General features: G+C 71.4%; 49 protein-coding genes, 3 tRNA genes and 1 riboswitch (1 of these 53 only partly in view). Of the genes, 32 read left to right on the forward strand and 20 right to left on the reverse strand.

Going from position 1 to position 57,671, the window contains the following annotated elements; translation table 11 throughout:
• Window positions 1-260 precede the first annotated feature (260 nt).
• From ACIBM5_RS04245 to ACIBM5_RS04260, 4 genes are all read left to right on the forward strand, one after another.
• Window positions 261-461: a hypothetical protein gene (locus tag ACIBM5_RS04245; RefSeq protein WP_396005281.1), complete on the forward strand. Its 201-nt coding sequence runs from the start codon at window positions 261-263 to the stop codon at window positions 459-461.
• Window position 462: 1 nt separating this feature from the next.
• A complete protein-coding gene (locus ACIBM5_RS04250; RefSeq protein WP_396005283.1) occupies window positions 463-996 on the forward strand; it encodes a DUF6879 family protein in 534 nt (177 codons plus the stop codon).
• On the forward strand, window positions 993-1,835 hold the full coding sequence (locus ACIBM5_RS04255; protein ID WP_396005284.1) for a helix-turn-helix domain-containing protein: 843 nt from the start codon (window positions 993-995) through the stop codon (window positions 1,833-1,835). The genes ACIBM5_RS04250 and ACIBM5_RS04255 overlap by 4 nt, the downstream gene beginning before the upstream one ends.
• A 418-nt stretch (window positions 1,836-2,253) precedes the next feature.
• Entirely contained in the window at window positions 2,254-2,817 is a 564-nt protein-coding gene (locus ACIBM5_RS04260) for a hypothetical protein (protein ID WP_396005286.1), read from the forward strand.
• Between the two features lie 428 nt (window positions 2,818-3,245).
• Here the strand turns inward: ACIBM5_RS04260 and ACIBM5_RS04265 are convergent.
• Window positions 3,246-3,318, reverse strand: a tRNA-Arg gene (locus tag ACIBM5_RS04265).
• A gap of 161 nt (window positions 3,319-3,479) precedes the next feature.
• Between ACIBM5_RS04265 and ACIBM5_RS04270 the strand changes: the two genes are divergently transcribed.
• The 8 genes from ACIBM5_RS04270 (at window position 3,480) to ACIBM5_RS04305 (ending at window position 13,641) form a co-directional block, all read left to right on the forward strand.
• Window positions 3,480-4,532, forward strand: coding sequence for a Gfo/Idh/MocA family oxidoreductase (locus ACIBM5_RS04270; RefSeq protein ID WP_396005287.1), 1,053 nt, complete (start codon window positions 3,480-3,482; stop codon window positions 4,530-4,532).
• Between the two features lie 56 nt (window positions 4,533-4,588).
• Window positions 4,589-5,968, forward strand: coding sequence for a GTPase (locus tag ACIBM5_RS04275; RefSeq protein WP_396005289.1), 1,380 nt, complete (start codon window positions 4,589-4,591; stop codon window positions 5,966-5,968).
• A 220-nt stretch (window positions 5,969-6,188) separates the two neighbouring features.
• A complete protein-coding gene (locus tag ACIBM5_RS04280) occupies window positions 6,189-7,784 on the forward strand; it encodes a GTPase (RefSeq protein ID WP_396005291.1) in 1,596 nt (531 codons plus the stop codon).
• A gap of 234 nt (window positions 7,785-8,018) precedes the next feature.
• Window positions 8,019-8,489: a single-stranded DNA-binding protein gene (locus ACIBM5_RS04285; RefSeq protein ID WP_396005293.1), complete on the forward strand. Its 471-nt coding sequence runs from the start codon at window positions 8,019-8,021 to the stop codon at window positions 8,487-8,489.
• Between the two features lie 542 nt (window positions 8,490-9,031).
• Window positions 9,032-10,453, forward strand: a complete 1,422-nt coding sequence (locus tag ACIBM5_RS04290; RefSeq protein WP_396005295.1) for a thioester domain-containing protein — start codon at window positions 9,032-9,034, stop codon at window positions 10,451-10,453.
• Window positions 10,454-10,759: 306 nt separating this feature from the next.
• Window positions 10,760-12,424, forward strand: a complete 1,665-nt coding sequence (gene ettA / locus ACIBM5_RS04295) for an energy-dependent translational throttle protein EttA (protein WP_391582941.1) — start codon at window positions 10,760-10,762, stop codon at window positions 12,422-12,424.
• A 132-nt stretch (window positions 12,425-12,556) separates the two neighbouring features.
• On the forward strand, window positions 12,557-12,997 hold the full coding sequence (locus tag ACIBM5_RS04300) for an acyl-CoA thioesterase (RefSeq protein WP_391582940.1): 441 nt from the start codon (window positions 12,557-12,559) through the stop codon (window positions 12,995-12,997).
• The gene (locus ACIBM5_RS04305; RefSeq protein ID WP_396005298.1) at window positions 12,994-13,641 is read left to right on the forward strand and encodes a hypothetical protein; all 648 of its coding nucleotides are present in this window, start codon (window positions 12,994-12,996) and stop codon (window positions 13,639-13,641) included. Before ACIBM5_RS04300 ends, ACIBM5_RS04305 begins: the two co-directional genes overlap by 4 nt.
• A gap of 52 nt (window positions 13,642-13,693) precedes the next feature.
• Here the strand turns inward: ACIBM5_RS04305 and ACIBM5_RS04310 are convergent, their stop codons facing one another.
• From ACIBM5_RS04310 to ACIBM5_RS04325, 4 genes are all read right to left on the reverse strand, one after another.
• The gene (locus ACIBM5_RS04310) at window positions 13,694-14,080 is read right to left on the reverse strand and encodes a globin (RefSeq protein ID WP_391583084.1); all 387 of its coding nucleotides are present in this window, start codon (window positions 14,078-14,080) and stop codon (window positions 13,694-13,696) included.
• A 91-nt stretch (window positions 14,081-14,171) separates the two neighbouring features.
• Entirely contained in the window at window positions 14,172-15,650 is a 1,479-nt protein-coding gene (locus ACIBM5_RS04315; protein WP_396005300.1) for an SDR family oxidoreductase, read from the reverse strand.
• 73 nt (window positions 15,651-15,723) lie between these two features.
• Complete coding sequence (locus tag ACIBM5_RS04320; RefSeq protein WP_396005302.1) at window positions 15,724-16,758, reverse strand: mechanosensitive ion channel family protein; 1,035 nt, start codon at window positions 16,756-16,758, stop codon at window positions 15,724-15,726.
• 135 nt (window positions 16,759-16,893) lie between these two features.
• Window positions 16,894-19,089, reverse strand: coding sequence for a prolyl oligopeptidase family protein (locus ACIBM5_RS04325; protein ID WP_396005304.1), 2,196 nt, complete (start codon window positions 19,087-19,089; stop codon window positions 16,894-16,896).
• A 190-nt stretch (window positions 19,090-19,279) separates the two neighbouring features.
• On the opposite strand from ACIBM5_RS04325, the gene ACIBM5_RS04330 reads away from it, so the two are divergent.
• Together ACIBM5_RS04330 and malQ are read left to right on the forward strand one after the other, a co-directional pair.
• Complete coding sequence (locus ACIBM5_RS04330; protein WP_391582935.1) at window positions 19,280-19,822, forward strand: HNH endonuclease; 543 nt, start codon at window positions 19,280-19,282, stop codon at window positions 19,820-19,822.
• Between the two features lie 144 nt (window positions 19,823-19,966).
• Window positions 19,967-22,141: a 4-alpha-glucanotransferase gene (gene malQ / locus ACIBM5_RS04335; protein ID WP_396005306.1), complete on the forward strand. Its 2,175-nt coding sequence runs from the start codon at window positions 19,967-19,969 to the stop codon at window positions 22,139-22,141.
• 69 nt (window positions 22,142-22,210) lie between these two features.
• Here the strand turns inward: malQ and ACIBM5_RS04340 are convergent, their stop codons facing one another.
• From ACIBM5_RS04340 to pepN (ACIBM5_RS04350), 3 genes are all read right to left on the reverse strand, one after another.
• Window positions 22,211-22,483, reverse strand: coding sequence for a hypothetical protein (locus ACIBM5_RS04340; RefSeq protein ID WP_396005308.1), 273 nt, complete (start codon window positions 22,481-22,483; stop codon window positions 22,211-22,213).
• A gap of 154 nt (window positions 22,484-22,637) precedes the next feature.
• Window positions 22,638-25,184, reverse strand: coding sequence for an aminopeptidase N (gene pepN / locus ACIBM5_RS04345; RefSeq protein WP_396005310.1), 2,547 nt, complete (start codon window positions 25,182-25,184; stop codon window positions 22,638-22,640).
• A 91-nt stretch (window positions 25,185-25,275) separates the two neighbouring features.
• Window positions 25,276-27,819, reverse strand: a complete 2,544-nt coding sequence (gene pepN / locus ACIBM5_RS04350) for an aminopeptidase N (RefSeq protein WP_396005312.1) — start codon at window positions 27,817-27,819, stop codon at window positions 25,276-25,278.
• A gap of 312 nt (window positions 27,820-28,131) precedes the next feature.
• On the opposite strand from pepN (ACIBM5_RS04350), the gene ACIBM5_RS04355 reads away from it, so the two are divergent.
• From ACIBM5_RS04355 to ACIBM5_RS04390, 8 genes are all read left to right on the forward strand, one after another.
• On the forward strand, window positions 28,132-28,761 hold the full coding sequence (locus tag ACIBM5_RS04355; RefSeq protein WP_396005314.1) for a disulfide bond formation protein DsbA: 630 nt from the start codon (window positions 28,132-28,134) through the stop codon (window positions 28,759-28,761).
• 84 nt (window positions 28,762-28,845) lie between these two features.
• Window positions 28,846-29,541, forward strand: coding sequence for a hypothetical protein (locus tag ACIBM5_RS04360; protein WP_396005316.1), 696 nt, complete (start codon window positions 28,846-28,848; stop codon window positions 29,539-29,541).
• Between the two features lie 186 nt (window positions 29,542-29,727).
• Window positions 29,728-31,125: an aldehyde dehydrogenase family protein gene (locus ACIBM5_RS04365; protein WP_396005317.1), complete on the forward strand. Its 1,398-nt coding sequence runs from the start codon at window positions 29,728-29,730 to the stop codon at window positions 31,123-31,125.
• Between the two features lie 158 nt (window positions 31,126-31,283).
• Window positions 31,284-31,880 (forward strand): biotin transporter BioY, encoded by a 597-nt coding sequence (locus tag ACIBM5_RS04370; RefSeq protein WP_391582928.1) that lies wholly within the window; start codon window positions 31,284-31,286, stop codon window positions 31,878-31,880.
• Window positions 31,881-31,977: 97 nt separating this feature from the next.
• A complete protein-coding gene (locus tag ACIBM5_RS04375; protein WP_396005319.1) occupies window positions 31,978-32,730 on the forward strand; it encodes a hypothetical protein in 753 nt (250 codons plus the stop codon).
• Between the two features lie 37 nt (window positions 32,731-32,767).
• On the forward strand, window positions 32,768-33,235 hold the full coding sequence (locus tag ACIBM5_RS04380) for a ribose-5-phosphate isomerase (protein ID WP_391582926.1): 468 nt from the start codon (window positions 32,768-32,770) through the stop codon (window positions 33,233-33,235).
• Window positions 33,236-33,368: 133 nt separating this feature from the next.
• On the forward strand, window positions 33,369-34,196 hold the full coding sequence (locus ACIBM5_RS04385) for an Fpg/Nei family DNA glycosylase (protein ID WP_396005320.1): 828 nt from the start codon (window positions 33,369-33,371) through the stop codon (window positions 34,194-34,196).
• Window positions 34,197-34,260: 64 nt separating this feature from the next.
• Window positions 34,261-35,361 carry a PP2C family protein-serine/threonine phosphatase gene (locus ACIBM5_RS04390; protein ID WP_396005322.1) on the forward strand — a complete coding sequence of 367 codons (1,101 nt, stop codon included), beginning with the start codon at window positions 34,261-34,263 and terminating at the stop codon, window positions 35,359-35,361.
• 200 nt (window positions 35,362-35,561) lie between these two features.
• Here the strand turns inward: ACIBM5_RS04390 and ACIBM5_RS04395 are convergent, their stop codons facing one another.
• From ACIBM5_RS04395 to ACIBM5_RS04420, 6 genes are all read right to left on the reverse strand, one after another.
• Window positions 35,562-36,410: an energy-coupling factor ABC transporter ATP-binding protein gene (locus ACIBM5_RS04395; protein WP_396005324.1), complete on the reverse strand. Its 849-nt coding sequence runs from the start codon at window positions 36,408-36,410 to the stop codon at window positions 35,562-35,564.
• Window positions 36,407-37,150 carry a cobalt ECF transporter T component CbiQ gene (cbiQ, locus tag ACIBM5_RS04400; protein WP_396005326.1) on the reverse strand — a complete coding sequence of 248 codons (744 nt, stop codon included), beginning with the start codon at window positions 37,148-37,150 and terminating at the stop codon, window positions 36,407-36,409. The genes ACIBM5_RS04395 and cbiQ overlap by 4 nt, the downstream gene beginning before the upstream one ends.
• A gap of 4 nt (window positions 37,151-37,154) precedes the next feature.
• On the reverse strand, window positions 37,155-37,523 hold the full coding sequence (locus tag ACIBM5_RS04405; protein WP_396005328.1) for an energy-coupling factor ABC transporter substrate-binding protein: 369 nt from the start codon (window positions 37,521-37,523) through the stop codon (window positions 37,155-37,157).
• Complete coding sequence (locus tag ACIBM5_RS04410; protein ID WP_391582920.1) at window positions 37,520-38,233, reverse strand: energy-coupling factor ABC transporter permease; 714 nt, start codon at window positions 38,231-38,233, stop codon at window positions 37,520-37,522. Before ACIBM5_RS04410 ends, ACIBM5_RS04405 begins: the two co-directional genes overlap by 4 nt.
• Before the next feature lie 27 nt (window positions 38,234-38,260).
• Window positions 38,261-38,471, reverse strand: a riboswitch (cobalamin riboswitch).
• Between the two features lie 208 nt (window positions 38,472-38,679).
• The gene (locus ACIBM5_RS04415; protein WP_396005330.1) at window positions 38,680-39,225 is read right to left on the reverse strand and encodes an RDD family protein; all 546 of its coding nucleotides are present in this window, start codon (window positions 39,223-39,225) and stop codon (window positions 38,680-38,682) included.
• 242 nt (window positions 39,226-39,467) lie between these two features.
• Complete coding sequence (locus ACIBM5_RS04420) at window positions 39,468-40,322, reverse strand: class II aldolase/adducin family protein (RefSeq protein ID WP_396005332.1); 855 nt, start codon at window positions 40,320-40,322, stop codon at window positions 39,468-39,470.
• An 864-nt stretch (window positions 40,323-41,186) separates the two neighbouring features.
• On the opposite strand from ACIBM5_RS04420, the gene ACIBM5_RS04425 reads away from it, so the two are divergent.
• The 3 genes from ACIBM5_RS04425 (at window position 41,187) to ACIBM5_RS04435 (ending at window position 43,351) form a co-directional block, all read left to right on the forward strand.
• Window positions 41,187-41,558, forward strand: a complete 372-nt coding sequence (locus tag ACIBM5_RS04425) for a hypothetical protein (RefSeq protein WP_391583082.1) — start codon at window positions 41,187-41,189, stop codon at window positions 41,556-41,558.
• A gap of 257 nt (window positions 41,559-41,815) precedes the next feature.
• Window positions 41,816-42,730 (forward strand): NAD-dependent epimerase/dehydratase family protein, encoded by a 915-nt coding sequence (locus ACIBM5_RS04430; protein ID WP_391582917.1) that lies wholly within the window; start codon window positions 41,816-41,818, stop codon window positions 42,728-42,730.
• Window positions 42,731-42,859: 129 nt separating this feature from the next.
• The gene (locus ACIBM5_RS04435) at window positions 42,860-43,351 is read left to right on the forward strand and encodes a glutathione peroxidase (protein WP_391582916.1); all 492 of its coding nucleotides are present in this window, start codon (window positions 42,860-42,862) and stop codon (window positions 43,349-43,351) included.
• 194 nt (window positions 43,352-43,545) lie between these two features.
• Here ACIBM5_RS04435 and ACIBM5_RS04440 read toward each other — a convergent pair whose 3' ends face one another.
• Window positions 43,546-44,358 carry an integrase gene (locus ACIBM5_RS04440; RefSeq protein ID WP_391582915.1) on the reverse strand — a complete coding sequence of 271 codons (813 nt, stop codon included), beginning with the start codon at window positions 44,356-44,358 and terminating at the stop codon, window positions 43,546-43,548.
• A gap of 241 nt (window positions 44,359-44,599) precedes the next feature.
• Here ACIBM5_RS04440 and ACIBM5_RS04445 point away from each other — a divergent pair, with 241 nt between their 5' ends.
• A complete protein-coding gene (locus ACIBM5_RS04445; protein ID WP_396005335.1) occupies window positions 44,600-46,384 on the forward strand; it encodes a bifunctional metallophosphatase/5'-nucleotidase in 1,785 nt (594 codons plus the stop codon).
• 304 nt (window positions 46,385-46,688) lie between these two features.
• Window positions 46,689-47,687 carry a LacI family DNA-binding transcriptional regulator gene (locus tag ACIBM5_RS04450; RefSeq protein ID WP_396005337.1) on the forward strand — a complete coding sequence of 333 codons (999 nt, stop codon included), beginning with the start codon at window positions 46,689-46,691 and terminating at the stop codon, window positions 47,685-47,687.
• A 153-nt stretch (window positions 47,688-47,840) separates the two neighbouring features.
• Here the strand turns inward: ACIBM5_RS04450 and ACIBM5_RS04455 are convergent, their stop codons facing one another.
• The 3 genes from ACIBM5_RS04455 to ACIBM5_RS04465 form a co-directional block, all read right to left on the reverse strand.
• Window positions 47,841-48,746, reverse strand: a complete 906-nt coding sequence (locus tag ACIBM5_RS04455; RefSeq protein WP_396005339.1) for a hypothetical protein — start codon at window positions 48,744-48,746, stop codon at window positions 47,841-47,843.
• A 422-nt stretch (window positions 48,747-49,168) separates the two neighbouring features.
• Window positions 49,169-49,951, reverse strand: coding sequence for a hypothetical protein (locus ACIBM5_RS04460; RefSeq protein WP_396005341.1), 783 nt, complete (start codon window positions 49,949-49,951; stop codon window positions 49,169-49,171).
• Window positions 49,952-50,202: 251 nt separating this feature from the next.
• Entirely contained in the window at window positions 50,203-51,126 is a 924-nt protein-coding gene (locus ACIBM5_RS04465) for an ADP-ribosylglycohydrolase family protein (RefSeq protein ID WP_396005343.1), read from the reverse strand.
• A gap of 350 nt (window positions 51,127-51,476) precedes the next feature.
• Here ACIBM5_RS04465 and ACIBM5_RS04470 point away from each other — a divergent pair, with 350 nt between their 5' ends.
• Together ACIBM5_RS04470 and ACIBM5_RS04475 are read left to right on the forward strand one after the other, a co-directional pair.
• On the forward strand, window positions 51,477-52,313 hold the full coding sequence (locus ACIBM5_RS04470) for an EamA family transporter (protein ID WP_396005345.1): 837 nt from the start codon (window positions 51,477-51,479) through the stop codon (window positions 52,311-52,313).
• A 325-nt stretch (window positions 52,314-52,638) separates the two neighbouring features.
• Window positions 52,639-53,544, forward strand: coding sequence for a TIGR03619 family F420-dependent LLM class oxidoreductase (locus tag ACIBM5_RS04475; protein WP_396005347.1), 906 nt, complete (start codon window positions 52,639-52,641; stop codon window positions 53,542-53,544).
• 401 nt (window positions 53,545-53,945) lie between these two features.
• On the opposite strand, the gene ACIBM5_RS04480 is transcribed toward ACIBM5_RS04475, so the two are convergent.
• Window positions 53,946-54,272, reverse strand: a complete 327-nt coding sequence (locus ACIBM5_RS04480) for a hypothetical protein (protein ID WP_396005349.1) — start codon at window positions 54,270-54,272, stop codon at window positions 53,946-53,948.
• Between the two features lie 332 nt (window positions 54,273-54,604).
• A tRNA-Gly gene (locus ACIBM5_RS04485) sits at window positions 54,605-54,678 on the reverse strand.
• Between the two features lie 96 nt (window positions 54,679-54,774).
• On the opposite strand from ACIBM5_RS04485, the gene ACIBM5_RS04490 reads away from it, so the two are divergent.
• The 3 genes from ACIBM5_RS04490 to ACIBM5_RS04500 form a co-directional block, all read left to right on the forward strand.
• A tRNA-Pro gene (locus tag ACIBM5_RS04490) sits at window positions 54,775-54,850 on the forward strand.
• A gap of 116 nt (window positions 54,851-54,966) precedes the next feature.
• Complete coding sequence (gene tig / locus ACIBM5_RS04495) at window positions 54,967-56,391, forward strand: trigger factor (protein ID WP_391582907.1); 1,425 nt, start codon at window positions 54,967-54,969, stop codon at window positions 56,389-56,391.
• A 1,046-nt stretch (window positions 56,392-57,437) separates the two neighbouring features.
• Window positions 57,438-57,671 carry the beginning of an ATP-dependent Clp protease proteolytic subunit gene (locus tag ACIBM5_RS04500; protein WP_020550724.1) on the forward strand. Its footprint extends 339 nt past the window's final position, so 234 of the gene's 573 nt are visible here — the first part of the coding sequence; it begins with the start codon at window positions 57,438-57,440; the stop codon falls past the right edge of the window.

A 57,671-nucleotide genomic window follows, 5' to 3' on the forward strand; every position in this document is an offset into this window, starting at 1 on the left:
CCCATGGGTTTTTATGCCGGGGGGGGCGGGGGGGGCGCCCCCCCCGCAAGGCCCCCCCCCCCGGGCCCCCACCCCCGGGGGCCCCCGGCCCCCCCCCCCGGGGGCGCCCGGCCCCCCCCCGCGCCCCCCCGGCCGCCCGATCCGCCATCGGGGACCTGAAGCCGACGGCGATGCCGGAGGTCCCCCGCGAAGACGGCTTGCGTTATGGGTCGCCGACGCGCTGTCATCGAAGCAGCCATCGCCCAATGACAGGACACGCCATGAAGCTGCGATTCGTCGGCACCACATCCAAGGATGGCGACTGCCCCACTCTGTACGAGACGGAGAACGGTGACTTCGTCGTACAGGGCGACCGCCTCACCGATCCCGAGGCCCTTGCCCAACTCAAGGACGTCAAGGACGGCGAGACCTTCGTGGTCGTCCCGCGCGCGCTCCTGGCCCGCTTCGCGCCCAAGGAGTGACGTGCCCGACCTGATCACCGGACGAGCGATCACCGAATTCTTTCGGCATGGTTTCGAGCACACCGCGTGGCGGCTGGAGACCAGACGGGCCTACGGCGTCGCGACCGAGACCGACGCTGTCGCCGCGTTCCTGCGCGGCGAGGATGTCTCGGATCCCGAGCGCCCTTGGCTGGCCATGGTCCGCGACCAGACGCGCCAGGGAAAACGCATCGAACGCGTGCGCGTGGTCGACGAGCCGCCGACCGACTACCAGCGGTTCCTCCTCGCCGATGTCGAGGACAGCATCATCGCCGGGGAAGACATCCGCTTCCTGTGGCGTGGCGACGCCGACAAGGCGGATCTGCCCGCACGGGACTTCTGGCTGTTCGATTCACGCATCCTCGGACGCTTCCACTTCGACGGGGACCGCTCGCTCGGTATGGAACTGACCGACGACCCGACCGCGGTCCTGACAGGATGCCGGGTGCGTGACGCCGCCTGGCACTTCGCCGTTCCGTACGACACATTCCGTACGCAGGTACCGTCACGCGCGTGACCTCCGATTTCCAACAGGCTCGCGTGTCCCTCGGCGCACGGCTGCGCGAACTGCGCACCGAGGCGGGCCTGACCGGACGCGATTTCGCCCGCAACGCGGGCTGGCCTCCCTCGAAGGTGTCGAAGCTGGAAACGGGGCGACAGACCCCCAGCGGCGCAGACCTCGACGTGTGGGCCCGGACCGTCGGCCGACCCCACGTCGCACCGGAACTCAAGGCCAGACTCACCGGATTCGAGACCACGTATCGCACGTGGAAGCGACAACTTGCCGCCGGCCACCGGCCACGCCAGGAAGCCGGCATCGTCGAGCTGAAACGAACCAGGGCGCTCCGCGGCTTCGAAGCCGGCGTGATCCCGGGGATCTTCCAGACCGCCGACTACGCCCGCCACGTCCTGACCCGGTACGCCCAACTGCGCCGCACACCACGCGACATCGAGGCGGCAGTGGCGGCACGCCTGCGGCGACAGGACTTCCTGTACGAGCCGGGGCGGCAGGTACACGCCCTCGTATGGGAGGGAGCGTTGCGTGTGCGGGTCTGTCCTCGCGACGTCCTGGCGGGTCAACTCGACCGTCTGAGCGGTCTACTGGGTCTGCGGTCGGTATCCCTCGGTGTCGTGCCGTTCGATGCGGACCTGAGTATCGCGCCCGGTGACGGCTTCTGGATCTACGACGATCGACTCGTGATCACGGAGACGTGGACGACCGAGATGTGGCTCGAAGACGCCGAGAACCTGGCCCTGTTCGCGACCGTCTGGAATTCCCTGAACGAAGCTGCGGTCCACGGCCCACCCGCGCAGCGGCTGATCGCCCGCGCGCAAGCCGCGTTGTGCCAGGGCTGAGAAGCGCCGAGACACGTTTGCAGCCCTCGGAGAAATCCGGAGAAACACCGCCGATTCGGAGAATCACCCCGCCCTACGGTGAGGATGTGATCCCGTCCTGCTCCCGATGCCATCCCGGGCGGCAGTCGGCCTCCGGCGGCCGAGTGTTGCCCTCCTGAGCGGGCGGGTCCGGCAGGGATCGGCCACCCTCCGTCCCCACGCCGTATCGAGCGGCACCGGTCCCGCCCTCACCACCCCGAGCCGGCGGCCGTCCAGCGCGGTGCCGGACCGGGATCGCGGGACGGGGGCGGCAGGGCCCGCTGGAGGTCGGCCCCCGTGCCGTCCCGACGGCGGCACCGCCCCCGTCCCGCAGCACCCACCCCGTACACGCACCCACCCCATACACGCACCCACCGCATACACGCACCATGGAGTCCTCGTGACCGAATCCGAGGCGGTCGTCGCGACCGTGACCTTGCCCGCCTGGACCATCCACCTCGTGCCCGTCGACCAGCCGCGACCGTGGCGTCTCCTCGTCGTCTCCGCCGGGCTCCATCCCCCGGCCGTGCAACTCGACCGCGCAGCCGCCCACCTGACCGACGCCGAGGCGGCCACACTCGCCGAGACGCTGCTCCGGCCCCGGCGCAGCGAAGACCCGAAGCCGGGTCGGGCCCGCCTCGTGCGCGACGGCCACGGCCTGCTCCTGCGCATCCTCGTCGACCCCGTCGCCGACGAACCGGGCCTGGTCGCACACGTCGAGGAGCACCACCGCGGCGTCCTGCTCGACGACCTCATCCGCCATCGCCCCGACTTGGTCCCCACCGCCGCCCCACCCGAGCCGAAGTTGTGCCTGGACCCGACACCGGTCACCGGCCTCACCATCGACCAGGTCGCCGAGCTGCACACCCGCCTCGGCCGATGGCTCGACAGCGAAGGCATCCGCGCCGCACTCGACGACCGCAGGATCGCGTGCCTCGTCCGGGATCCGAAGACCGGCCGCTGACCGCCGACAGCCACGAACCGGGCACCACCGAGGAGACCACCGCACCGAGGAGACCACCGCCGAACCCCACGACCGTCCCGCCCCGGCCCCGCCCCGATGTCGTCCGGGCCGCGCAACCGGCCGAGCGGCGTCGCTGCGAGCCCGGTCCTCCATGCTTCCGAGCCCGGCTTTCCGTACCGCGGGACCCGTGTGTTTCCGGCCGGCACATCGCATTGCGCAAACGACACGAAGGGGGCACATCGCGACTTCGGGCGGCGGCGAGGAGGTGCGCCGTCACCGCCTGCGCAAGCTCGGTGACGGTCGGGTGCCGACCGTCTCGCGAGCACCCGACGGCCTACCGGTACGCCCGCCGGGCCTGCGCGTGCGCACCTGCGCTGACCTGCGCGGACGCCGCCCGGGGGTGCGGGCGGCGGACGGCGGCGTGGCGGTGCCCCCGGCAGGACTCGAACCTGCGACCAAGTGCTTAGAAGGCACCTGCTCTGTCCACTGAGCTACGAGGGCGTGGGCGAATCAGGATCTTGCACCGGATCCGGTCGCGGCACAACAGAATAGGGCCGTGTGCATGCCTCACCGGCGTTCCGGTGGTCACCGTTACCTGATCAGACGCAGTTGGCGGCCAGAATGTGATCAGAGAAGGGCCGAAACGGGCTGAGGGAGGCGCAGTGGGTCCCACAAGGACTGTACTTGTCGGCTATGGCGTGGGGGGCTCGGCCTTCCACGCGCCGGTCGTCGAGGCCGTGGACGGGCTGGAACTGGTTGCCGTGGTGACCGGGAATCCGGAGCGCGGGGCGCAGGTGCGCAAGCGGCATCCGCAGGCCGAGGTGATCGGGACGACCGACGAGATGTTCGCTCGCGCGGGTGACTTCGACCTCGTGGTGATCACCGTGCCGAACCGCTTCCATGTCCCGCTGGCGACCCGTGCGTTGGAAGCCGGGCTGCATGTGGTGGTGGACAAGCCGTTCGCCGGGACCGTCGCCGAGGGTCGGGAGCTGGTTCTGACCGCGACCCGCCGGCATCGGAGGCTGGGGGTCTACCAGAACCGTCGGTTCGACGGTGACTTCCGGACCGTGCGGCGTCTGGTCGAGGAGGGGCGACTCGGCGAGGTGCACCGGTTCGAGTCGCGGTTCGAGCGGTGGCGTCCACAGGTGCGGACCTCCGGGTGGAAGGAGCAGGCCGATCCGGCGGCGCTGGGCGGGATCCTGTACGACCTGGGGACTCACCTGATCGATCAGGCGGTGGCGCTGTTCGGGCGACCCACGCACGTGTACGCCGAGTTGGGCACCCGGCGGCCGGGGGCGCTCGTGGACGACGACAGCTTCGTGGCGCTCACCCACGCGGGTGGCGTGCGGTCGCACCTGTGGATGAGTGCGACGGCGGCCGACCTCGGACCGCGTTTTCGAGTGCTCGGGTCGAAGGCGTCGTACGTGAAGTTCGGGATGGACCCGCAGGAGGAACTGCTGCGCGCCGGGGCCGAGGTCGGTACGCCCGGGTGGGGGACCGAGCCGCCGGCGGCGTGGGGAGTGCTCGGTACGCCCGGCGACACGGTGCCGGTGGAGACCGAGCCGGGCGCCTATCAGGACTACTACGCCGCGTTCGCGCGTGCGGTGCGCGACGAGGGTGAGCCGCCGGTGTCGTTCGATGAGGCGCTGGCCGTACTGGAGACGATCGAGGCGGCGCAGCGATCCTCCGCCGACGGAGTGACCGTCACGCTGTAACGGCGGCGGCGCGTTGGGAATGCGGACAATTCGGGCAGTGGTCGCCCGTGGTGATCATGGGAAGCGACACCTTGTCCGCAGCCCTCGCCGACCTACGGGACAGGGTCGCGGCGACGTGCTTCCCGCTCGACCTGCCCGGCGCCGTGCAGGCGCGGCTGGCCCGCCGCGAGTTGATCGAACAACTCGACGACTACCTGCTGCCCCGCCTCGCGGCGCCGCGCGCACCGCTGCTGGCGGTGGTCGGCGGGTCCACCGGTGCGGGCCGGTCCACCCTGGTGAACGCGTTGGTCGGGCGCGAGGTCACGCCGGCCGGGCCGCTGCGGCCGACCACGCGGGTACCGGTCCTGGTGTGCCGCTCGGGGGATCGGCACTGGTTCGCCGGACAAGCCGGGATCGGGCTGCGGTTGGACGAGCGGGTGCCGCCCGGGATGGCGCTGCTCGACGTACCGGACATCGACTCGGTCTCCGCCGACAACCGGCGGGTGGCGGTACGTCTGCTCGGCGCCGCCGACCTGTGGATCTTCGTCACCACCGCGTCGCGCTACGCGGATGCCGCGCCGTGGCATCTGCTCCGGCTCGCACGCGAGCGCAACACGCGTCTGGCGATCGTGTTGAACCGGGTGCCGACGGAGGTGCTCGACGGGGTTCGGTCCGACCTCGTGCGGCTGTTGCGGCAGGCGGGGCTGGGCGACGTGCCGCTGTATCCGATCGTGGAGACCGAGCCCGGTGCCGGGCTGCCCGAGCGCAACGTGGTGCCGATTCGCACCTGGCTCGCGGAGCGCGGCGCGGATCCCGACGCGCGGGCCGCGGTGGTCCGGCGCACCGTCGGCGGGCTGCTGCACAGCCTCGATCGGCGGGTGCCGCCGCTCGCGCAGGCGGCGGGACGACAGTACGAGGCGGTCGATCGGGCGCGGGCCTGTGTGGACACGACCTACGCGGCGACCTCGCAGTGGGCGCTCCGGGCGCTCGACGACGGGTCGTTGTTGTGCGGCGCGGCGGCGGGGCGTTGGTCCGACGGTGACGTCCCGGGAGCCGCGCGGGCGGTCCGGGAGAGCCTGGACGCGTTGGTGGCGGACGCGTTCGCGCGAGGCGCGGAGCGCTCGGCGGGATGCCTGCCGCCGGGCGCGGTGCGCCGGTCGGCGCCGGAACCGCTCGCCTGGCCGGGTGATGGCGAGCCGCTTGCGCTGATCGCGGCGGTCGGCGGCCCCGTGTCGGGGCCCGGCATCGGTCGGGAGGCGGCCGGCCGGCTCGGCACCCGGATCGGATCCGAGCCCGCCGCGCGGCTGATCCTGGACGTCCACCGGGGACTGCGCGGCGTCGTCGCGGCGGCACTCGACGGCGAGCGGGCACGCCGGGTGGCGGCGATGACCCCGCTGCCCGCGCAGGACGGGACGGGGCTGATCGAGGCGCTCGACACGGTGCGGAGGAGCGCGTGAGCGCGCGGGCGACGGGCGCGAGCCGCGTGGGGCGCGCGTCGCGCGGCGGGCGGGGGAGGGGGCGCGGCGCGGGCGGCGGTGGACGGGTGCGCGTGGGGCCTGGGCGTCGGGGTGACACGGAGGTGTCCTGCCGGGCCCGGCGTGAGGTGGGGTGCGGTGGGTGCGCCGGCGGGGGTGCCCGTGTGTGTGGCGTGTGGTGCGACGTGTCGGGGACGCGCGGATGACCGCCGGTGGGCAGTATGTCGATCGGTTCGCCGTGCGACGGGCCCGGCATGCGAGTGGGACCGAGGAGTCCGGGCGGCTGATGGCTCGGTTGGCCGCGCTCGATCGGATCGCGACGCCGGCCCGCGATCGGCTGCCCGACGCCGATCTCGCGTTGATCCACGATCTGCTCGGCCACGCCGAGACCCGGCTGGGTACCGCCGGCCGGCACACCGTGGTCGCGCTCGCGGGTGCCACCGGCGGCGGCAAGTCGTCGTTGTTCAACGTGCTCACCGGGCTGCGGCTGGCGGATACCGGCGCGCGGCGGCCGACCACCCGAACCACCCTGGCGTGCGCGTGGGACCCCGAGGGCGCGGCGCCGTTGCTGGACCTGCTCGGCATCGAACCGGTGCGCCGGGTGGCCCGGCACGGATCGCTGGACGCGCGCCGAGGCGGCGGGATGCCCTCCGGTCTGGTCCTGCTCGATCTGCCCGACCACGACTCGCTCGACCTCGCGCACCGGGCGGAGGTGGACGCGGTGGTGGCGGTCGCCGACCACATCGTGTGGGTGCTCGATCCGCAGAAGTACGCGGACGCGATCGTGCACGACCGCTATCTGCGGCCGTTGCGACACCACGGCCACAGCATGACGGTCGTGCTCAACCACGCGGACCGGTTGCCGGCCGGGGACCTCGCGGCGTGCCTGACCGATGTGCGGGCGCTGCTGGCGGCGGAAGGACTCGCGGGCGTACGGGTGTTGGCGACGTCGCCGGAGACCGGGCTGGGGATCGCCGAACTGCGCCGGGTGGTGGTGGCCGCCTCCGGGTCCGGCGAGGCGGCGGTGACCAGGCTGGCGGCGGACCTGGATGCGCTGACCGAACGCCTGGATCCCCATTTCGCCGGGGTGGTGCCGGGCGGGGACGCGTTCACCGCCGAGGACCGTCGTGCGCTGGTGGACGGTCTGTGCGACGCGGCGGGGGTGGGGGTCGTCGCGGCGGCCGCGGGCGCGGGGTTGCGGACTCCGCGGGGGCCGCTGTCGGGGCGTCGGGTACGGCGGCCTGCGGTGCGGCCCGAGCCGGTGCAGGCGCATCGCGCCGAGCAGGCGATCCGGCAGGCGGGGACGAGGCTGACGCAGGGGTTGCCGGCGCACTGGGCCGGCGGGGTGCATCGGGTGCTGGCCGAGGGACTGCGGGGATTGCCGGACGAGTTGGACGCGATGCCCGCGGGGGCGGTGCCGGAGGCCGCGGCGCCGACGGTCGCGGCGCGGGCGGCGGTGGGCGCGCAGTGGGTCGGGGTGGTTGCGGTGCCGGCCGGGTTGGTGGGTGCCGGGTCGGCCTGGACGGGGGTGCCGGTGGTGCGTTTCTTCGGGGTGCCGGGGCCGTGGTGGGTGGTGCTGGCGGGGCTGGTCGTGGGGATGGTGGGGGTGTGGCTCGGGCGGCGGGTGACGGGCTCGGCCGTGGAGCGGCGCACGGCGGAGGTGGCGGCGGCGCTGCGGGCGCGGGTGGCGGATGCGGCGGATCGGTTGGTGGTGGGGCCGGCGGAGACGGAGTTGGCGCGGTATCGGGAGGCGCACGCGTATTTCGTGGCGGCTCGGGAGCCGATGCGGCGGGGGTGAGGGGGAGCGCGGGGGGCGGCCGGGGTCGCCTACGTGGGTGAGAGGGCGGCGGGAGTGTCACCCACGTGAGTGACGGACGGCCGGGGCGTCCCTCACGTGGGTGACCTCGCGTGATGCACAGGGGCCGAGTTGTGCACAGCCCGCCGGGGTCTTCGCCGGGCGACCGCCGGATGCCGGATCGTCGAGGACGGACGGCGATGTTGCGGGGCACGCCGGTGACACACGGAGGCAAGCGTGGACACGTACGTGACGGTGATCGGCAACGCCGCCAGCGATGTCCGGGTCCAGATGACCCAGGCCGGCGTGCCCTTGGCGCGCTTTCGGATGGCCGTGTCGCCCAGGCGCTTCGACCGGGAGACGGGCACGTGGGTCTCGGGCGACGCGTCCTTCTACACGATCGTGTGTTTCCGCGGACTCGCGGAGAACGTGACGAGTTCGATCGACAAGGGCGACCCGCTGGTGGTGACCGGACGGCTGCGGGTGCGCGAGTGGGAGCGGGAGGGGAGGTGGTGGACCGTCACCGAGATCGACGCGTCCTCGGTGGGACACGACCTGGCCCGGGGAATCGCGGAGTTCCGCCGGGTGGGTCGGCCGGCGCGCCTGTCCGTCGTGGCGGACGACGGGGTGGCCGGGCCGATGGCCGAACAGCGCGCCCTCGCGATCGGGGCGGACATCGCATCCGTCGGCGAAGAGGAGGCCGCATGAATTGCGCGGACGACTGATCACGTGTTCACGAAAGCCATTCATTGGCGATACCGGCGATAATTCAAGTCGATTTCTGGGACGAATTTGAAACAGAATTGTGACGACGTCGACGGCGGTACGATGGGCCCCAATCGGACCAATAGCCGCATCTCGCTCAACCATTGGGATGGAGGGTCGTAAAGAGTCGGATCGTGGAGGCGAATAGCGGCCGAGTCAAGGCATTGATCACAATAGGACCGATTCGCGCAGGTTTGCACCTTGACAAATCAATAGTGAGCGAGATCGCCCTGATCGGCGCTTATGCGGCTTGCCAAGCCCCATAGGCGGCTATATCCGTCGAAGACTTGTCGACTTCGCGATATCCGGAAAGACATCCTCGACGTGGATCTTCTCCCGAGGTAAAGAACGTGAAACAAATGACTACCCCGGGTCGCGAGAGGTGGCCCGGCTGCTCATACCATTCAACGGTTCTTTACTCGCGCCCCGCTCGGGGGAACCATGCGCCGCGCGAGTCGGCTTACATTTTTCGAGGGGACCACCACATGTTCCGTACACCGGGACGGACGGCCACCCGCTTGTCGGCCATGGTCATTGCCGGCGGCTTGGCGGCGGCCGGCGTGATCGGTTTCGCGGGTGCGGCCAGTGCGGAAGGCGCCAAGGGCGTCTACAAGGGCGGCGATGTCGGTGCCAACATCTACCTGAAGGGCAAGGCGGATTCGCAGCGCGCCTCGATCCTGAAGCTCGAGGTCGACGGCAAGATCCTGCGCACCTACTGCATCGACTTCCACACCCTGGTGCACGACGAGGCGAAGTACGACGAGTCGGGCTGGAAGGAGACCTCCTTCGGCACGAAGGCCGACAAGGCCAAGGTCAAGTGGGTTCTGCTGAACTCCTTCCCGACCGTGGACCTGGCGGGCGTGCGCAAGGCGGTCGGCGCTCCGGAGCTGACCGAGGGCGAGGCCGCCGCGGCCACGCAGGCCGCCATCTGGCACTTCACCGACGGCCAGAACCTGGACGACGGCAACAACAAGAACGACGGCGATGTCGTCAAGCTGTACAAGTACCTGGTCGGCGACGCCAACAAGGGCGACGTCACCGAGCCCCCCGTCTCGCTCTCGGTGACCCCGGGCGAGAAGGCCGGCAAGATCAACGACAAGCCCGGCATCGGCCCGTTCGAGGTCAAGACCAACGCCGAGGGCAAGTCGATCAACGCCAAGCTGCTCGCCGGCGACACCGACGCCAAGGCCACCCTGGTGGACGCCGACGGCAAGCCGGTCGCCAAGGTCGGCAACGGCGACAAGCTCTACGTGGACGCCTCCAAGGCCACCAAGGCGGGCAGCCAGTCCCTCGAGGTCTCCGGCGAGTCGACCGTGCAGGCGGGTCGGGTCTTCCAGGGCGTCAACAGGGACGGGTCGACCAGCCAGCTGCTGATCGTCGCGGACAAGCAGAAGGTGCAGACCTCCGACAAGGCGATCGCCAAGTGGGGCAACCCCGGCAAGGGCCCGCTCCCGGAGATCAACGCCACCAAGGACTGCGTCGACGGCGGCGTGAAGGTCACCGTCAAGAACAGCGGCGACGAGTCGTACAAGTTCAAGCTCGACGGCAAGGAAACCACCGTCCAGCCCGGCAAGTCGGTCGACCAGGTCGTCAAGGTCGCCGAGGACCAGGCGTACAAGATCACCATCCTGGGCCCCGACGGCAAGACCGCCAAGGAGTTCACCGGCACGCTCGACTGCAAGACCGCCGGTGCCACCGAAGGTGTGACGGGTGGTACCTCGGGTGGCAGCACCGGTGGGACGCCGGCTCCGGTGAACCCGAAGGGTCCGGACCTGGCCGCGACCGGTAGCGACGGCAGCAACACCCCCGCGATCCTGGGCGGCGCCGGTGCGCTCCTCCTCGCGGGTGGCGGCCTGGTGTTCTACATGCGCCGCCGCAACAACGGCTCGAACGGCGCCGCTGCCTGATAGAGGCACCACCGCTCGAACCACGCCGACAGCCGGGCCCCGGCGCACACCCCGTGCGCCGGGGCCCGACGTCACCCCACCCCGGGCCCACACCGCGCCACCGTGGGTCCGAATCGCACCGCACCTCCCCGGCCCAAATCTCGGCCATCTCCAGCCCGTCCGGCGGTTGAGGACAAGCGGGCCGCAGGCCACCGAGCCGACCACGGGTCATCACGTACCGGCCGGGCACCCACGCAAGCAGGCCGATCCCGCGCCCTCCGGGCACCCATGCACGGGCACTGCTCGGCAGACCATAGGCTTGGACGCATGGCTGAGTACATCTACACCATGCGCAAGGCGCGTAAAGCGCACGGCGACAAGGTGATCCTCGACGACGTGACGCTCAGCTTCCTGCCGGGAGCCAAGATCGGCGTCGTCGGCCCGAACGGCGCGGGTAAGTCGACCGTTCTGAAGATCATGGCCGGGCTGGAGCAGCCGTCCAACGGCGACGCGTTTCTGTCCCCCGGCTACACCGTCGGCATCCTGCTCCAGGAACCTCCGCTGGACGAGTCCAAGACCGTCCTGGAGAACGTCGAGGACGGCGTCAAGGAGATCAAGGGCAAGCTGGACCGGTTCAACGCCATCGCCGAGGAGATGGCGACCAACTACACCGACGAGCTGATGGCCGAGATGGGCGAGCTGCAGGACCAGCTCGACCACGCCAACGCCTGGGAGCTCGACTCGCAGCTCGAACAGGCCATGGACGCGCTGGGCTGCCCGCCCGGCGACTGGCCCATCGTGAACCTCTCCGGTGGCGAGAAGCGTCGTGTGGCGCTGTGCAAGCTGCTCCTGGAGGCGCCCGACCTGCTCCTCCTGGACGAGCCGACCAACCACCTCGACGCGGAGAGCGTGCAGTGGCTGGAGCAGCACCTGGAGAAGTACGCCGGCACCGTCGTCGCGGTCACCCACGACCGGTACTTCCTGAACAACGTCGCCCAGTGGATCTGTGAGGTCGACCGCGGTCGGCTGCACCCCTACGAGGGCAACTACTCCACCTACCTGGACACCAAGGCCACCCGCCTGAAGGTCGAAGGGCAGAAGGACGCCAAGCGGCAGAAGCGCCTCAAGGACGAGCTCGAATGGGTCCGCTCCAACGCGAAGGGCCGCCAGGTCAAGAGCAAGGCGCGACTGGCCCGCTACGAGGAGATGGCCGCCGAGGCGGACAAGATGCGGAAGCTGGACTTCGAGGAGATCCAGATCCCGCCGGGTCCGCGCCTGGGCAACGTCGTGGTCGAGGTGGACCACCTCACCAAGGGCTTCGACGAGAAGCTGCTGATCGACGACCTGTCCTTCACGCTGCCGCGCAACGGCATCGTCGGCATCATCGGTCCCAACGGCGCGGGCAAGACCACGCTGTTCAAGATGCTGATCGACGCCGAGACGCCGGACGCGGGCAACATCAAGGTCGGCGAGACGGTCAAGGTCTCCTACGTCGACCAGTCGCGTGGCGGCCTGGACCCGAAGAAGAACCTGTGGGAGGTCGTCTCCGACGGCCTGGACTACATCAAGGTCGGCAACGTCGAGGTGCCGTCGCGGGCCTACGTGAGCGCGTTCGGGTTCAAGGGCCCGGACCAGCAGAAGCCGACCGGCGTGTTGTCCGGCGGTGAGCGCAACCGGCTCAACCTGGCCCTGACGCTCAAGCAGGGCGGCAACCTGCTGCTGCTCGACGAACCGACCAACGACCTCGACGTCGAGACCCTGTCCAGCCTGGAGAACGCGCTCCTGGAGTTCCCGGGCTGCGCCGTGGTCGTCTCGCACGACCGCTGGTTCCTGGACCGGGTGACCACGCACATCCTCGCCTACGAGGGCGAGTCGAAGTGGTTCTGGTTCGAGGGCAACTTCGAGTCGTACGAGAAGAACAAGGTCGAGCGCCTGGGCGCGGACGCGGCCCGGCCGCACCGGGCGACGTACAAGAAGCTCAAGCGCAACTGACCGACCCGGTCGGCACGGCGTGACCGGTGGCCTGTCGTATGCCCGCATACGGCAGGCCACCGGCATCACCCGGTGGCACGCGGTCGCATCGACGGGGAAGACCGACGGGGAACAGAGAAGAGGACTGGGCACGTGGCCAGGCACATCTACCAGGCGACGCTTCGGTGGTCCGACATGGACGCCTACCGGCACATCAACAATGTGCAGTACCTCCGTTACCTGGAGGAGGCGCGCGTGGACATGATGTTCACCCTCGGGCAGCGCGAGGGGGCCAAGACGCTCTCCGAGGGCGTGGTGATCGCCCGGCACGAGATCGACTACAAGCGACCGCTGGTCTGGCGCGCCGAGCCGGTACGGGTGGAGACCTGGGTGACCCGGATCGGGGCCGCCCGATTCACGCTGGCCTACGAGATCAAGGACGACGAGCAGGTGTACGCGACGGCGTTGTCCGTGCTGGTGCCGTATTCGCTCGACGAGCAGCGTCCCCGGCGGCTGAACGAGGACGAGCGGGCCTACCTGGAGCGCTTCGTCGAGCCGCAGGACGAGCCGGCGGGGCGGCCGGTCCGGCCATGACCGTGCTGCGACTCGCCGATGCGGCCGCCGCCGCGGACCTGGGCGGCTACCTGACCCGACTGCTGCGCTACGACCGCCGCGCGGTGGTGCGGATGCGCGCCGAGGGGTCGGTGCTCGGTACGTTCGGCCACCCGCCGTTCGGGGAGGCGGCGTCGGGGGTGATCACGCTGCGGGCCAGTGGGTTGGCCGTACCCGCGACCGCGGACGTGACCGTGTCCGCGGGGCAGCTCCTGGACGCGATCGCGGACGACGCGAGCGTGACCCTGCCGGCGTCGGTGACCGGCCCGGGCTGGGCCGGCATGTTGCCGCCGCGCACCGGCTGGGAACGGGTCGCCGAGCTGGGCGTGCTCGACCTGGGCCGGGAAGTGGCCACCGGAGTCGCCGAGTTCCGCTCCCGGACCGAACCCGGCATGCCGCGCGCGGAGTTCGACCGGATCGCCGCCGAGATCTGGACCCGACCGCTGCCGGGCCGACTCCCGCTGCGGGCCGCACACGCCGCCCAATCCTTCGGCTTCCTCGGCCCGCCGGACCCCGAGGGCCGAGCCGAGGTGCTGACCGCCGGAGCCTGGCTGCGCCTCGAAGCCCGCTACGGCTCGGTCTCGGTCCGCCGCCCCGATGCCCCCGGCCTGCTCTTCACCCGCTGAACCACCCGCTGAGGCGATCCCCACTCGACCACCACACGGTCGTATCCGCCGGTCAGTCGAGCCGGTTCACCATCGACTGCGCCGCGTAGACCAGGTAGTCCCACAGGGTGTTCTCCTGCTCGGCGGGCAACGCGATGTCGTCGACCGCCGCGCGCATGTGCCGCAGCCACGCGTCCCGGGCCTCCTCGGTCACCGCGAACGGCGCGTGCCGCATCCGCAGCCGAGGGTGCCCGCGCTGATCGCTGTAGGTGCGCGGCCCGCCCCAGTACTGCACCAGGAACATCCGCAGGCGGTCCTCGGCCCCGGCGAGATCCTCCTCCGGATACATCGGGCGCAGCAGAGGATCCTCGCGCACGCCCTGGTAGAAGCGGTGCACGAGCTTGACGAACGTCTCCTCGCCGCCCACGGCTTCGTAGAGACTCGGTTCCGGCTCTCGCATCTGGGTCACCGTCCCATCCTCCCAGATGGCCCGCCGGCCCGGGGATGCTCGGCCCGATCGTTCGAGTCGGGCCGCCGGCCGAGGGAGCGGCTCAGCCCGATTGCTCCGCGGCCCGGGTGATGCCCCGGCGCATGCCGCCGAAGACGATGCCGTGGAAGGGGAACACGGCCCACCAGTACGCGTGCCCGAGCAGTCCTCGCGGATGGAACAGCGCCCGTTGGCGGTAGTAAGTCCTGCCGTGCGCGGACGAGACGGTGAACTCCAGCCAGGCCAGGCCCGGCAGCCGCATCTCCGCGCGCAGCCGGAGCAGCTCGCCGGGCACCACCTCCTCGACCCGCCAGAAGTCGAGCGAATCGCCGACCCGCAGGCGTTGCGGGTCCCGGCGCCCGCGACGCAGCCCGACGCCGCCCATGATCCGGTCCAGCGCGCCGCGCACCGACCAGGCCAGCGGCCACGAGTGCCAGCCGTTGTCGCCGCCGATGCCCTCGATCACCCGCCACACCTGCGCCGGGGTCGCGGCCGGCTGCGCCTCGCGGACGTCCTCGTAGAGCGAGCCGCCGGACCAGTCCGGGTCGGTGGGCAGCGGGTCGCTGGGGGCGCCGGGCAGGGATGCCGAGGACCAGCGGGTGGCCACATCCGTCTCCCGGATGCGCTTGAGGGCCAATTCGAGCGCGCGGTCGAAGCCGGTCAGGCCCTCCGGCGGGTCCGGGATCCAGCGGGCGATGTCGTGCTCGTGGCAGACCACCTCGCTGCGCAGCGACTCCACCAGCGGTCGGGCCAGGCCGCCTGGCACCGGGGTGACCAGGCCCACCCAGTGGCTGGACAACGACGGCGTGAGCATCGGTACCGGCAGCACTCGGCGTCGGCGCAGGCCGGCCACCGCCGCGTAGCGCTGCATCATCCGCTCGTAGGTGAGCACGTCGGGTCCGCCGATGTCGAAGGCGCGGTCGACCTCCGGGGGCAGCGCGACGCAGCCCACCAGGTAGTGCAGCACGTCCCGGACCGCGATCGGCTGGATCCGCGAGGTGACCCAGCGGGGCGTGACCATCACCGGCAGCCGCTCGGTCAGGTAGCGCAACATCTCGAAGGAGGCCGACCCCGAGCCGATGATCACCGCGGCGCGCAGCACGGCGGTGGGCACCGCACCGGCGAGCAGGATCTCGCCGACCTCGGCGCGCGAGCGCAGGTGCGGGGAGGAGTCGCGGGCGGCGGAGCCGGCGGCCGGGCCCAGACCGCCCAGGTAGACCAGCCGGCCGACGCCCGCGTCCTCGGCCGCGGCGGCGAAGGTGCGCGCGGTCTCGCGGTCGGTGACGGCGAAGCGCGGGCCGCTGCCGAGCGCGTGGATCAGGTAGTAGGCGACGTCCACGCCGTCGAGGGCGCGGCGGACCTCGTCCGGGTCGAGCGCGTCGGCGCGGACGATCTCGACGCGGTCCGCCCACGGGTGGTCGCGCAGCTTGTTCGGAGTCCGGGCCATGCAGCGCACGCGATAGCCGGCCGCGAGCAGTTCGGGTACGAGCCGGCCGCCGAGGTAGCCGGTGGCGCCGGTGACCAGACACAGGGGAGAGTCCACCCGACCCAGTGTCGGTGACACCCGGGACGGATCCGGTGCGGGCGCGCCCGGCGATGACCCGTTCGGTCCCGATTCAGGCGCCCGGCGCCCCGGGTGCCTGCGGTGTCGGCGGGGTCGGCGGCGGGTTCACCGGGACCGGTGCGGGCTCGGCCGGAGCCGGCGCGGGGCCCTCGTCGCCCGCCGGCCCGGTCGCGCTCGCGATCGGCTCGCTGATCCGGATGCCCGCGTCGTCGAACGCCCGCTTGAGTCGGCCGCGCAACTCGCGCGCCACCGGCAACTCCTGACCCGGCATGGTCTTGATCTGCACCTGGAGAACCACCGCGTCCGGGGTCACCGATTCCATCCCGACCACGGTGGCCGAACCCCACATGCGCTCGTTCCACGGCTCGATCTCGGCCAGCGCCTCGGCGGTCGAGGCGATCACCGCGCGCACCTTGTCCAGGTCCTCGTGGTAGCCGACCTGGACGTCCACCTTGGCGGTGCCCCAGCCCTGGCTCTTGTTGCCGATCCGCTTGATTTCGCCGTTGCGGATGTACCAGACGGTGCCGTCCACGTCGCGCAGCTTGGTGATCCGCAGGCCCACCTCGACCACCGTGCCGGTCGCGGCGCCCGCGTCGACCAGGTCGCCCACGCCGTACTGGTCCTCCAGGATCATGAACATCCCGGACAGGAAGTCGGTGACCAGGTTGCGCGCGCCGAAGCCCAGCGCGATGCCGGCGATACCCGCGCTGGCCAGCAGCGGGGCGAGGTTGACCTTGAACTCGCCGAGCACCATCAGTCCGGCGATGCCCAGGATTACGAACGAGGCGGTGCTGCGCAGCACCGAACCGACCGTCTCGGCGCGCTGACGACGCCGTTCGGCGTTCAGCAGGAAGCCGGTCACCGGCCGCCCGCTGCTGTCCGTGCCGCTGTTGGCCATCCGGCCGACCAATTGGGTGATCAGCTTCCGGGTCACCGCCCGCAGGATGAGCGCGACCAGGATGATCACGAGGATCCGGATCGGCGTCACCACGAGGGCCTCGCCGTGTCGGTCGAACCAGGACGACACCTTGCCGTCGCCCTTGGCGACGTCGAACGACAGCAGGATTCCGGGGACGGGCGCGGACACGTACGAGACCTTTCGGACGACGAGCGGAGGAGCCTCCCCCTGCGGCGGGGGATCGGTTCCCCACAGTAGTCACGAGTGCGGTGGGCCTCGTGCGATACCTCTGCTTCGTACCTTCTGTCGCTGATCACCGCTATGTCACCGATCCCCACCTTCGTCGTGGTCGCCGTCCTTGCCGTGCTCGCCGCCGAGCGCGTCGAGGTGCGGCGTGGCCAGGTCCAGTCCGGTGCGGTCGGCCAGGAAGGACAGGGTGTCCACGGTGAGTTCGACGGTGCGCGAGACCGAGCGGGCCGCGTGACCGACCTCGGCCTCGGCACGCAGCAGCACCGGCCGCCCGCTCGAAGTCGCGTCCTGTAGGGCCGCGCACATCTTGCGCGCGTGCAGCGGGTCCACCCGGCTGTCCCCCTCGAACACGGTGAACAGCACCGCCGGGTAGGCCACCCCCGCGCGCACGTGGTGATACGGCGAGTAGCCCAGCAGCCAGTCCAGTTCCTCGGCCACCTCGGCGCTGCCGTACTCGTCGGACCACAACCGGCCCAGCCCGAACCGCTCGTAGCGGACCATGTCCAGGAGCGGCATCGAGCAGGCCACCGCCGCGTACAGATCCGGCCGCTGGGTCAGCGCGGCGCCCACGAGCAGCCCGCCGTTGGAGCCGCCGGACGCGGCCAGCCGCTCGGGCGTGCTCCAGCCCCGGGCGGTCAGGTGCTCCGCGGCGGCGTGGAAATCCTCGAACACGCGTTGCTTGTGCCCGCGCATGCCCGCTCGATGCCACTCCTCGCCCTCTTCCGAGCCGCCGCGCAGGTTCGCGATCGCGTACACGCCGCCGGCCTCCACCCACGCGAGCACGCCCGCCGAGTAGGCGGGGCCGAGCGCGACGCCGAAGCCGCCGTAGCCGTACAACACGGCGGGCCTGGGCCGGTCCGGTTCGGCGGTCGGCGCGATCACGAACATCCGGACCGTGGTGCCGTCCGCCGAGCGGTAGGACTCCTGGCGCACGTGTACGCGCGGCAGCCGTGCGGTGCCGGGTGCTTCGGCCCAGGTCTCGATCGCGCCGGTGCGCGCGTCGTAGCGCAGCACCGCCGACGGCGCGGTGTAGTCCGACCAGCCGAACCACGCCTCGTGCCCGCCCTCGGGGTGCTCGGCCAGACCGCCGATCGAACCGGGCGAGCCGCCGGGCGTGGCCGGCCGGGCCAACACCTCCCCGGTGGCCAGGTCGCACGCGGTCAACTCGCCCACCGCGTGCCGGGTCCGGGTGAGCAGCAGCGTCGGCCGCGGCGCGTGCGGGCCGTCCAGGATCGCGTAGCCGGTGAGTACCGCGTCCGGTTCCTCGGGCACCAGGTCGCGCCAGCCCTCGGGCCCCGGGGCCGACGGGTCGGCCACGCACAGCCGTCCGCGTGGCGCATCCAGGTCGGTGAACACGTACAGCCGCCCGTCCCGGCCCACCCGCACGCCGGTGAGCGCATCCAGGCCCACCGCCACCGGGCGCAACCGCGGCCGGTCCGGCGCGCTCGCGCGCAGGTCGGCCAGCCACAGGTCGTTGCGCGGCGCGGTGCCCGCGGACGCGGACACGGTGAGCCAGCGGCCGTCGCGGCTGACTCCGACGCCGAAGTAGGTGGCCGGTTCGCTGCCCGCGCCGAACACCTCGACGTCCGTCGCCGGGTCGGTGCCGACCCGATGCAGGTACACCCGGCGGTGGTGTTGTTCCTCGCCGGCGGGCACCGCCTCCGGTGGCAGCCGGCGCACCAGGTAGAACGCGTCGCCGCCGGGCAACCAGGCGATCGAGGTGTCGCGCACCCGTTCGATCGGGCCCTCGACGCGCTCGCCGGTGCGCACGTCCAGCACGTACAGGCACGACTCCTCGTCGCCACCGGTGGAGAGCAGGTAGGCGAGCCGATCGCCCTCGTCCGAGGGGATCCACTGGTCCAGCGTGGTGGTGCCGCCCGGGTCGATCGCGACCGGATCCACCAGCGCGCGCTCGGTCCCGTCCGGTTCGACCACGAACAACACCGCGTGCTCACGACCGGGGTCGCGGCGGATCAGGAAGTGCCGGTCACCGCGCCAGCAGGGCAGCCCGGTCAGGCCGGTGGCGAACAGATCGGCCAGTCGCGCGCGCAGCCGATCGCGTCCGGCCAGATGGTCCACATGGGCGTGGAACCACTCGTCCTGCGCGGCGGACCAGGCACGGGTGGCCGGCGCGTCCGGGTCCTCCAGCGCCCGATAGGGGTCCGGCACGGGCCGGCCGAAGAGCACGTCGACCGTGTCGCCACGGGCGGCGGCGGGGGCGCGCGGGGTCTCGTGGGGGGCGTGTTCCGCAGGCTGCACAGAGCGCGTCATGGGCGCACCCTAGACGCCCGAGCCCATCGGTGCGCACCGTCACCGGTCGACCACGCGGGGCCACTCGTGCAGGTGAACGCTCTGTGACCTTGTCGATTCCTGGTAGCGCAGGGGGTATCCCGGCATGGACACTGGAGGCCGATCGTCCCCGGCGCGAGCCACGCGCTGTCGGCGTCACAGGGAGGCATACGTGCCGCATTCGCTGGTCCTCAACGCGTCGTACGAGCCCCTGTGCGTGGTGCCCGTTCGCCGCGCACTGATCCTCGTGCTGAACGACAAGGCAATGTGCCTGGAAGAAACAGGCACCATCCTGCACAGCGCCACCACCGAGATTCCCGTACCCAGTGTGATCAGACTGACCCGTTTCGTCCGTATCCCCTTTCGGGGCCAAGTACCGCTCACCCGTCGTGCGCTGTTCGCTCGCGACGGCGGGCGTTGTGTCTACTGCGGAAGCGCCGCCACCAGCGTCGACCACGTCGTCCCGCGCAGCCGGGGTGGGCAGCACACGTGGGACAACGTGGTCTCGGCGTGCCGTCGCTGCAATCACGTCAAGAGCGACCGGTACATCGCCGAGCTGGGCTGGCGAATGCCGCGCACCCCATCCCAACCCACCGGCCTGGCGTGGCGGATCCTGGGCACCGGGTTCCGCGATCCACGCTGGGAGCCATACCTGGCGCCGTACGGTGCGCAGGAGGCGGGCTTCGACCATTTCGACCAGGTCGCGAGCGCCTAGAAGGCGGCGGATTCCTCCGGGGAGCCCGTCGCCGTTTTTGTTTCGGCGGGTTCTTCGGAGCAGCGGTCCGGAACCCGACACACCTGCTCGCGTGTCGGTCGGACACGCCGACACCGGGACCGTTCGGGTGCGATGCTCGCGGGCATGGAGGAACCACGCGTATCGCAGTTGTCTCCCGAATTGGTCCGGCTCGCCTCCGCGTTCGGAGTGGCCACGGAGTACCGGGGGTGGCGCGGCGAACCCGTGCACGCCGCCCCGGCGACGGTGACAGCGGTGCTCGGGGCACTCGGCGTGGACGCGTCGACACCCGAGGCCGCCCGGGCCGCGCTCGCCGCGCACGAGGAACTGCGCCGGACCCGGCTGTTGCCGCCGGTGCTGGTGCTGCGCTCGGGCCGGGCGTCCGGCTTCACCGTCAACGTGCCGGCCGGCCATCGGGTCGAGTTGTGGATCGAGCTGGAGGACGGCGGGATCCGCCGCGACCTCGGCCCGGGACCCGACCTCGGGCCGCTCGGCGACCCGGTCGGCGCACACCGCATTCCCCCCGATCTACCGCTGGGCTGGCACACCCTGCACGCCCGCTGCTCGCCCGAACCCGAGGAATCCTTGGGCTCGGGCGGGGTGCCGAGCGCGACCGGCGAGGGCACCCGCGCGTCGTGCCCGGTCGCGATCACCCCGGCGATGCTGCCCACGCCGGCGGAGCGCACGTGGGGATACATGGTCCAGTTGTATTCGCTGCCCTCACGCCGTTCGTGGGGGATCGGCGACCTGGCCGACCTGGCCGACCTGGCGGTGTGGTCGGCGCGTACCCAGGGCGCCGGCTTCGTGCTGGTCAACCCGCTGCACGCGGCCTCGCCGGTGCCGCCGGTGGAGGCGTCGCCGTATCTGCCGGTCAGCCGGCGCTTTCCGGACCCGATGTACGTCCGGGTCGAGGCCATTCCGGAGTTCGCCTACCTGACCCCGGTCGAGCGGGCGGTCGCCGAGGAGCTACGGGCCGCGGCGGGGGACGGGCACGACGGCGCCGAGCACCTGGATCGGGACAAGGTGCGGGTGGCCAAGCGGCAGGCGCTCGCGCTGGTCCACAAGGTGCCGCGCAGCCTGGGCCGGGACGCGGACTACCGCGCCTTCGTCGCGCGCGAGGGCCGGTGGCTGACCGACTTCGCCACGTGGTGCGCGCTGGTCGAGGAGTACGGCCCGTCCTGGCGGAACTGGCCCGCGCAACTGCACGACCCGGACTCGGCCGAGGTCGCCGCCGAGCGCGAACGGCTCGCCGGAGCGCTCGACTTCCACCGGTGGACCCAGTGGGTGCTGGCCGACCAGTTGCAGGCCGCGCAGGACGCGGCGACGCACGCGGGCATGCCGGTGGGCATCGTGCACGACCTCGCGGTCGGCGTGCACCCCGACGGCGCGGACGCGTGGGTGCTCGGCTCGGAGCGCGGCGGCCGGGTGCTCGCGCTCGGCGCCACCGGCGGCGCGCCGCCGGACGCGATGAACCAGATCGGACAGGACTGGAACCAGCCGCCGTGGCATCCGCTGCGGCTGGCCGAGACGGGCTACGCGCCGTACCGGGAGCTGCTGCGCGCGATCTTTCGGCACGCCGGCGCGGTGCGGGTGGACCACGTGCTCGGGCTGTTCCGGTTCTGGTGGGTGCCCCAGGGCAACAGCCCCGCCGAAGGCGCGTACGTGCGCTACGACCACGAGGCGATGGTCGGCATCCTGGCCCTGGAGGCGCACCGGGCGGGCGCGGTGGTGATCGGCGAGGACCTGGGCACGGTGGAGCCGTGGGTGCGCGTCTACCTGGCCGAGCGCGGCATCCTGGGCACCTCGGTGTTGTGGTTCGAACGCGACGACAAGGGTCGGCCGCTGCCGCCCGAGCAGTGGCGGGCCGGTTCGCTGGCCACGGTGACCACGCACGACCTGCCTCCCACCGCGGCCCGACTCGCCGGTGAGCACATCGACCTGTGGGAGCGGCTGAACCTGCTGGTGCGCGACGTGGACACCGAACGGGCCGAGGACCTCGCCGATCGCGAGCAGTGGCTCGAACTGCTGCGCCGGCGCGGCTACCTGCGGCCCGGTGCGGGCGAGCGGGAGACGGTCGAGGCGCTGCACCGGCTGCTCGCCGCGACGCCGTGCCGGATGCTCGGCGTATGGCTGCCGGACGGGGTGGGCGATCGTCGCCCGCAGAACCTGCCCGGCACCTGGAACCAGTATCCGAACTGGCTGCTGCCGGTGGCCGACGCCGAGGGGCGGCACGTCTACCTGGAGGACCTGCCGGTCAACCCGCGTGCGGTGTCGCTGGCCAGGGCCTTCCGCGGTCGGTAGCCGAGCCGACGGCGGGACGCGCCGAAGCCGCCGAGCGGGTGTGGACCCGGTCGGCGGCTTCGGGGAAGGTCAGTGCTGCTGCTTTTTCTTGATGATGTCCGGAAGCATCACGAGCCCCGCGATGATCACGAAGGCCAGGACCGGGAGGCCGACGAAGATCCCGAGGGTCTCGCCGATACCCATGCTCGGAGCCGGGTCGTCGCCGTCGTCGCGGATGTTCGCGAAGGCCGGCGCCGAGATCAGCGACATGAGCGTGACAACGGCCGACACGGCCCCGGCGCGAAGTGCATTCCTGTTCACCACGAAACCCACGCTACCGGGCCGGTGGACGAACCCACGCACCGGGTTGACCCTTCCGTGCGAACCGACTCCCGGCCGGGGCCTCGGCACAACCGGCGGCCTCGAACACGGGCCGCCGGCTCGAAACACCGGCCGGGCCGATCGCCGGCCCGGTCGGCGTTCGAGACCGACCGGGCCCCTTGGCCGCCCCCGCGCGCTACCGCGCGTCTCGCGCCTGTGCCCGAAGCGCCCGGGCCACCCCGTCCCGGCTCTCGACCACCAGGCGCCGCAGGCCCGCCGGGTGCTCGGCGCTCGCGAGCCACGCGTCGGTGCGGTCCAGGGTGTCCGGGGTGACCTGGAGGGTCGGGTACAGGCCGATCACGATCTGCTGGGCGATCTCGTTGGTGCGGGTCGCCCAGACGTCCGCGATCGCGGCGAAGTAGCGCTCGGTGTAGGCCGCGAGCAGGTCGCGCTGGGCCGGCTGGACGAAGCCGCCGATCACCGCCGCCTGGATCGCGTTGGGCAGTGCGTCGGACTCGACGACCGACGCCCACGCCTCGTCCTTGGCCGCGGCCGTCGGCCGCGCCGCACGAGCCGCCGCCGCGTGCCGACGGCCGGCCGCGGTGGAGTCGCGCTCCAGTTCGGCGTCCACGTCGGCGTCGCCGGCCACCCCGGTCGCGGACAACCGGAGCAGCAGCGCCCAGCGCAGGTCCGCGTCCACGGCCAGGCCCTCGATCCGCTCCGAGCCGTCGAGCAGACCGCGCAGGATCGCCAGGTGGTCCGGCCGGGCCGCCACCGAGGCCAGGCAGCGCACCCAGGCCAGCTGGTGGTCGCTGCCCGGCTCGGCCGCGCGCAGGAAGCGCTCGGCCGCCACGGCCAGTTCGGCCAGCGAACGCTCGCGGTGCGCCGGGTCGGCGTACAGCTCCAGCGCGCTGGTGACCTGCCGCTGGAGCGACTGGACGATGTTGATGTCCTTCTCGCCGCCCGCGCCGGCCAGCACGAGCTTGAGGTAGTCGCTCGCCGCCATCTCCGCATCGCGCGTCATGTCCCACGCCGCGGCCCAGCACAGCGCCCGCGGCAGCGGGTCGACGAACTCGCCGATCGCGTCGGTGACGAAGGCGAGCGAGTCCTCGTCGAGCCGGATCTTGGTGTAGGTCAGGTCGTCGTCGTTGAGCAGCACCACGTCCGGCCGGGCCAGCCCGACCAGGTCCGCGACCTCGGTCCGCGCGCCGGTGATGTCCAGCTCCAGGCGGTGGGTGCGGACCAGGCCCGCGTCGGTGCGGTTGTAGAAGCCGATCGCGATCCGGTGCGAGCGCAGCGTCGGCCACGCCTCGGGAGCCTCCTGGAGCACCGCGAAGGAGGCGATCACCCCGTCCGAGGAGGTCTCGATCGCGGGCCGCAGCGTGTTCACGCCCGCGGTCTCCAGCCACTCGCGCGACCACGCCTTCAGGTCCCGGCCCGAGGTCTCCTCCAGCGCGCCGAGCAGGTCGGCCAGCCGGCTGTTGCCCCACGCGTGCTTCTTGAAGTACGCCCGCACGCCCGCGAAGAAGTTCTCGCTGCCCACGTAGGCGACCAACTGCTTGAGCACCGAGGCGCCCTTGGCGTAGGTGATGCCGTCGAAGTTGACCTCGACGTCCTCCAGGTCCCGGATGTCGGCGAAGATCGGGTGTGTGGAGGGCAGTTGGTCCTGCCGGTAGGCCCAGGTCTTCATCCGGTTGCCGAACGTGGCCCACGCGTGCGACCAGCGGGTCACCTCGGCCTGGCAGCGCACCGACGCGTAGGTGGCGAACGACTCGTTCAGCCACAGGTCGTCCCACCACTGCATGGTGACCAGGTCGCCGAACCACATGTGCGCGAGCTCGTGCAGGATGGTCTCCGCACGCGTCTCGTACGACGTGTCGGTGACCTTCGAGCGGAAGACGTAGTCCTCCAGGATCGTCACGCAGCCCGCGTTCTCCATCGCGCCCGCGTTGTACTCCGGCACGAAGAGCTGGTCGTACTTGGCGAACGGGTACGCGAAGTCGAACTGCTTCAGGAAGTAGTCGAAGCCCTGCTTGGTGACGTCGAAGATGTTGTCCGCGTCCAGGAACGGCGCGAGCGAGGACCGGCAGTACACGCCGAGCGGGACGACCGTGCCGTCCGCGGCGGTGTAGCTGTCCCGCACCGCGTGGTAGTGGCCGGCCACCAGCGCGGTGATGTAGGTGGAGATCCTGGGCGTCGGTTCGAACGTCCACACCGAGGTGCCGTCGGCACCGGCCGAGGGCTCGGGGGTGGGCGAGCAGGAGACCACGTGCCACTCGCTGGGCGCACTGATCGTGAAGGCGAACGTGGCCTTGAGGTCCGGCTGTTCGAAGTTGGCGAAGACCCGGCGTGCGTCGGCCACCTCGAACTGGGTGTAGAGGTAGGTCTTGCCGTCGACGGGGTCGACGAAGCGGTGCAGGCCCTCGCCGGTGTTCATGTACGCGCAGGACGCGACCACCCGCAGCTCGTTGTGCTCGGCGAGGTCGGTCAGCGCGATCCGGCTGTCCGCGTACACCGAGGCGACGTCGAGCGCCTTGCCGTTGAGGGTGATCTCGTGCACCTCGGGGGCGATCAGATCGACGAACGTGGTCGCGCCCGGTTCGGTACAACCGAACTTCAGCACGGTCGTGGACGGGAACGTCGCACCGGTGCCGGTCAGGTCGAGAGTGATGTCGTACGAGTCGACGGACAGGATCCGGGCCCGCTCGCGGGCTTCGTCACGCGTCAGGTTGGTTCCGGGCACGCTGCGCTCCTTGTGGGATGGGCGCCGCCGGGGAAGGGCGGCCGACGGGTCGGACCCCGCCCGGGATGGCGGCGGGGTCCGGGAGGGTGGGTCAGTTCCGCTGGTCGCGGGCGCGGGCCTGGAGCGCGCGGGCCACGTCGTCGCGGCATTCCAGGACCAGCCGGCGCAGCGCCGGCACCGGCTCGGTCGCGGCCAGCCAGTCGTCGGTGCGACGCAGCGTGTCGACGTCGATGCGACCGGACGGGTACAGGCCGACCACGATCCGGCGGGCGATCTCGATCGAGCGGTCCCGCCACACCGGTGCGAGGGCGGCGAAGTAGCGGTCGGTGTACGGGTCGGTCAGGTCCTCCTGACCGGGTGTGGAGAAGCCCGCGATGACCGCGTTGAGCATCGCGTTGGGCAGTTCGTCGGTCTCCACCACCAGGCGCCATGCCTCGGCCTTGGCCTCGGGCGTGGGGCGCGCGGCGCGGCACTCGATCGCGTGCCGGCGACCCGCCGCGGTGCCGTCGCGCTCCAACTCGGCGGCGATGTCGGGCTCGTCGGCGGCTCCGCCCGTGCACAGCGCACGCAACATCGCCCAGCGCAGCTCGGTGTCCACGGTCAGCCCGGCGACCTCCTGGTCACCGGTCAACAGGTCGCGCAGGAAGGCGAGTTCCTCGGCCGTGGCGGAGGCCGAGGCCAGGCAGCGGGCCCAGGCCAGCTGGTGGTCGCCGCCCGGGGTCGCGGCCCGCAGTTCGGCCAGCGAGCCGGCCGCGAGCAGTCGCAGGCCCTCGGCCCGGAAGGCCGGGTCGGTGTAGCGGTCCAGGCCGGTCCTGACCTGGACCTGGAGCTTTTGCACCACGCCCACGTCGCTCTCCCGACCGGCGTGCCGCAGCACCAGGGCCAGGTAGTCGCGCGCGGGCAGTTCACCGTCCCGGGTCATGTCCCACGCCGCGCCCCAGCACAGCGCGCGGGCGAGCGAGGAGTCCAGCTCGCCGAGCGAGTCGAGCACCGCCTGCCAGGATCGCGGGTCGAAGCGCACCTTCGCGTAGGTGAGGTCGTCGTCGTTGAGCAGGATCAGCGGCGTGCGCACCCGGCCGACCAGCTCGGGCACCTCGGTGCGGGCGCCGACCACGTCCACCTCGACCCGGGCGACCCGCTCGGCGCCGTCGTACAGGCCGATCGCGATCCGGTGCGGACGCAGCGTCGGGAACGCGGGCGCGGCCTCCTGGAGCACCGCGAACGAGGTGATCACACCGTCCGCGTCGGTCTCGATCGCCGGTCGCAGCGTGTTCACGCCGGAGGTCTCCAGCCAGTCCGCCGACCAGGACTTGAGGTCGCGGCCGGAGGTCTCCTCCAGGGCGGAGAGGAAGTCGGCGAGGGTGGTGTTGCCCCACGCGTGCTTTTTGAAGTACGACCTGGCACCCGCGAAGAACTCGTCCTCGCCCACGTAGGCGACGAGTTGCTTGAGCACCGAGGCGCCCTTGGCGTAGGTGATCCCGTCGAAGTTGAGCTTGGCGTCCTCCAGGTCGTTGATCACCGCCACGATCGGGTGGGTGGTGGGCAACTGGTCCTGGCGGTACGCCCAGTCCTTGCGGCGGGCGGCGAAGCTGGTCCAGGCGTCGGTCCAGCGGGTCGCCGCGCCCTGCGAGTAGGAGCCCATGAAGTCCGCGAAGGACTCCTTCAGCCACAGGTCGTCCCACCAGCGCGGGGTGACCAGGTCGCCGAACCACATGTGTGCCATCTCGTGCAGGATCACGTTGGCGCGGTTCTCGTACGCCGAGTCGGTGACCTTGGAGCGGAAGACGAAGTCCTCGGTGAAGGTGACCGCACCCGGGTTCTCCATCGCGCCGAGGTTGTACTCGGGCACGAAGAGCTGGTCGTACTTCCCGAACGGATAGGGGAAGTCGAACCGGTCGTGGAACAGGTCCAGGCCCTGCCGGGTGACCGCGAAGATCTCCTCGTGGTCGAACGCGTCGGCCAGCGACGCGCGGCAGAACCCGCCGAGCGGGACGACCAGGCCGTCCGGGCCGGTGTAGGTGTCGAAGACCGCGTGGTAGGGACCGGCCACGACCGCCGTCAGGTAGGTGGAGATGCGCGGCGTGGGCGCGAAGTCCCAGCGCGCGACCCCTTCGCGGACTGTCACCGGGTCCGGCGTGGTCGAGTTCGACACCACGTGCCAGTCGGCCGGCGCGGTCACCGAGAACCGGAACGAGGCCTTGAGGTCGGGCTGTTCGAAGTTCGCGAAGACCCGGCGCGAGTCGGCGGGCTCGTACTGGGTGTAGAGGTAGACCCGATCGTCGACCGGGTCGACGAAGCGGTGCAGGCCCTCGCCGGTGCGGCTGTAGGCGCACGACGCGAGCACGCGCAGTTCGTTGGCTCCCTCGACCAGGTCGTCGAGCAGTACGCGGGTGCCGTCGAAGACCTGCGCGGGGTCGAGCGTGCGGCCGTTGAGCACGACCTCGTGTACGTCCGGGGCGAGCAGGTCCACGAACGTGGCCGCGCCCGCCTCGCGGCAGCCGAAACGGAGCACCGTTTCGGAGCGGAACGTCTCCGTGCTGTCGGTGGTGACATCGAGCCTGACGTCGTAGTCCTCGACGCTCAGGATCCGGGCCCGCGTGCGGGCCTCCTCGCGGGTCAGATTCCTGCCGGGCACTGGATCACTCCCTGGTTGGCTGCGGTCCGGGCGATCCTTTCACGGCGGGGGCGGAAGTGTCGGCCCGGTTCTCGGCCCATCCCCGGCCGGATTCCCGGTCGGGCGCGGGTCGCCGGTGCGGGCACCGGCCCGGGACGGCAGGATTGACCCGATCCGCAGGAATGGCGGGGTGCGGTCGGCGGTTGCACAGCATCGACGGCCGGACCGCCGTCCGCCGGCGCGCCCCGGATGCGGTGCGGCCGGGCGCAGGGCATCGCGCGGCCGGGTGCACGGCATCGTGAACAAGGCATCAGGATCGAGAGGAACTCCACAGTGACCACCAAGGACAACGGACCTGCCCGCGACACAGCGCACTTCTGGTTCGACCCGCTGTGTCCGTGGGCGTGGATGACGTCGCGCTGGATGCTGGAGGTGGAGAAGATCCGCCCGGTGGACGTGCAGTGGCATGTGATGAGCCTGTCCGTGCTCAACAGCGGACGGGACGACATCCCGGAGGCGTACAGGGAGATGCTGGAGCGCGGCTGGGGCCCGGTGCGGGTGTGCATCGCCGCCGAGCAGCGGTTCGGCAACGAGGTGTTGCTGCCGCTCTACACCGCGCTGGGCAACCGTCGGCACCCGGGCGGCGAGGAGTTCACCCGCGAGATGATCGAGGCGGCGCTGACCGAGGCCGGACTGCCCACCGAACTCGCCGACGCCGCCGACTCGACCGAGTACGACGAGGCGCTGATCAAGTCGCACCACGACGGCATGGACCGGGTGGGCATGGACGTCGGCACCCCGGTGATCAGCGTCAACGGCGTGTCGTTCTTCGGTCCGGTGGTGACGCCGGCGCCCAAGGGCGAGGACGCGGGCAAGCTCTGGGACGGCGTGGTCCTGGTCGCGGGCACGCCGGGCTTCTTCGAGATAAAGCGCACCCGGGACCAGGGGCCGATCTTCGACTGATCGGTTTCGACTGACCGGATGAAACCTGTCGGGCCCGACTCCGAATCGACAACAAAGTAAAACAAAGCTAATTAATCTGGATAAATGACGGCTCCGGAACGCCAGAGCAGCGTGATCCACACCTCCCGTACCGGGCGGCCGGATCCGCGCACGCCCAACGGCAACGCCCCCTACGGCTCACGCATGCCGCGGCTGCGCGACCGCGCGCTCGCCTTCGGGCTGCGCGCGGTCGTGCCGCTGTGGCGATGTGTGGGGTTGCGCACGGGAGCCGCGTCGCTGCGGCACTACCTGACCGGGCGTGGCGCGCCGCTCGTGATCGACCCGGCCCAGCCGCTGCGGGCCAAGCCGTTCCGCCGCGCGGCGCTCACCCATTTCGAGGAGTGGTGGGCGCTCGCGGCGATCCGCTGGCACGACAGCGGCGGCATCGAGAGCGTCTTCGAGACCACCACGCACTGGCACGGGGTGCTGATCCGGCGCGCGGACGACACCGACTGGTGGCTGGCCATGCGCGGCCTGCAGTACCGGATCACCGGCCGGATCGAGGTGCTGCCCGGCGGCACGCCGATCCCGGGCTCGCCGGTGTTGCCCGACGTGCGACTGGTGTATCGGGTCGAGGTGTACAAGGACTGGGGCTTCGACAAGGGCCAGGGCGAGTACGGGGTGTCCTTCACGCCGCTCGCGCGCCTGCACGAGGTCGGCCTGGCCCGCGAATTCCCGGTCACCGGCCGGAGCGGCGAACTGGTGTGGACCTCCAACGGGCCGCACGGCTTCGGGAGCTGAGGCACCCGGCGGAGGCAGCCGCGACCTGCGCGGTCGCCGTGTCGGTGTGCGGAAATCGGGGCGGGCCGGCCCTGGGGATCGCACACGTGTCGACGTACCCTCGGCGGGTGCCGTGGCCGAGCACCGGTGAACGTTCCCCGGCCGCGGCGCCATGTCCCAGTGGCAAGCGGCGAGGAGTTCGGCGGCATGACCAAGGCTTACGAGACGATCTACATCGACGGCGCGTGGACGGCGCCCTCGTCGACCGAGACCATCGACGTCGTCGACCCCAACACCGAGCAGGTCGTGGCGACCGTGCCGCAGTGCACACCCGCCGACGTGGACCGGGCCGTGGCCGCCGCCAAGCGCGCCTTCCCCGGGTGGGCCGCGACCGCGCCGGCCGAGCGGGCCGCGCTGCTCGCGAAGGCGCGGGACCTGCTCGCCGAGCGTTCGGCCGAGATGACCGCGGTGATCATCGCGGACATGGGCGCCCCGGCGGCCCTGGTCGAGCGGGTGCACCTGGGTCTGCCGCTCGTGGTGCTGGGCAGCTTCGTCGAGCTCGCCGCCGAGTTCGAGTGGGAGGAGACCATCGGCTCCTCGCTCGTGGTGCGCGAACCGGTCGGCGTGGTCGGGGCGATCACCCCGTGGAACTTCCCGCTGCACCAGATCACCAACAAGCTCGGCCCCGCCCTGGTCGCCGGCTGCACCGTGGTGCTCAAGGCCAGCGAGGTCGCGCCGCAGGCCGCGCACCTGTTCTTCGAGATCCTGCACGACGCGGGCTTCCCGGCGGGCGTGGTCAACCTGGTCTCCGGCACCGGCCCGGTGGTCGGCGAGGCGATCGCGTCGCATCCGGACGTCGACATGGTCTCGTTCACCGGCTCGACCCGGGCCGGCACCCGCGTTGCCGAGCTCGCGTCCGCGACGGTCAAGCGGGTCGCGCTCGAACTCGGCGGCAAGTCCGCCAATGTGATCCTGCCCGGCGCCGACCTGGAGAAGGCGGTGCGCGCGGGCATCGGCGGCGCGTATCGCAACAGCGGGCAGACGTGCAGTGCGCTGACCCGGATGCTGGTGCACCGCGACGACCTGCCGCGTGCGGTCGAGCTGGCCGAGGAGGCCGCGACGGCGATGACCGGCAAGCTCGGTCCGCTGGTGAACGCGACCCAGTTCGAGCGGGTGCGCGGCTACATCGCCAAGGGCATCGAGGAGGGCGCCACCCTGGTGACCGGCGGCGCGGAGCTGCCCGAGGGGGTGCGGAGCGGCTATCACGTGCGGCCCACGGTCTTCTCCGACGTGACCGGCGACATGACGATCGCCCGTGAGGAGATCTTCGGCCCGGTGTTGTCGATCCTGCCCTACGACACCGAGGAGGAGGCCGAGCGGATCGCCAACGACACCCCGTACGGCCTGTCCGGCGCGGTGTGGGGACCCAGCCGGGAGGCGGCGGTGGCGTTCGCGCGCAAGCTGCGTACCGGCCAGGTGGAGATCAACGGCGGCGCGTTCAACCCGCTTGCCCCGTTCGGCGGTTACAAGCAGTCCGGCAACGGGCGTGAGCTGGGCCGATTCGGCCTGGAGGAGTACCTGGAGGTCAAGGCACTGCAACTGTGACGCGGGCGACCGCTCGCGCCGACGGTGACCCGGGATCGACGCTTTCGGTGGTGTTCGACAAAGTACGGATCGGTACCTTGTCGGACACCCCCGTGATCGTTCGATGTCCGATTGGTTAAGTTCATCGGGTCCCGCAACCCAAGAGTGTGGAGTCCGCTGTGAGTACTGCCCTTCTCGACGCGCGCCGCCCCGTCCTGGCCGACCTGGTCCCGGCCCAGGTCTTCAAGGGCGCCGCCGTGCGCGACGCCGCGCTGGTCGTCGGCGCATCCGCTTTCGTCGGCCTCGCCGCCCAGATCTCCGTCCCGGTGCCCGGCTCGCCGGTCCCGGTGACCGGCCAGACCTTCGCCGTGCTGCTCGCCGGCAGCGCGCTCGGCGCGTGGCGCGGCCTCGCCGCGATGGTGCTCTACCTGGGCCTGGGCGCGGCGGGCATGCCGTGGTTCGCGGAGGGCACCTCCGGCACCGGGTTCCCGACCCTGGGTTACGTGCTCGGCATGGTGCTCGCGGCGACGGTGGCCGGCTTCCTGGCCCAGCGCGGTACCGACCGCAGCCCGCTGCGCACCGCCGGCACGATGGTGCTGGGCAACGCGGTGATCTACGCGGCCGGCCTCACCTACCTCGCGCACGACCTGGGCATCTCGATGTCCAAGGCGTACGAGATCGGCATGCAGAACTACCTCTTCGGCGACGCGGTCAAGATCGCCCTGGCGATGGCACTGCTGCCCGCCGCCTGGAAGCTGGTCGGTCGGCGCGGCTGACCCCTCCCGTCACCGCTCGGACCCCGTTTCCCGCACAGCGGGAAGCGGGGTCCGATTTCTTTGGCGAGCAGCCGCCGAAGGCGCCTAGTCTCGTCCCATGAGACCGGGGGCAACCAAGCGCATCGTCGTCAGCGGAACCGTCGTCGCGTTCCTGATCGTGGCCGGACTGGGCAACCAGTGGGTGTTCAAGGAGGCGTGGGGCGCGAGCAGCGACCGCGACGAGTGGTACACGGACCTGCTGCGGTTCCTCAGCCATCCGCTGTGGATCGCGGACAAGGGCGACCTCGGCGACGAGTTCCGCTTCAGCTTCACCACCAGGGACGTCACCTCGGGCTATGTCGGCATCGCGGTGCTGTTCGTGGTGGTCGCCGCCGTACTCGCGGCGGCCGCGCGCGGCCTGAACGAGCGCGCCGGCGGGTTCGTGGCGTTCGTCGTCGGCTGGTTCGCGCTGGTGCTCGGCGGAGCCCTGCACGCGCTGACCGTGTTCGCGATCGCCTACGACCAGGACGGGCGCCGGCACGAGGGCTCGGGTTTCCACAGCGCGATGACCGCGATGCAGGCGGGGGCCCACTTCGGTCTGCTCACCGGATGGCTGGTGGGCCTGGCCGCGGCGGCCGGTTACGCGGGGTCGCGCGGAGCGGCCGGCCCGATCGGCTACCCGCCGTCGAACATCTACGGCCAACCCGCCGGCTACGGCCTGCCCGGCGCCCCGGGCAACCTCGGCTACGGCCTCCCGCCGCAGTCGCCGCACGACGCCCCCACCACCATCCGACCGGCCGGCCCGCCGCCTTCCGCGCCGCCGCGGCCGACCGGTGCGCCGGACACGCCACCCGGTGGATACCGGCCCTGATGGGACGTTCGGGACCGCGCCTGAGAGACTGCGGCCCATGCGCGTTTACCTCGGCTCCGACCATGCCGGTTACGATCTCAAGCAGCACCTCGTCACGTGGCTCGACGCCAACGGCCACGAGGCCGTCGACTGCGGCCCGGCGGTACAGGCCGACTCCTACGACTACCCCGTGTACTGCCTGCGGGCCGGCGAGCGGGTGGCCGCCGACCCGGGCAGCCTCGGCGTCGTGCTCGGCGGCTCCGGCAACGGCGAGGCGATCGCGGCGAACAAGGTCAAGGGTGTGCGCTGCGCCCTGGTGTGGAGCCAGGAGACCGCGTCGCTGGCCCGCGAGCACAACAATGCGAACGTGATCTCCATGGGTGCGCGCATGCACTCGCTCGAGGACGCCACGAAGTTCCTGGAGGTCTTCGTGAACACCCCGTACAGCGAGGCCGAGCGGCACACCCGCCGGATCAACATGCTCACCAAGTACGAGAACACCGGCGAACTGCCGACCCTGCCGTAGTCCACGCCGTACCCACCCGCCCCCGATCGGTCCCTCCGGTCGGGGGCGTCGGCATGTCGGTGCGGGTCGGTAGCGTTGAGGTGTCACACCACCCCACATTCCGTCCGACCGTCGTCGCTGCGTTGGAGGCCGCGTGCCCGAGGGCCACACCATTCACCGTCTCGCCACCGCCCACCGGGAGCGGTTCGCCGGCCTGCCGCTGCGGCTGACCAGCCCGCAGGGACGCTTCGCGGAGAGCGCGGCACTGCTCGACGGCGAGCGGCTGGTCGCCACCGACGCACACGGGAAACACCTGTTCCTGGAGTTCTCCGGCGAGCGCTTCATCCACGTGCACCTGGGCCTGTACGGACAGTTCTCCTTCGGCGAGGGCGAGGCACTGCCCGACCCGGTCGGCCAGGTCCGACTGCGACTGGCCGCGAAGGTGCCCGGCGGCGCGGCCTGGGCGGATCTGCGCGGGCCGACCGCGTGCCGCCTCCTGGACCTGACCGAGAAGGACGCGGTGCACGCCCGGCTGGGCCCCGACCCGCTGCGGGCGGACGCCGACCCGGCGGCGGCATGGCGCCGGATCCAGCGCAGCGCGAAGCCGATCGGCGCCCTGCTGATGGAACAGGACGTGCTCGCCGGCGTGGGCAACGTGTACCGCGCCGAGGTGCTGTTCCGGTTCGGGGTCGACCCGACGCTGCCCGGCAACCGGCTCGCGCGGGCCACCTGGGATGCGATGTGGGCCGACCTGGTGCTGCTCATGCGCGAGGGCGTGCGGCTGGGTCGGATCGACACCGTGCGGCCCGAGCACACCCCGGAGGCGATGGGCCGCGAGCCGCGCAAGGACGACCACGGCGGCGAGGTCTACGTCTACCGGCGCACCGACATGCCCTGCTTGATATGCGAAACCCACATCAAGACCGTCGAGTTGGTCGGCCGGAATCTGTTCTGGTGTCCCACCTGTCAGCCGTCGGCGTAACCTCCGGTTGATGACCGTTCGGTAGGGTCACCGGGTGGCCGCGCCGACGAGCAGGGGAAACCGGGTGGGCAGGACCGGGAGGCGCGCGGCACTGGCGCGCTCCGCTCGGCGCGTCGTGTCCTGGCTGCGGCACCGAGTGTTGCCCTCGGACGGGTTCGCCCTGGCCGGACTGCTGGCCTCGGTCACCGCCTGCGGCCTGCTGTCGGACGTGGACGCGTCGTGGTTTCCGGCGACGATGACGGCGGTGCCCATCCTGATCGGCGGGCTGGTGCTGCGGATGCCCAGCCTGCTGCTCCTGTACGCGGCCACTGCCGGTGTCCTGGTCGCCCAGCATCAGGTGCACGACACCGACGAGGTCACCGGCGGCACCATCCTGGTGGTCGGGGCGATCGCCGGCATCGTGTTGCTGATGGCCAGGATGCGGACCCGCCTGGGAGTGCAGTGGACCCGCGGCGAGTCGATGTTGTTCGACCTGCGCGACCGGTTGCGGGCGCAGGGCGAGATGCCGGTGCTGCCGCCGCAGTGGCACACCGAGGTGGTGCTGCGGCCGGCCGGTGGGCAGTCGTTCTCCGGAGACTTCCTGGTCGCCTCCCGGGGCGCCGGCGGCGGGCGGGTGCTGGAGGTGGTGCTCGTCGACGTCTCCGGCAAGGGGCTGGCCGCGGGCTCGCGCGCGCTGATGCTCTCCGGCGCGTTCGGCGGGCTGCTCGGGTCGTTGCCGCCACGCGACTTCCTGCCGGCGGCGAACGACTACCTGCTGCGCCAGGAGTGGGCGGAGGGCTTCGCGACGGCGGTGCACGTGGTGCTCGACCTGGAGTCGGGCGAGTACGAGTTGATCTCGGCGGGCCACCCGCCGGGCGTGCACTGGATCGCCGGCTCCGGACGGTGGCAGGTGCTGGAGGCGGTCGGCCCGCTCCTGGGGGTGATCGAGGACGCCGGTTTCGAGGGCGTCAAGGGTCGGTTGGGCCCCGGCGACGCGCTCCTGCTGTTCACCGACGGCATGGTGGAGATGCCCGGCGAGGACATTGCCACCGGCATCGACCGCTTCCTCGGCGAGGCCGAGCGCATGGTCCGGGACGACTTCCACGACGCGGCGCGCCGGATCGTGGCGGCGGCCGGTCGCAATGTGGGGGACGACCGCGCGGTGGTGCTGTTGCGCCGGCGGTGAGCGGGCCGGGCCTGGTCGGGGGATTCCGATGGATCAGGCCGCTGGACAGGACCGCCGGACCAGGTCGTGTCGTCCGGTGGCGGGATGCGGGTGCCCGGGGCGCGGCACCCACCGGGCCGCGTGGGACACCGCCCGGGCGGCCGGAGCGCACGGCCGGCCGGGGCTGCGGGACCGGACATGCGTCCGGGGCCCGCGTCCGATCAGTGCGCGCGGGTCTCGGCGGTGGACGGCCGGACCGCCAGGGCCGCCAGCTCGGCCGGTGTCCGTGGCAGGCCGCCCGCCGGCGTCAGGCCGTGCGCGGCCAGCACGGCGGCGGCCGCGTGGGCCCAGGTCGGCCGCAGACTCGCCGCGGCCAGCAACGCGGTGTCCGCGAGCAGCACCTCCGCCGGCCCGGTGTGCAGGCGCCCGTCGGCCAACACGGCCGCGTCGTCGGCCCAGCGCAGCGCGAGGTCCACGTCGTGCGTGGCCATCACCACCGTGGTCCCGGCCGCACGCAACTCGGCCAGGGTGTCCAGGAGGGCCTCCTGTCCGGCCGGGTCCAGGCCGGCGGTCGGCTCGTCCAGCACCAGCACCTCGGGCCGCATCGCGATCGCACCGGCGATGGCGACCCGCTTGCGCTGGCCGAAGGACAGCAGGTGCACCGGTCGTTCGGCCAGCGCGGTGATCCCGAGCGCGGCCAGCGCCTCGGCCACCCGCGAACGCACCTCGGCCGGGTCCAGACCCAGATTGAGCGGCCCGAACGAGACGTCCTGGCCCACCGACGCGGAGAACAGCTGGTCGTCGGGATCCTGGACGACCAGCTGCACGACCCGGCGCAGCGCGGTGAGTCCCTTGCGGTCGTGCCGAATCGGCACCCCGTGCAATTCGACCCGTCCCGAATCCGGCACCAGGCCGCCGGTCAACAGCCGCAGCAGCGTGGTCTTCCCGCAGCCGTTCGGCCCGAGCAGGGCCAGCGCGCGGCCGGCCGGAACGGCCAGGGACAACCCGCTCAACACCGGCGGCCCGTCCTCGTAGGCGTAGCCGATCTCTCGTACCCGCAACGGAATCACGGCACCACCGATACCAGGAGAAGGGTGGCGGCGACGACCGCCGCCACCACGAACAAGGAGCCCGCCACGAAGGCGCGCGAGATCCGTACCTCGTCCACGAGCACCCGCAGGCGCCCGTCGTAGCCGCGCCCGGCCAGGCCCGCCTCCAGGCGTTGGGCGCGAGCGAACGCGTGCACGAACACCGCCGAGCCGAGCCCGGCCACCGAGCGCCACCGGGCCCGACGGGTGCGATGGCCCAGTCGGCCGGCCTGCGCCTGGTTGATCCTCGCGGTCGTGTCGTAGAGCACGAACAACATCCGGTACATCACCGCCGCGACGTCCACCACGGCGGCCGGGACACCCACCCGGGTCAGCCGGGGCAACACGTCCGACAGCGGCGTGGTGAACGCGAACAGCAACATCGCGAGGCCGGCGGCACCGGAGCGGGCGAGCAACTCGGCCGCGTGGCGCGGTCCGTCCTCGGCCCACCCGACGCCGTCCGCGCCGATGCTCACGAGCAGCGTCAGGGCGCCGGTGGCGGCGAAGCCGAGCGGGGCACGGGCGGCCCGCCACAACCGCCGGGCGGGCACCTTGGCGAACCCGAACGCGACGACCAGGACGGTCCCGGCGACCAGGACCGCGCCCGGCCACGGCGGCAGCGCGACCGCGCAGCCGAGCAGCCCGAAGGAGAGCACGGCCTTGTCGGCCGGGTGGCGGCGGCGCCACGAACTCGCGTGCGCCGCCGCATCGATCGGCAACACGGGATCAGCGACCCGGGACCGATACCGGTGCCTCGGCGGCGGCGTCCGCCGGATCGTCGGGTGTGTCCGCGGCCTCCGGCGCGAGTCGGCGACGGGTGCGCTTGACGCCGAACACGTAGCCGACCACGCCTGCGCCGACCGCGGCCTGCAACGCGAACAGGCCGGACTCGATCTCGCCGGACGGCGGTTCGTACAGCGGGCTGAACCACGGTTCGTAGTCCGGGTCGTTCTCGGTGATCGCGGTCTCGGCCTGGGTGTCGGAGCCCGCGAACGGCTCGTCCTTGTGGTCGCCCATCCCGAACACCACGGGCAGCGCCGCGAGCAGCACCACGGCCAGCACGATCAGCAGGTTGATCTTCGTCGAGCGCTTCACTTGGTCTTCTCCTCCTCGCGCGCGACCCGCGCGTCGGTGACCACACCGAGGCGGATCAGGTCGCCTCGGCTGGACTGCCGCAGCAAGCGCACGACCAGGACGGTCAGCAGACCCTCACTGATCGCCAGCGGGATCTGGGTGAGCGAGAAGATGCCGCCGAACTTGGCCAGGGCGCCGGGGAATCCACTGTCGGGGTCGGGGAAGGCGAGGGCCAGTTGCACGCTTGTCACGCAGTACGTGCTCAGGTCCGCGACGAACGCGCCCAGGAACACCGCGACATCCAGCGGCATGGTGCCGCCGCGTCGATCGAGTAGTGAGCGGGCCAGTCGATAGGCGCCGTAACCCGCCCACGGGCCGACGATCGCCATCGAGAACGCGTTCGCGCCGAGTGTGGTCAGCCCGCCGTGCGCCAGCAACAACGCCTGGAAGAGCAGGGTGATCGTGCCCAACACGGCCATGATCGGTGGTCGGAACAGGATGGCGCCCAGTCCGGTACCGGTGGGATGCGAGCAACTCCCGGTGACGGAGGGGATCTTCAGCGCGGACAGCACGAACGAGAACGCGCCGGACGCGCCCAGCAGCAGGGTGTTCTCGGGGCGGTCGCGTACCTCGCGGGTGAGCGCGCGGGCACCGTGGACGACGAACGGGGTCGACGCGACGCCCCAGGCGACGGCGTGTTCCCAGGGCAGATAGCCCTCGGCGATATGCATGAGGAAGGGTCCCTCTCCAACACCTCGTGGACGGACGATCGCCGTGGCCGGTCTCCTGGCTGACGGGTCGTACGTTCACGTCTCCGCCTTCCCGGGGCCGCGCAAGCGGTCCCAGTGGCTTCCCCGAGACGACGAATCAACGTTTTCGCGGGGGTGGAGGAGAACTTCCCGATCACAGTGGCGAGGGCCGCGCCGGCATCGAACCGGCTTCCCGAACACCACGGCGAGCCGACACTAGTGGTCGGATGGACATGGCGACAAGGTGGCTTTTGCAAACCGTGCGCAAGACCACAAGATGGGCGGAGCGGCCGATCAATAGCCGCATTCCGGAAACGGGCCGCGGCTGTCCGGGCCATGCGCGCACTCGCGCGGTCCACGCGCCGGGGCGGGCCCGCGGGAGGGCGACCCGGGTCGCAGGCGGCGCGGACGAGTGCGGTGCGGCCGGCTCAGTCGAGGCCGGGGCCGCGGCCGCGGACGACCAGGGTGCCCGCCACCCGATCGCCGACCCGCTGCCGTCGCTCGCTGCCGAGCACCGCGGTCAGCCCGATCGCGCCGAGTGCGAACGCGTCGACGGCCAACAGCAGCCAGCGGATCCCGAGTTGGCGCCGGCCGGCACGTCCGCCGGAAACGTCCACGACGCGGATGCCGAACACCTGCATGCCCCACGTGCGCCCGTCGTGCTCGGCGGGACGCAGGACCCAGTACCAGAACAGGATCGCGACCGCGACGACGATCACGCCGGCGGTGATCGTCGCGGTCAGCGGACCGCTGCGGATCGAGCCGTCGGGGTGCGTGGGCAGCAGGACGAACAGCAACATCGCGGCCCCGGGCAACAGCGCGGAGGCCACCACGTCCACCAGGAACTGGCCGATTCGGCGCCACAGCACCGAGGGGACGAGCGGACTCTCGACCGCGGGCAGCCACAGTCGGGCACCCGACCGGGCGGGACGTGCCGAGCGCGCGAAGTGCTGCGGAAGGCTCCGTTCGTACATGTCCTTGTACTTTCCGCTACCGGGCGAGTTGACTCCCGGCGCGGCCGGATATCGCAGAGATTGCGCCCGGTCGGCGGACATGGGGGCCGACCGGGCACGGAGGGGAGGCGGGCGGTCACCGGAATCGACCGGAGGACGTCGTTCGGTGACCCGAAGCCGAGTCGTGCGGTGCCGCGCCGCGCCGTATCGAGCCGAGCCCGCACCGCGACGCGGCGGACGTGGTCCGGCGCGGCGCCGGCCGCTCAGGGCGTCATCGGACCGTCGGCCCCGAACAGGTCCGGCTCGGAGCGGCTGATCACGTCGTACAGCGGCTTGTAGTTGATCCAGGCCACCGTGTCGTTGCCCAGCTGCTCGCGGGTCAGCCGGGCGTTCTCCGGCGAGATCGGCTTGAGCTCGCCGGCCGCCTGGGCGAGCAGCTGCACCTGGCAGGAGCGCTCCATGGTGATGAACCACCACGCCGCGGCGTCGACCGACTGCCCGACCGTGAGCAGGCCGTGATTGCGCAGGATCAGCGCCTTGCGCGGGCCGAGCGTCTCGGCGATCCGGCGGCCCTCCTCGGCGTCGAGCACGACACCCGCGTAGTCGTCGAACACCTCGTGGTCCTCGTAGAAGGGGCACACGTCCTGGGTGATCGGTTCGAGCCTGATGCCGAGCGCGGAGATCGCCCGCCCGTGCACGGAGTGGCTGTGCGCCGCCGCGACCACGTCCGGGCGGGCCGCGTGGATCTGCGAGTGGATCGCGAACGCGGCCTGGTTGACGTGGAATCGGCCCTCGACGACCTGCCCCTCGTGGTTGACCAGGATCAGGTCGTCCACGGTGATGTGCTTGAACGACATCCCGAACGGGTTGACCCAGAAGTGATCGGTGAGCTCCGGGTCGCGTGCGGTGATGTGCCCGGCCACGCCCTCCTCGAAGCCGAATCGGCCGAACAGTCGCAGCGCGGCGGTCAAGCGTTCCTTGCGGTGCCGGCGCTCCTGCTCGACGGTTTCGAACGTGGGCGGCAGCGCGAAGCTCAGGTCCGCCGGCGACACCGGCTGCGGCGGGGTCGGCCGCCCTGCCTGCACGTCCTGGGCTTGTTGTGTATCGGTGCCGGACATGTCCATCTCCTCGGACTCGGGTCGCGCGGGACTTCGGCCGACGTTACCGGCGAGTCACATCCGGGGACAGCCCTCGGTGGACGCGTCTTCGCACGAAGCCGCGGATTCTAACGACCCGCGGTCGTCCGGGTCGGGTTTCCGGGAATTAAGCGAATATTGCCCGCAGTCCGCTTCGGGCTGCTTCTACGCTGCCGTTCAGCGAGTCCGGGACGTCGAGTTCGAAGCAGTCGAACTCGAATTCACCGGGCCCGCACGACGATGCACACATGTACAGGCGACGGACGAGTTTCGGGCGGCGCACGGTTGCGGGCGACGCGCACATGTCACCGGCCACGCGCCGTCGCGGCGACGTACGAAGTCGCCGGCGACGCGCGGAAGTCGGCGCACAAAAAGGTGGAAGGGGCGCGTGACTTGAGCGACGGGGGCGGGAATTCGACGGAGGTCGTCGGTATCGGCGCCCGGATACCCGCGGGGCCCGGGTTCGGCCGCGCCGATCCGGGGCCGTCCCGGGCCAGGGCGGACCGGGCCCGGGCGGACTCGGGCCGGCGGGGGCCGTTCGCGCCGGGTTCGACGCCGCGCAGCCCGATGGCGAGGAGCCGGCCGGAGATGGCACAACCCCCGAGGCGGTCGCGGCCGTCCCGACGCAGATCAGGCGACCCGCCGGCCGGGTCCGACACCGAGCGGGGTGCTGTGACCGAGGCGGATGTCATCGCAACAATCGAGGCCGATCCGCACGTGGCGGGCGATGCCGAACCGATCGAACCCGCTCCGGTCGCCATGCCTGCCCCGGGGATCGCACCGCCCGAGGACGAGCCCGTCGGAGTCCACCGGAAAGCCGCACCGCCGATCGCCTCGGAGGCAATCATGGCCAATATGGAAACGGCCCTCAAGGAAGCAATGACGATCGAGGGCGCCGTGGGTGTGGCCCTGGTCGATTACACCAGCGGAATGGCGCTGGGAATTCTCGGCGGCAGCAAGGAACTCGACCTGAATGTGGCCGCCGCCGGAAACACCGACGTGATGCGCGCCAAGATGCGCACGATGGAGATGTTGCACCTCGGCGATCAGATCGAGGACGTCCTGATCACGCTCGGCAAGCAATACCACGTGATTCGGCCGCTGAGCGGGCGGGCCGGGAAGGGCCTGTTCCTGTACCTGGTGCTGCTGAAGGACCGCGCCAATCTCGCGCTGGCCCGACACAGCCTCAAGCGTATCGAGGAGGAGATCGAGGTCTGAGTTCGCGCCCCGCCGACGCGCCGAGGCCCGCCGTCGGGGCGCGCAGGCCCATCCTCGGTACCCCGGGCGTCCTCCGCCACCCCCGTGCGGAGGGCGCCTTCGGGGTGTCCGGCGACACGTGCGGACCCCCTGGCCTCCCCGCACCGTCTCGGATATGACGGTACGTCAGATGTACCGTCGAGCCCGACGCCGTATGTCGCGTACGGATCGCAGCCGGATCCCGTACGGATCGCGTACCCGAGTCACCGAGGAGCCGCATGCTGTCCGGCGAGAAGATCCTGATCACCGGCCCCGCGGGCCAGATCGCCTACCCGCTGACCGAGTACCTGGCCCGGGACAACGAGGTGTGGGGCATCGCCCGCTTCTCGAACGCCGAGGACCGCAAGCGGGTGGACGCGCTGGGCGTGACCACGCGCGCCGTCGACCTCGGCGCGGGCACGTTCGACGAACTGCCCCAGGACTTCACCTACGTCCTGCACCTGGCCACCTTCCAGGGCCCCGGACTCGACTACGACGAGGCGCTGCGGGTCAACGCGGAGGGCACCGGGCTCTTGCTCCAGCACTGTCGCCGGGCCAAGGCGGCGCTGGTGATGTCCACCGCGTCGGTGCTCAAGCCGCACCCGGACCCGATGCACGTCTTCCACGAGAGCGACCCGCTGGGCGACGCCAACGTCTCGCACGCACCGACCTACTCGGTGTCCAAGACCGCCGAGGAAGCCGTTTCGCGCTACTGCGCCCGCGCGTTCGACCTGCCGGTGGTGATCGCCCGGATGAACGCCTCCTACGGCCCGCGCGGCGGCCTGCCGACCATGCACCTGGACGCCGTGCTGGCCGGGCAGCCGATCGTCACCCGCTGGGATCCGTGCATGTACAGCCCGATCCACCAGGACGACATCAACAGCCAGACGGCGGCGCTGCTGGACGCGGCGTCCACTCCGGCGACGGTGGTCAACTGGGGCGGCGACGAGCCGGTGAGCGTGCAGGAGTGGGCGGCGCACATGGCCGACCTGAGCGGGCTGCCCGCCGAGGTGGTGGTCCGCGAGCAGCCGGGCACGCTGCGCGGACAGGTACAGGACACCGCCAGGCGCGCGGCGATCACCGGGCCGTGTGCGGTGGGGTGGCGCGCGGGGTTGGCGGATGTCCACGCCGCCCGCCGCGGTGATTCGGCCTGACCGGGTCGGGCAGCCTACGGCTGTGCTCGATAGCGTCGAGTCTTCAGGTCTTACTCGCGCCGTCTCGAAGCGCTCCACCTCATCGGATCGCGTCGCTGCGAGCGGCACCACGCAGGAAGGACAACGATCATGGCCATCCTCGATACCCCCATCGCCACGCTGGCGGGGGAGGGCACGACCCTGGGCGGCATCACCGAGGGCAAGGTCGCACTGGTCGTCAACGTCGCGTCCAAGTGCGGCCTGACCCCGCAGTACACCGGCCTCGAAGAACTGCAGAAGGAACTGGGCGCACGCGGCTTCACCGTGGTGGGCGTGCCGTGCAACCAGTTCATGGGCCAGGAACCGGGCAGCGCCGAGGAGATTCTCGAATTCTGCTCGACGACCTACGGTGTGACGTTTCCGCTGACCGAGAAGATCGACGTCAACGGTCCGGACCGGCACCCGCTCTACGACGTGCTCACCGCGGCCTCCGACGCCGAGGGCGGCTCGGGTGACGTGCAGTGGAACTTCGAGAAGTTCCTGCTCTCCGCCGACGGCGCGATCGTCGGCCGGTTCCGCCCGCAGACCGACCCGCACGACCCGAACCTGATCGCCGCGATCGAGAGCGTGCTGCCGAAATAAGGCGGCGGGTGGGTCGAACGCCGGTCGGGTCGTCGGGGGCCCGGCCGGTGTTCGCGGGCCCGCCGGCGTGCGGGTGGCGTTCGCGGGGCGGCTTCGCGTCGTGCGCCGCGGACCGTCGCCGGGCGGTTGCCTGCCGCGGGCTCCGCGCCGCGGACGTCTTCGCGCCGCGGACCCTTTCGCGGGGCGGACCCGGCCTAGACCAACGCCCACACGGCCGTCGCGTCGTCGCAGATCTTTCCGCGCGGCCATCTGGACCCGTCCGCGTCGGAGTTCTCCGCGGCCCGCACTCGGGCCAACAACTCGGCCGGCCCGAAGTGTCGCAGCGTGGTCATCAGCCGATCCCAGTCGCTCAGCCCGTACCGGTCGACCAGCCGACTGGCACCGTCGCTCAGCGCCGCCATCGCGTGTACCTCGCCCAGTGCCAGGCCACCCGTCAGCGCCTCGTCGGCCGCCGCGGGATCGGCCGCCGCGACCCAGTAGCCGCCCGCCACGTTCCGCGCCGCCCGCAGGGTGTCCTGGTACTCCTGATGCGCCGTCAGGTAGGCCTCCGAGCCGACGGCGTGCTCGTCCCGACGCCGTCGTGCCGCCGCGCCGATCACGTCCAGGCGATCGTCGGTGACCACCGTCAGGTCCTCGTCGCGCTCGATCAACAGCGTCGAGTCGGACAGTACGAGGTATTCCAAACGATCCTCGACCACCCGCACCACCACCGCCGTTGCGGCGGGCGCGTCCGGCCGGCCCAGGTCGCAACCGTCCACGTGCAGCGCCGAGGTGTCCTCGATCGCGTCGTGCAGGCACTCGGCCAGGGAGCGATCCGGCCGCCCGCCGCTGTGCGTGAACAGGGCGGTGCCCAACCGCTGGACGAACCACGGCACACCGTGTTTGCAGCCGTTGTCCGAACTGGAGGTCACGCCGTCGAGCAGCACCACCGTCGTCGGCCCCGCGACGACGAAGTCCTCGTTCGGTTTGCCCGGATGACCCGGTTCTGTCGCGAATTCCACGCGCATCGCGGACATCCCTCCCTTTTAGGTGCCACGCCGTACGGCTGCCCAGCCCTCGGGGGTGGGAAACGGTGGTTGATCATGCCCTGTGCGCGGTAGCGGCCACATAAGTTCACAGCGGTTTCACGCATCGGTTTCGCGCGAGGTCTCGTGTCGATCGGCGAACTGCCCCTAATCTCTGGCTGCGAGACACCTTCAGGCCCCATTTCTACGCGCGTCACCACCGCGCGCCCTCGGAAGGGATCCCATGCTCGGGAACAAACGACGCCGCGGTCGGCTCGCCCTCACCGGTCTGGTCGCCGCGAGCCTGCTGGCGATGAGCGGCCCGGCCACGGCCGACGCCCGCACCGGTGACGGCCGGCCCTCCGGCACGACGGACCTCGAATTCCTCGCACTCAACGACCTGCACGGCAACCTGGAGGAACCGCAGGGTTCCGCCGGCACCGTCACCGAGCTCGGTCCCGACGGCAAGCCCGTCGTGATCCCGGCCGGCGGCATCGAGCACCTCGCGACCCAACTGCGCGCGGAGCGGGCGAAGAACCCCGACTCGCTGACCATCGCGGCCGGCGACATGATCGGCGCGAGTCCGCTCCTGTCGGGGCTGTTCCACGACGAACCGACGATCGAGGCGCTGAACAAGGTCGGCCTGGACGTCACTTCGGTGGGCAACCACGAGTTCGACGAGGGCAAGAAGGAACTGCAGCGCATGCAGTGGGGCGGTTGTCACCCGACCGAGGGGTGCTACACGCCCGGACGCACGTTCAAGGGCGCCGATTTCCAGTACCTGGCCGCCAACGTGCTCGACGAGCGCACCGGCCTGCCGATCCTGGCCCCGGTGAGCGTCAAGAACGTGGGCGGTGCCCGGGTCGGCTTCATCGGCATGACCCTGGAGGGCACGCCGGACATCGTCACGGCCGAGGGCGTCAAGGGCCTGAAGTTCAAGGACGAGATCAAGACCGCGAACACCATCGTGCCGTGGCTGCGCCTGATCGGCGTCGAGTCGATCGTGGTGCTGCTGCACGAGGGCGGTCTGCCCACGAGCAACGCGTACAACTACGACTGCAACGCGGGCGGCAACCTGGGCCTGTCCGGACCGGTCGTGGACATCGCCAAGGGCCTGGACCCGGCGATCGACATGGTCGTCACCGGCCACACGCACCAGGCGTACTCGTGCAACATCCCGGACCCCGCAGGGCAGCCGCGGATGGTCACCAGCGCCTCGTCGTTCGGCAAGATGTACACGAAGATCGACGCCACCTACGACAAGCGCACCCGCGACATCGTGCGGACCTCGGTCAAGGCGCAGAACACGGTTGTTCGCCGGGACACCCCGAAGGCCCCGGACCTGACGCAGTTGCTCGCCGACTGGCAGAAGCTCGCGGCTCCGGTCGCCAACCGCTCGATCGGGTACATCAGCGCCGACATCCGCGGTCGCGGCGCGACCACGCCCGAGTCGCCGCTCGGCGACGTGATCGCCGACGCGCAACTGGAGGCGACCGCACCGGCCGACAAGGGCGGCGCGCAGATCGCGTTCATGAACCCGGGCGGGATCCGGTCCGACCTGCAATACGCGGCGGCCGGCAGCGAAGGGGACGGCGTCGTCACCTACGGCGAGGCATTCACCGTGCAGCCGTTCACCAACATGATGCAGACCCTGGACCTCAAGGGTCAGGCCGTGCTCGACCTGCTCGCCCAGCAGTACACCGGCGGCAACGCGGCCAACCCGAAGGTGCTCCAGATCTCCAAGGGCCTGACGTACACGGTGGACCGGTCGCAGACCGGCGCGGCCAAGATCGTGCCGGGCAGCGTCAAGCTGAACGGCGTGCCGATCGACCCGGCGGCGACCTACAAGGTCAGCGCGAACGAGTTCCTGGCCGGTGGCGGCGACGGCTTCGCGGCCTTCAAGACCGGTGTGAACAAGCGCGTCGGCGGGTCCGACCTGGAGGCGTTGCTGGCGTACTTCGCGGCCCACTCCTCGTCGAGCGCGCCGCTTGCGCCGCCGGCGGCGGACCGGATCACCTTCATCGGGTGAGGTCGGATCGGGTGAGGTCGACCTCGACCGGCCGAGTCGATCGGGTTCGCGTGAGGTCGGCCTCGACCGGCCCACGTCGGTGCGATTCGGCCTGGGTCGGCCTCGTTCGGGGGAAGCTCGTCCGCTTCCGGTGAGGTTCGTCGATGGCGGGCGAGTTTCGTCCGATGTTCGGGAAAGGCCCGGTCGCGGTGCGGCCGGGCCTTTCTGATACATAGTCAGTGATTCCGGGACGAGTGCCTCGACACGAAAGCGACGGGGCCGCCCGTGTGCCGGGTGCGGTCTCGACCTGGGCGACAATCCCCCCATGAGCACAACGAGACGCCCCCCGACCGGGGCCGATGTGGCCCGTGCCGCAGGCGTTTCGCGCGCGACGGTGTCGTACGCGATGAACGACGTCCAGGACAGCCGGATCCCGGAGGAGACCAGGCGCCGGGTCCGTGAGATCGCGGCCGGCCTGGGCTACGAGCCGCGCTCGGACGCCCGTTCGCTTCGGCGTGGGCGTACCGATCTGGTACTCGTACCGACCTACGAGGTGCCGTTCGGCCAACTGATCCAGCGCTTCCTGGACGGCCTGGCCCGCGAACTGCACGGCCTGGGACACACCCTGGTGATCCACGGCAATCCCGCCACGCACGGCATCGAGGCGGCGAAGGCGTGGGGCGCGCTGAATCCGGCAGTGGTGCTGGTGCTGCCGGAACGGATGTCGGCCGACGGCGTCGAGTACCTGGTCGCCCGCGGCATCGCCGTGGTGGCCCTGGGCGAGAGTTCCGCGCCGATCGCGCTCGGCCTCAAGGTCGATCACGTGGCGGCGGGCGGCCGGGCCGCCGAGCACCTGATCGCCCGGGGCCGACGGGATTTCGCCGTGGTGGTGCCGCGCGAGCCGGGCCTGGCCGCGTTGGGCCTGGCGCGGCTCGCGGGCTTTCGCGCCGTGGCGGAGCCCGCGGGTGGCACCATCCGGATGGTCGAGATGGGCGAGGATCCCGCCGAGGCCGCGCGGCTCGCGCGGGAGTGGCGGGCCGAAGGCCGCCCCGACGCGGTGTACGGCTACAACGACGAATACGCGGCGCTGCTGCTCGGCGCGTTGGCCGACGTCGGCGTCCGGGTTCCGGAACAGGTCGCCGTCGTCGGTACGGACGACCTGACGCTGTGCGAGATGGTCCGCCCCCGATTGACCTCGGTCGCGTTCGAACAACTATTGCCGATGAGCGCGGTGGCGGCGGCCATCGTCGCGGCCGGCGAAGGGGCCGTCCAGGACGACCTGACGCTGTGGCAGATGACGTTGCGGGCACGGGACTCGAGCTGATTCGCGGCGGGGCGCGGTGCGTGTCGACGGTTGAGCCGATTCGGCGGCGGCGCGGCGTGGCCGCGTGTCGACGTCCCGCCGGCCGAGAGCGGGAGGCTGGGTTGCGTCCGGCGGATCATGGCGGCCGCACCGCCATGATCCGCCGGACACGGCCTAGGCGCGCGAGCTTGCCAGGAGCTTGGTGATCTGGCGGACGACGACGTCGTCGGGGGGCAGGGCGGGCTTGGTCGCGGACAGATCCGCGTTGCTGACCACCACGAGCGTCGGGCCGACCCGGACCACGATCAGGCCCAGCGCGCCGCCCGCCTGGGGTGTCATCCCGATCGCGAGCGACTCGTCGCCGAGGGACGCGTGCGGGATCGCGGCGTAGGCGTCGGTGCTCGTCGCACCGTCGGCGTCGGTGGAGGTGACCGACGCACAGTTCGGCAGCGCCGCACGGCCCCGGGCGAACAGGTCCTGCGCACCGGTGCCGGCGAAGGAGAACAACTCGATGATGGTGAAGCCGGTCGGCGTCGGATCGCCCCGGGTCACCGACGCCTGGGCGGACGCGGCCGGTGCCGAGGCCGCCTGCCCGGGGCGCATCAGGTCGATGAGGGGCTGGCAGCCGGCCTCCCGGGCGGTCTCCCGGGTCTCGGTGCCGTCCGCGTCGACCTCGTAGGCGCCCGCCGGCATTTCCGCGGCGGTCAACAGGGCGGCGGTGAGGCGGGATTTGGAGGCCGGGTCGGAGCCGTTCCCGTTCCCGTTTCCGTTCTCGTTGCCGTTCGCGTTCCCGCTTCCGTTTCCGGAGGGGGCGGGCGACTCGTCCGTGGGTGGTTGCGCGGGCGGGGGTTCGCCGGGGGAGGAGGCCGCGGCGGGTGGCGCGGCGGCCGGCGGGGCGGAGCCGGTGGGCGCGCCCGCGGACGGTGCCGGGGCTCCTGCGGTGCCCGCCTCCGGCGCGGCCGTCTGCGCGTTCGCGTACTCGCGCGCCAACGCCTCCTCGTCACGACCGCACGCGGTGGCCGCCAGGAGCAGGCTCCCGGCGATCACCGCCGTGCCCACCCGGATCACGATCTTGCGCATAGGCGGCTTCCTCCGAAGCAACGGGCCCGGCCCGCCGTGGGTTCGCCCGCCGGGGCGGGCGACGGAGCGACGGGGATCCGATGAGCCATCAGGACACGAACCCGCGGCCGCCGGCCGTGTGCCCCCTGGAGGCGGCGGAGTGCGGGCCCTCGTCGTGCCCCGGAACGATGGCGCCCGGTCCGGCGCGGGTGGTGCGTCGTCGAGTCGGCGACGCGAGGGGCCTCATCATCGCGGACGCCGCTCGGCTTTGCCAACCGTCCGATGCCGGGCCGGTGGTCGGCCGCGTGGTACCTGATCAGCCGTCAAAAAGCCTTGAAGGTCGCCCGGTTCGATCTCGGGCGAGGGGCGAGGAGTGAGCGGGTGAGCGGGTGCGCGGGTGGCGGTGGGTCGGTCGACCGCGCCGACCGACCCACCGGCTCGGGTCAGCCCTTGGCCGCCGTCACGATCTTCTCGACCTGCTTGGTCACCAGGGCGGTGTCCGGCAACTTGGGGATGGTGCCGGTGAACTCCACGGACCTGACGACGATCAACGTGGAGCCGACACGGACCACGATCTGCCCACCCGTGCCGCCATCCGCCGGCGTGCTCACGGTCGCGAGGGTGTCGTCGCCGAGCCTGGGATGAGCGGCCTCGGCATGCTTGACGGTGGAGGTCTCGCCCTCTTCGTCCTTGGTGGAGAGTGAGCCGCACTTCCCGAGCGCGGTGCGCGCCGTGCTCAGAATCGTTTCCGCATCGGTGCCCGCGTAGGAGAACAGCTCGGTGGTGATCATCGCCGACGGCATCGGGGCGCCGATCGTCACGCCGGCCTGGGCCACGCCGACCGGCTTGGTGGCGCCCTGTCGCGGCAGGAACAGGTCGGTGAGCGGTTGGCATTCGGGCGACGTCGCGGTCACCCGCTCGCGGGTGCCCTTCGGTTCCCGGGTGACGTACATCCCCTGCGGCAGGTCCGAGGCCGCGAGTACCGCCTTCTCCAACTGGGCGGCGGTCAACGGAGTCGCCGCAGGAGCGCCCGACGAGACGGGCGCGGGCGCGCTCGGTGCCACCGCGCCCGGCGAGGGTGCGGCGGCCGGCGCGCCGGTGGTCGTGGTGCTCGCGGCCGGCTTTCCGCTGTCCTTCTTGTCGTCGTCGGAACCGCACGCGGTCGCCGCGAACAGCACCGAACCGACGATCGCGACCGAAATCGGTCGAAACAGGGACTTGCGCATGAAAAAAGGATCCTCCGGGGTGGTTCGGCTGCATCCCGGGCAGCGCCGCGTCGTACGCGGGAGTGCGCGAGGCGGAATGAACGGGATGTGATCGGCCGTCGAGAAAAAGCGGTGGCAGCGACCGCGTGCCGATCGACGTCCCCCCACGAAACGTGCGCTCGACGGCGAAGAGGCCGAGGACTCCCGTCCAGCGCGGCACGAACCGGCCCACAGAGCACGGGAGTCGCGCCCGAGTGACGAGAGCGCGCCCATCATGATGCAGCGTCGGCGACTCCGCCAACCATTTGAGCGGGCTCCGGGGACACCGTCTCCCGCCACCAAGTCGGCAGTGGTTCGCGGTACTTCACCCACGCCGGGGGCAACTCGGCGCGGATGCCCACGATTCCACCCACGATCGCGCATGTGGTGTCCACGTCGCCGCCCGCGCTCGCGGTGGACCAGAACGCCGCCGCGTAGTCGTCGAGGTGCCGGGCCGCGGACCACACCGCGAACGGGACGGTGTCGGGGGCGCTCACCTGGCGGCCGTTGCCGAGCAGCCGGCCGACCTCGCGGGGGTCCTGACGGCCCACCAGATCCAGTGCGGCGCCCAGCCGTTCGCGCACCAGACCGGCGGGTGTGCGATCGCGGACGAAGCTCACGAAGTCGCCCGCACCCGGCCGGTCCAGCGTCACCGCACCCGCGGCCGCGACAGCGACCGCCACCGCGCCGGCGATGCCCTCGGGATGCATGTGCGTCACCTCGGCGGACCACGCGGCCTGCGCCACCACCGCGTCCAGGTCGTCGGCGAACCACGCACCCAACGGGGCGACCCGCATCGCGGCTCCGTTGCCCCACGACCCCTGCCCGTCGAACGGTGCGGCGGCCAGGGCGCGCCAGTCACCGCCCTGCCGCACCAGCCGCAACATGCGATTGGTGGTCGGACCGTAGCCCCGATCGAAGTCGTGCCGGCGGGCGAAGGCCTTGATCAACTCGTCCTGGTCGACCGTGCCGCGCAGCGTCAACTCGGCGTGCAGGACGCAGGCCATCTCGGTGTCGTCGGTCCATGGCCAACTGCCCTCGGGCAGGCTGCGTTCGGCCAGGTGCGGGAGGTTGTCGGGGACGAAGAACTGGGCGCCGAGCGCGTCGCCGAGCGCGAGGCCGCGCAGCGAGGCAAGGGCGGAAGAGGTGTGCGTCATATGGGCGATCATTATTCCGCCACCCATGCTTGGATGTCCCGGATGACGTCCCCTCGGATCGTGGAAGCCACCGCCACCGTCGAGTTGCGCATACACGGGGCTCGGCCGATGGCCGACCACGGGCCGGTGGCGGCCGACCACGTGCCGCCGATGGCCGACCGCGTTCCGCCGGCGGCCGATCGGCGCTCCGGGGTGGCTGCCTGTGCGCTCGGGGCGGCTGCCCGTGTGTTCGGGAGGGCCGTCCGGGTGCCTGGGGCGGCCGTCCGTGTGCTCGGTCTCCCGGAGCCGGCGTGCGGGTCGGTTCCCGGGATGACGCCCTTCGGGTCGATCCACCGGCCCCACCGGCACGCGTGACCCCGGCGGTCACCGCCGTCGTACTCGGCGCGGCCGGGTTGCACGCGGCCTGGAACGCACTTGCGCACGGGCTCGAAGACCGGCTCGGGACGATGGTGATGATCCAGGCGGCGAGCCTGGCCATCGGCCTGTCCTGGCTGCCCTTCGTCGGCGCTCCGGCCGCCGGCGCCTGGCCGTGGCTGCTCGGCTCGGCGGCCCTGCACGTGGCGTACAACCTGCTCCTGCTGGAGACCTACCGGCTGGGCGACTTCGGCCAGGTGTACCCGATCGCCCGCGGCACCTCCCCGTGGGTCACCGCCCTGATCGGGGTGACCCTGCTGCACGAATACCTGACGGTGACGCAGACCGTCGGCGTGGTGGTGATCTCGGCCGGCATGCTCGTCCTCGCCCTGGCCGGCGGCATCCCGCGCCGCGCCGAGGCCGCCGCGGTGCTCGCGGCACTGGCCACGGGCTGCGCGATCGCGCTGTACACCGTCCTGGACGGCGTCGGCGCACGCTCCTCGGGCTCGGCGATGGCCTACGCGGCCTGGCTGTTCGTCCTCCAATCGGTGCCGACCATCCTGCTCCTGCACCGCCGCCGCGACCCCGCCGCCGCACCCAACCGACAACGCGCCTGGGGCCTCCTCGGCGGCGCCATGTCCCTCGCCGCCTACACCCTCGTCATCTGGGCCCAGACCCGAGGCACCCTGGCCACGATCGCCGCACTGCGCGAAACGTCGGTCGTCATCGGCGCGATCATCGGGACGCTGATCTTCCACGAAACGTACGGCCGATACCGAATAGCCGCGACGGTGCTGGTTCTGGCGGGCATCACGGCGATCAACATTCCGTAGGCCGTGAGGCCGTGAGGCCGTGAGGCCGTGAGGCCGTGGCGGGCGTCGCGGTCGTCGGCCGGTCGGCGGGGGTGGGTCGCCGGTTGGTCGTCCGGTGGGTGCGTATCGCTTTCGTGGCCGGCAAATGCCCACCGAACGCCTTCCGCGTTCCGGCCCTCACCCGGGTTTCAGGCCATACGGTCGAATGGTCGGCGTCCACCCGTCCATCCGTCCGCCCGCCCGTCGACCAAACCATCCATCCATCCATCCAACCAACCGCCCGATTAACCACCGAGCACCGAGCATCGACCACCAACCCCCGACCACCGACCAACCGGAGGCGTACGTGCGATTCGGCGTGAACATCCCCAACTACGGGCCGACCGCGAGCCCCGACGCGATGCTCGCCTCGGTCCGGCACGCCGAGGATCTCGGCCTGGACCTGGCCATGTTGTCCGACCACATCGCGGTCACCCCGGACGTCGCGGCCCAATACCCGGCACCGTTCTACGAGCCGCTGACCGCGCTCGCCTGGCTGGCCGGTCGTACCGAGCGCATCCGACTGGGCACGACCGTACTGATCCTGCCCTACCGCGACCCGCTGCTCACCGCTCGCGTGACCGCCAACCTGGACCGCTACAGCGCCGGCCGGTTGGTCCTGGGCGTCGGCGTCGGCTGGGCCGAAGACGAGTTCGCCGCCTTGAAGATCCCGTTCGCCGAGCGCGGCCGGATCACCGACGAATACCTCGCGGCCCTGCACACCCTGTGGACCGAGGACGTCGCCACGTTCGAGGGCGCACACACCTCCTTCCACGACGTGCACACGGCCCCGCGCCCGCTCCAGTCCCCACGCCCACCCGTCTGGATCGGCGGCAACAGCCCCGCCGCGATCCGCCGCACGGTCCGCCACGGCGACACCTGGCACCCCCTCGGCGTCACCACCGAGTGGCTCGAAAAGCAGGGTCTCCCCGCACTCCGCGCCGCCGCGGAACAAGCGGCCCGCCCCATCCCCACAGTCGCCCTACGCACCCCGCTCCGGGTGACCGCCACACCCCTCCCGGACGCCGACCGCCTCCCCTGCGAAGGCACCCTCGACCAGATCGAGACCGACCTGTCCACCCTCGCCGCCCTGGGCATCGACCACGTCCTCCTCGACCCCCGCTACCGCGATTCCACCCGCCTACAGCCCCCCGAATCGGACCGCACAACCCTGGAGGCCGCGGCCCCCCTCCTCACCCCCCACCAAACCTGACCGGACCTGCCCCGACGCGCCCGACCCAGCCAGACCAGGCCGGGCCGGACCCGACCCGACGTGACGTGACCTGATCCGGGCCCGACAGACCAGGACCGGTGGGGAAACCACCGACCCGGCGCCGGGCCGGAGACCGATGGTGGTGGTGCCGCAGGTGTACGCGGCCGGGCGCTGTCCACGGCCCGGCCGGAACCCACCGAGAAGAGGCTCATCGAGGGCCCCGGACCCGGACCCGAGATCCGGGCCGCCGGCGGGGACCCAAACCGCACCACCCCCGAAACGCAGCGCAGCCCGATGGGGAACGCGGCCCAACCGCGACCGAAGTCCGCCCGCCCGCCGGTCGCGGTGCGCCGGTCTGCCCGACGCCCTCCGAACACTCGACCGACTGATGCTCGATCGGTTCAGCCGGCCCGAAACCGAATCCGCAGCTTCGGACGATCACGGATCTCTACAAAGACGACGAACCCATCCACCACATCGACGTGGATCGCCGTGCCATCCTCCGCAGCCAGACTCACCAACCGATGACCGGCCCCGTACGCCCCCTCGGGCTCGGGCGCCGTCCGAAAGCTCTGGCATCGATCGTCACCGCAATCGCACCAGTCGTGAAACCGCACCAACCCGAGACCATCCGCCAGGGCGTACTCCCCCGCCACACGGAGAACCGCGGCCAACTCCACATGGAACTCCGGCAGGACCTCCGAGAGGAGCGGGTGACCGTCGTTCACGTCGAAATCCCGAATCCGTGCGAGACCCCCAGCTCGCCACTGGAGATCTTGGATTCTCCCAGAGCCCCCGCCCCCTCGCCCCGAATTCCACCGCACCCCCAGCCCCCGACGCCCGCCCCCCAAACCACAACCGTGAGATTCCCGACATCACAGACACTTCACGCGCAGCCGCCCCCCACTCCGCCCACGACCGAGACCCACCCCCGACAGCCCAAAGCGAAACCCCCAGCCCCGCCCGCCACCGGGACCAAAGCCCCCAGCCCGCCACCCACAGTCCGGGCACGACAAAGGCCCAGATCAGAGAAACAACCTCTGACCTGGGCCTTTACCTTTGGAGCGGGTGACGAGGATCGAACTCGCACCACTAGCTTGGAAGGCTAGGGCTCTACCATTGAGCTACACCCGCAGCTGGTGTGGCGTGCACGTGGCGCCTAGGTTAGCGGATTGGTGCGCGGCCAGTGCAGACTCTAGCGTGTCGTCCTCTAGACTTCATCGGGCGCCACGGGGCGTAGCGTAGTGGCTAGCGCGCCTGCTTTGGGAGCAGGAGATCGGGAGTTCGAGTCTCCCCGCCCCGACCACCACATCATGAATTCGCTGCAGGATGGATCGGTACCACCGGTTCTGAACCTTCAGTGTGCCGTCAGGCAAGATGCACAGGCCCGGAAGAACAGCCCGCAGCAAGGAGACCCTTACCGTGAAGAGCGCCGTCGAGACGCTGAACCCGACCCGGGTTCGGCTCACCGTCGAGGTTCCCTCCGAGGAGCTGAAGCCCAGCCTCGACGCGGCGTACAAGAAGATCGGCAAGCAGGTGACGGTCCCGGGCTTCCGTAAGGGCAAGATCCCTGCGCGCATCATCGACCAGCGCTTCGGCCGCGAGGCCGTTTTCGTCGAGGCGTTCGATGACATCCTCTCCTCCTCGTACGGCAAGGCCGTCGAGGAGAACGAGCTGCGCGTCCTGGGCCAGCCCGAGGTCACCGAGGTCACCGACGTGACCGAGCTGGCCGGCGGCGCCGATCTGAAGTTCACCGCAGAGGTCGACACCCGTCCCGAGATCGAGCTGCCGGACTACTCCGGCATCGAGGTCGAGGTCGATGACATCACCGTCACCGACGAGGACGTCGCCGAGAAGATCGAAGAGCTGCGTGACCGCTTCGGTGCGCTGAACACCGTCGAGCGGGCCGCGGCCGAGGGCGACACCGTCGTCATCGACATCGAGGCCAAGGTCGACGGCGAGGTGCTGGAGGACGGCGTCGCCAAGGCGATGTCGTACCAGATCGGCGGCGACACGATGCTGGACGGCCTCGACGCCGCCGTCATCGGTGCGTCGGCCGGTGAGACCAAGACCTTCGAGACCGAGCTCCAGGGTGGCAGCGCCGCCGGGCAGACGGCCGAGGTCACGGTCGAGGTGACCACCGTCAAGGCCAAGGAGCTCCCCGAGCTCGACGACGACTTCGCGCAGCTGGCGAGCGAGTTCGACACGCTGGACGAGCTGAAGGCGGACCTGCGCGAGAAGCTCGACCACCAGAAGCTGCACGACCAGCAGAACGAGGGTCGGGACAAGGTTCTGGAAGCCCTGCTCGAGCAGATCGAGGTGCCGCTGCCGGAGAGCATCGTCACCGAGGAGATCGAGCAGCGTCGCGGTCAGCTGGAGCAGCAGCTCGGCATGATGGGCATGGACCTGGCCAAGTGGCTGGAGATCCAGGGCCAGACCGCCGAGGAGTACGAGAGCGAGCTCCAGGAGAGCGTTCGCAAGGGCATGCGTGCCCAGTTCGTGCTCGACGAGGTCGTGAAGAAGGAGCAGCTCTCCGTCAACCAGGAAGAGCTGACCCAGCACCTCATCCAGCGCGCGCAGCAGTCCGGCATGAGCCCGGACCAGTTCGCGCAGCAGGTCATGCAGTCCGGCTACGTGCCGGTCCTGGTCGGCGAGGTTGCTCGCGGCAAGGCCCTCGAGGTCATCGCCAAGGGCGCCAAGGCCAAGGACGCGTCCGGCAACGAGGTCAGCCTCGGTGTCGACCTGCACGCGGACGACGCGGACAACCACGAGGGCCACGACCACGCCGAGACCGAAGAGGTCGCCGCGGCGTCGGACGAGGCCTCGGAGGAGAAGGCCGAGGCCTGATCCACCCGGGCGATCCGCGACCGCCGCGTACGTTGCGGCGCGCGGGATTCGCGCAGGACCCGTCACGCGGGCCCGATCACCGTCAGCCGGTGGTCGGGCCCGCGTGCGTTCCGAGGGCCTGCGTGTACTGCGAGGGCCGTGTGCGTTCCGAACGGGTACGGATCGTGATGACCCGTCACTCGATCGACCCAACCCGTTCGGGTACCGGCGTGCCCGAGCATCCCGGCCGGGCCGACCCCGTCCCCGTGGCCTACGACGCTTCGCAAGGGCGCTGCTTTCGGAGTCGACCCGCCCGGCCGGGCGGGATGGTGCCCGCCGTCAACGGCTGCGCGGAGAGCGCGGAACGGGCGCTGCCCGCCCCTCGACGTTGTAGGGGCCGGTGCCCATGCTCATCCGGATGGGCCGCGAGAACCTCCGACACGGCTTGTGACGGCTATCAGACCGCCACCCTCGGGACCACCGCCCTACTGCCATCGCGCTACTGCCACCGCCCTCAAGCCACCGCCCTCAGGACCACCGCCCCACGGCGCGTCTGTACGCGCGCATACCGGCCCACCAAGGCCGGGCACTGGCGAATCGTTCCTCACCGGCAGCGGCACGCGGTCGTCGGCAGGGCTCCAAGCCCCGCCCGGCCCCGGCCAGGCCCCGACCCGACCCGACCCCGGCCGGGCTCCGCCCCCCGCCCCCGCGGCACAACTCCGGCCCCCGCCCCCGCGGCGCGCCGGCCTCCGTCGCGCCGACACGGCCGACCCGACCTCGACCGCCCACCAGCCGTACGATCCGCGCGACTACCCCGATACCGCCCGGATACCGCCTTGCTGCGCTCTGGGCGAACAGTCCTGAGTCTGGGATGGCCTGCGACGATCCGCGCGTTAGGGTCGCTGTACGAAGGGGGTCACCCGCCACGAACGCAGGTGCCTCCCAAGGTCGACTTCGTGACGGCTCGGGATTGCCGTCGGAAACGAGCAGGTGGATACGTGACGAATCCGCAGATCGTGACTCCGGGGCTCGCGGTGCCCACTTCGCGTGCATCTCAGCCGGGTGGGATGGGGCTCGACGACCAGGTCTACAACCGGTTGCTGCGCGAGCGGATCATCTTCCTCGGCTCGGTGGTCGAGGACCAGATCGCCAACGCGATCTCCGCCCAGCTCCTGTTGCTGAACGCAGAGGACCCGGAAAAGGACATCTGGCTCTACGTCAACTCGCCGGGTGGCTCCATCACCGCCGGCATGGCGATCTACGACACGATGCAGTGGATCAGCAACGATGTCGCGACCGTC

Origin of the sequence: Embleya sp. NPDC050493 (genome assembly GCF_044458105.1) — a bacterium.
GTDB lineage: Bacteria > Actinomycetota > Actinomycetes > Streptomycetales > Streptomycetaceae > Embleya.

Excerpts from the sequence above, each read along its gene's own strand:
- ACIBM5_RS04245 (WP_396005281.1), top strand. The coding sequence starts at position 261 with ATGAAGCTGCGATTCGTCGGCACCACATCCAAGGATGGCGACTGCCCC.
- ACIBM5_RS04275 (WP_396005289.1), top strand. The coding sequence starts at position 4,589 with ATGGGAAGCGACACCTTGTCCGCAGCCCTCGCCGACCTACGGGACAGG.
- ACIBM5_RS04280 (WP_396005291.1), top strand. The coding sequence starts at position 6,189 with ATGACCGCCGGTGGGCAGTATGTCGATCGGTTCGCCGTGCGACGGGCC.
- ACIBM5_RS04290 (WP_396005295.1), top strand. The coding sequence starts at position 9,032 with ATGTTCCGTACACCGGGACGGACGGCCACCCGCTTGTCGGCCATGGTC.
- ettA (WP_391582941.1), top strand. The coding sequence starts at position 10,760 with ATGGCTGAGTACATCTACACCATGCGCAAGGCGCGTAAAGCGCACGGC.
- ACIBM5_RS04305 (WP_396005298.1), top strand. The coding sequence starts at position 12,994 with ATGACCGTGCTGCGACTCGCCGATGCGGCCGCCGCCGCGGACCTGGGC.
- ACIBM5_RS04310 (WP_391583084.1), bottom strand. The coding sequence starts at position 14,080 with ATGCGAGAGCCGGAACCGAGTCTCTACGAAGCCGTGGGCGGCGAGGAG.
- ACIBM5_RS04325 (WP_396005304.1), bottom strand. The coding sequence starts at position 19,089 with ATGACGCGCTCTGTGCAGCCTGCGGAACACGCCCCCCACGAGACCCCG.
- malQ (WP_396005306.1), top strand. The coding sequence starts at position 19,967 with ATGGAGGAACCACGCGTATCGCAGTTGTCTCCCGAATTGGTCCGGCTC.
- ACIBM5_RS04360 (WP_396005316.1), top strand. The coding sequence starts at position 28,846 with ATGACGGCTCCGGAACGCCAGAGCAGCGTGATCCACACCTCCCGTACC.
- ACIBM5_RS04365 (WP_396005317.1), top strand. The coding sequence starts at position 29,728 with ATGACCAAGGCTTACGAGACGATCTACATCGACGGCGCGTGGACGGCG.
- ACIBM5_RS04375 (WP_396005319.1), top strand. The coding sequence starts at position 31,978 with ATGAGACCGGGGGCAACCAAGCGCATCGTCGTCAGCGGAACCGTCGTC.
- ACIBM5_RS04380 (WP_391582926.1), top strand. The coding sequence starts at position 32,768 with ATGCGCGTTTACCTCGGCTCCGACCATGCCGGTTACGATCTCAAGCAG.
- ACIBM5_RS04410 (WP_391582920.1), bottom strand. The coding sequence starts at position 38,233 with ATGCATATCGCCGAGGGCTATCTGCCCTGGGAACACGCCGTCGCCTGG.
- ACIBM5_RS04415 (WP_396005330.1), bottom strand. The coding sequence starts at position 39,225 with ATGTACGAACGGAGCCTTCCGCAGCACTTCGCGCGCTCGGCACGTCCC.
- ACIBM5_RS04420 (WP_396005332.1), bottom strand. The coding sequence starts at position 40,322 with ATGTCCGGCACCGATACACAACAAGCCCAGGACGTGCAGGCAGGGCGG.
- ACIBM5_RS04425 (WP_391583082.1), top strand. The coding sequence starts at position 41,187 with ATGGCCAATATGGAAACGGCCCTCAAGGAAGCAATGACGATCGAGGGC.
- ACIBM5_RS04430 (WP_391582917.1), top strand. The coding sequence starts at position 41,816 with ATGCTGTCCGGCGAGAAGATCCTGATCACCGGCCCCGCGGGCCAGATC.
- ACIBM5_RS04435 (WP_391582916.1), top strand. The coding sequence starts at position 42,860 with ATGGCCATCCTCGATACCCCCATCGCCACGCTGGCGGGGGAGGGCACG.
- ACIBM5_RS04440 (WP_391582915.1), bottom strand. The coding sequence starts at position 44,358 with ATGCGCGTGGAATTCGCGACAGAACCGGGTCATCCGGGCAAACCGAAC.
- ACIBM5_RS04445 (WP_396005335.1), top strand. The coding sequence starts at position 44,600 with ATGCTCGGGAACAAACGACGCCGCGGTCGGCTCGCCCTCACCGGTCTG.
- ACIBM5_RS04450 (WP_396005337.1), top strand. The coding sequence starts at position 46,689 with ATGAGCACAACGAGACGCCCCCCGACCGGGGCCGATGTGGCCCGTGCC.
- ACIBM5_RS04455 (WP_396005339.1), bottom strand. The coding sequence starts at position 48,746 with ATGCGCAAGATCGTGATCCGGGTGGGCACGGCGGTGATCGCCGGGAGC.
- ACIBM5_RS04460 (WP_396005341.1), bottom strand. The coding sequence starts at position 49,951 with ATGCGCAAGTCCCTGTTTCGACCGATTTCGGTCGCGATCGTCGGTTCG.
- ACIBM5_RS04465 (WP_396005343.1), bottom strand. The coding sequence starts at position 51,126 with ATGACGCACACCTCTTCCGCCCTTGCCTCGCTGCGCGGCCTCGCGCTC.